The following is a 57,671-nucleotide window of genomic DNA, read 5'->3' as shown; positions in this document are numbered from 1 at the left end:
AAAGTGGTTGGTAAGCAGCAATACGGAGTGCCCCTGGCGCGGCTCAAAGGGCAGTATATTAACCTCTTTAAAACGGCGCCCCATCCACCAGCGCATATAGCGGAAGAACAGTTTACTTAATGTATCATTTCTGCGTGATGGCAACATAAATCTATCGTACTAAATATTCATCCAGTGCCTTAATTACCAGCCAGTGCCCAAGGGACAGCTCATGCACTTCGGCATTATCCAACATACCAATAAAAGGCATAGCTGCCGATTTAGGGAACAACTGATCATTTTTCCCAAATATTAGCAGGCAATTAATTTTATATTGGTTTATCAGCGAGGCAACTTTTTCCACATCGGGCTTCAGTAGCCGTATCAAATTTAGTGTATAATAAGTATCCAGTCGCTTTTGTTCGGTATCTATTTCGTTATAGGCTATCTGGTACAGGTTATCGTCAATTATACCTGTTTTATTTACGCTTTTAAGTACAAATGGTGCCAGCCATTTACTTTTGGTAACCTTGCGAAACAGCAATTTCCCGATTGGGTTATGCAGCAAAAAATGAAAGCCCTTGTATACCGAAAGTCCGTCGGGGGCCATTAATATAATATCGTCAATGAGGTGGGCATACTCTTCCACCAGTATCAGGGCCAGGTTTGCGCCAATGGAGTAACCCATAACTGAAAACCGTTGTTCGCCATAAATCTTGAACCACTCCTGCATATAACTATGCACCATATTTTTAGGCATGCCTGCTATGATCTGTTCTTCGGTCCATCCTTCAAGTTTGCTACCGCCATGAAAAAAGTGATCAAAACCGTAAATATGATATTTAGGTAATATTGATTTTTCGAGTACGTGAAACTGCTTACCCGTCATCCCATAGCCATGAAAGGCCAGCAACGGTTTTTGACCCGAACCATATTCATGAAAATGCGCTTTACCCAAACCGGGCAGATGTAAAAAACCCATTAATAGCCCCCTAACCCCCTAAAGAGGGAATTTTTGATGTGCAAATATGCAAAATTTTAGAGAGGGGTCCCCCCTTTAGGGGGTTAGGGGGCTGATATGCGCCATGATCATTTGTGTTGCACCGGTATGTTCCTGCACATACTGGAGTATCTTTTTACTGGTGATGCTATAAAAAGCATCGTCGGTAATTAAAGTATCCGTTACCCCCTTTAGCTGGGTTTCATTACCAATACTGAAGCCGGCCTTTAGGGCTATCAGTTCGCGGGCTTCATTAAATTTTAAATAATTGGGACCAAAAATTACAGGCAAACCAAAGGCCGCGGCCTCGAGCGTGTTGTGGATACCAACCCCAAAACCGCCGCCTATGTAAGCGATATCCCCATAAGCATACAATGACGACAGCATCCCGATATTATCAATAATGAGGGAGTTATAAGTTTTAGATTGGGAGTTATGAGTTGCAAGTTGTGAGTACTTTATTGCTGATCCCTTAGGCAAAAGCTCCATAAGCTTATTAATTTTTTCCACGCTTATTTCATGCGGTGCAAAAATAAATTTCCACCCGGGATATAAAGCTGGTAATGTTGCCAGCAGCTTTTCATCTTCGGGCCAGCTACTGCCGGCTATAAATATTTTTTGCCCGCTTTTAAATTCGTTTACTAATAATACCGGCTTTGGCTGCTGTGCATTGGCCCAAACCCTGTCAAAACGGGTATCGCCGCTTATGGTTACGTTGGTAAGGCCAATGTTATTAAGCAATTGTTTTGATTGTTGATCCTGTAAAAAAAAATAGGTTACAAAGGTTAAAATTTTACGGTGCAGGCCTCCATACCATTTAAAAAACACCTGTCCGGGCCTAAAAATACCCGAAATAATATACAGAGGGATGTCCTGCCTGTTAAGCTCATTAAAATAATGGTACCAGTACTCGTACTTGGTAAATATGGCTACATCAGGTTTTATATGATCAATAAAATGGAGCGCGTTTTTTGGGGTATCCAAAGGCAGATAATAAACAGCATCAGCAAGAGGGGTGTTCTTCCTGATCTCATAACCCGATGGTGAAAAAAAAGTAATTACGGTCTTTTTATCAGGATGCCGCTCCCGCATGGCTTCTAAAATTGGCCTGCCTTGTTCAAACTCGCCAAGTGAAGCAAAATGAAACCAGATACTACCGTTAAAATGCCCAAAGTTTTGTTGTTTTCGACCTTTTATCCACAAGTTTGCCTTTGCATTAAAAAACGACGCGAGCCATATGGCGAAGTAATATAATTTGATCCCAATGTTATATAAAAACATCAATTTAAGTATGAATGATTATCTTAGCCGGGCATAAAAGTAATAACAATAATTACAATAAATAACTATGGCCCGCCCATATGCTGCAAATGTTTAGCTGAATTGATGGTTTACGGCATCCCAGCTTTAAGGATATAAAAATGTTATTTAAAAAATAAGATTACTTTTGACAGACGTAAATTTACAGCCAGCATAAAATAGCCAGATGCGGATTTTATTATCACCGTACTGAAAGAAAAACAATTAAAAATGGCAAACCGTAAACGGATATTAATAACCGGAGCAGCCGGGTTTTTAGGTTCGCATTTGTGCGACAGGTTTATAAAGGAAGATTACCATGTAATTGGTATGGACAACCTCATTACCGGCGATCTGCGCAACATTGAACACCTTTTTAAGCTGGAGAATTTTGAGTTTTATAACCATGATGTTTCCACTTTTGTACATGTACCCGGCACGCTGCATTACATCCTGCACTTTGCATCCCCGGCAAGCCCTATTGATTACCTAAAAATACCTATCCAAACCTTAAAAGTTGGATCATTGGGTACGCATAACCTGCTGGGCCTGGCCCTGGCAAAAGGGGCAAGGATGCTGATAGCTTCCACATCTGAGGTTTATGGCGACCCGAATATAAGCCCCCAGCCCGAGGAGTACTGGGGTAATGTTAACCCGGTRGGTCCGCGCGGTGTGTATGACGAGGCCAAACGTTTCCAGGAAGCCATCACCATGGCTTACCATACCTTTCACCAACTGGAAACCCGTATTGTGCGGATCTTTAATACTTACGGTCCGCGGATGCGGTTGAATGACGGGCGCGTACTGCCTGCATTTATAGGSCAGGCTTTAAGGGGCGARCCYTTAACCATGTTTGGCGATGGTTCACAAACCCGCTCMTTTTGTTATGTKGATGACCTGGTAGAAGGTATTTACCGCCTGCTGCACAGCGACTATGCACAACCCATGAACATCGGTAACCCGGATGAGATCACCATCAAACAATTTGGCGAAGAGATCATTAAACTTACCGGCACCGATCAAAAGCTCATCAGCCTGCCATTACCGGTGGATGACCCCAAACAGCGCCGCCCGGATATTACCAAGGCAAGGAGCATTTTAGGCTGGGAACCCAAAGTTGCCAGAAGCGAAGGCCTGAAGATCACCCTGGATTATTTTAAATCCCTGCCTCAAAAGGAAATAAACCATAAGGATTTTGCGTACTATAATAAACGATAACATACACTACTTAAAATGAAAATATTAGTTACCGGCGGCCTGGGTTTTATTGGCTCCCATACTGTTGTTGAATTAGTAAATGCAGGCTATGAACCTGTTATTGTTGATGACCTGTCAAATTCCGACCCTAAAATATTGGATCAGATAGCCAGAATTATAGGTTACAAACCTGTTTTTCATAAACTTGACCTAAGCGATGAGCATAGCGTAAAGGAGCTGGCCGTTAATGAGCCTGATATAGATGGCATTATTCATTTTGCCGCTTTTAAAGCAGTAGGCGAATCGGTACAAAAACCGCTTAAATATTATCGTAATAATTTTTACTCCTTAATTAATTTGTTGGAAACCTATTACGGTAAGCCATTGAATTTTGTTTTTTCGTCAAGCTGCACGGTTTATGGGCAGCCTGAACATTTACCGGTTAATGAGTCTGCGCCGGTGCAACCTGCGCAATCGCCTTATGGCAATACCAAGCAAATAGCCGAAGAGATATTACAGGATATGATCGCATCGGGCAGTAGCTATAAGGTAATATCGTTAAGATATTTTAATCCTGTAGGCGCACATGAAACCGCGCTCATAGGCGAACTGCCTATAGGTGTGCCGCAAAACCTGGTACCCTTCATTACCCAGACCGCCATAGGTAAGCGCCAAAAAATAACCGTGTTTGGCAATGATTATAATACGCCTGATGGTAGCTGTGTTCGTGATTATATACACGTGGTTGATTTAGCTAAAGCACACGTAGCAGCCCTTAAATTATTGGAAAAGGACGACTTTAAAGGATACGATGTGTTTAATATAGGTACTGGCCGTGGTAATACGGTATTAGATGTGATACATGCTTTTGAACGTGCCACCGGCGTAAAAGTAAACTACGAAATAGGTCCCCGCCGCAGCGGTGATGTGGAGCAGGTTTGGGGCGATGTAACTAAATCAACAAATAAATTAGGCTGGAAAGCTCAATTGGGCATTGATACCATGATGTCATCAGCCTGGGAATGGGAAAAATACATATCACAAAATCCTTTGTAAATTAATATTTGTCAAATGCAAAAGATCATTATTACGGGTGGTGCTGGTTTTATTGGGTCGCATGTAGTGCGCCGCTTTGTAAAAAACTACCCTGACTATACTATTATTAATTTAGATAAACTTACTTACGCGGGTAACCTGGCCAACTTACGCGATATTGAAGATGAGCCTAACTACAGGTTTATAAAAGGCGATATTGTTGATATACCGTTTGTTAATGAATTATTTGCTGACGAAAAGCCTGATGCGGTGATACACCTTGCGGCAGAATCACATGTTGACCGCTCAATTGTAAGTCCGTTGGAGTTTGTAATGACTAATGTGGTGGGTACAGTTAACCTGTTAAATGCAGCCCGCGAAAACTGGAAAGGCAGGTATGACCAAACGCGCTTTTACCACGTTTCAACTGACGAGGTATATGGAACCCTGGGCAATACAGGGATGTTTACCGAAGAAACCGCCTATGACCCCCATTCTCCATACTCGGCATCAAAAGCCAGCTCAGACCACTTTGTGAGGGCCTACCAGGATACTTATGGCTTAAACACTGTATTGTCTAACTGTTCAAATAATTATGGCTCTTATCACTTTCCTGAAAAGCTGATTCCGCTGGCCATTAATAATATTAAACAAGGCAAACCTGTGCCTGTGTATGGTAAAGGCGAAAACATACGCGACTGGCTTTGGGTTGAAGATCATGCACGCGCAATTGATCTTATTTTTCATAAAGCTAAAGCCGGATCAACTTATAACATAGGCGGCCATAATGAATGGAAGAACATTGACCTGATTAATTTGTTATGTAGTATACTTGACAAAAAACTGAACAGAGCAGCCGGTGAATCGGCCAAACTGATCACTTACGTAACAGACAGGGCAGGGCATGATCTGCGTTATGCAATTGATGCTTCCAAACTTAAAAATGATCTGGGATGGGTACCCGGTATAACCTTTGAAGAAGGACTTGAAAAAACTGTTGACTGGTACCTGGCTAATGAAGAGTGGCTTGAAAATGTTACATCGGGCCATTATCAGCAGTATTACAACGAACAGTATACTAATCGTTAACTATGTTTGGGTTATTTAAAAAGAAACAGGAAAAAAAACATGTGAACTTTAACTATGAATCAATCATGGTTGATATGCACTCACATATATTGCCTGGGATTGATGACGGTGCAAAAACACCTCAGGACTCCATTATACTTATACGTAAGATGATGGAACTGGGGATAAAAAAGATTATTGCCACGCCACATGTCATGATCGACTTTTACAGAAACACGCCCGAAACCATAGCCGATTCTCTTGACTTATTAAGGGCCGAGCTGATAAAGGAAAACATTGATATACCTATTGAAACAGCTGCCGAACATTACTTTGACGAAACTTTTGAAGCAAGAGTTAATGAAGGCAGACTAATGACCATGGGCGACAATTATGCTTTGTTTGAGTTCTCGTTCATCAACCAGCCGCCAAATGCAGTATCGGTTATACAAAAAATGAACGATAAAGGATATAAACCTATTTTAGCCCATCCGGAAAGATACCCATACATGGATCTGGAGCAATTTAAAAACCTGCATCACTGGGGTTGCAACTTCCAGTTAAATACCATTTCGTTAACCGGTTATTATGGTAAGGATGCTAAAAGGCTGGCCGAAACTTTAATAGATAACGAACTGATAGATTTTATATCAAGCGATATGCACCACCCAAAACATGCAGCGGCATTTGGCGAAGCATTACGTACAACTTATATTGAAAAGCTGCTTTTTGATTATCCTTTAAAAAACAAACTATTGTTTTAAGAGAGAACGGACTTTTGGAGCAAGGAACAGGGTTAAATCGCAAAATACAAGACTATAAGAATCAGGATACAAGAAAAACGTAATTGCGAGCGTAGCGYGGCAATCTCATCATGCAGATTAATTGCTCATTCCTGGTGTTTCATCTTTTGTCCAAAAATCTTTTATCCTAAGAATTACTCGTAACGTAAAGCTTCAACCGGGTCAAGTTTAGCCGCTTTTTTTGCTGGGTAATAGCCCGATATAAGGCCAATAAAGGTACATAGTAATACGGCAAAAATCAGCCATGCCCATGGCACAACAAATGCTCCGCTAATTTGAACAGCAATAAGGTTACCCGCTGCCATACCCAATATTATTCCCGCAACACCACCTATAAGGCATATTACAATAGCCTCAATTAAAAATTGTTTACGTATTACGGCAGGCGTTGCTCCAATAGCCTTACGCACACCAATTTCGCGGGTTCGTTCGGTAACTGATACTAGCATGATGTTCATAAGCCCTATGGCTGCTCCAATTAAGGTAATAATACCCACCGCAAACCCTGCAATGGTAATACCAAGCAACTGGCTTGAAAGCTCCTGTTGTATAGAGTCGCTCCGGGTTATCTCAAAATCATCAGCGTTGGCAATATTAAGGCCGCGAACATTTCTAAATAAGGAGGTAGCTTCGCCTATGGTGGCATCTAAAGCACCCGGGCCGTTTACCTTAACCGTTAAGGTGTATGATAGGTTACGTACAGTATCAATCTGTTTTGCCTTAAGTATCGGGATAACACAAAATTTATCGCCGCCAAAAGAGCTTGAACCCTTTGACGCAATTACTCCAACTATGCGATATTTATTATCGCCTATAAAAAGTGATTTGTTAATTGGATCTTCACTTTTAAAAAGTTTTGATTTAATCTCATCGCCTATAATCACCACATTGGCCCCGTGCTCTAACTCTGATGACGAAAAACTACGTCCAAATGATAATTTTTTCCCACTGGTGAGCAGGTAGTTTTCGTTTGAGCCCGAAATAGAAATATTAGGGTTTGTTTTTTGATTGCCGTATTTGGCTACTGCTGTACCGGTAACATCTAAATTAATAGCGGTTACTACAGGTAGTTTAAAGGTTTTTTTAAAGCGTTCGGCCTGGTCATAAGTAATGGATGGATAAGCCTTACGGTGGCCGCCATTACCAAAGTTGAGCCCCTCTCCACGGTTTTGAATAGTGAATGAGTTTGCACCCAGATCTGCAAAGGCGTCATTAGTAAACTGCCGTATGCCCTCAATAGCGGTTAATATACCAACCAGGGCCATAATACCAATAGCTATAATTAACGATGTAAGTGACGTACGCAGCCTGTTGCCGGCTATGGATTGTAACGCTATCGAAATATTTTCTTTATAGGAGGTTTTAACCGGCATGGTATAAAAATAAAAAAACTTTGGGGTTTGACTGTGTACTATACCAATTTGTTACAGGAAAATATACAAATAAGTCATCATGAAATATTAGCGTAAAACACTTTCATGTTCTCACTCCGGCTACAACAAGAATAATAAAAGAGTTTAATAACTCTCCCTACTTCAGACGCTTATATGTTTCTATTGATTTTTGCGTAGAATCGCTTATAACCTGTGAATATTCATCTTTACCCTTAAAGGTGATCTTAATAGCAAATTTCCTGTTCAACAGTTGTGGATGATTTGATATTTCATCTTCTTCTCTAAGGGTGTCATTTACTAAGCTGAAAACACCATAACCAAATCCGTTTTTAAATTTGCGGCCCTCTTTATCAATTGGATAACGGTGAACAAACATGAAATGCCCTCCTTTAAATATTTTGTATTGGGTTGGTGTTTGTTTTACAGTGTCTTTTCCAGTTACCGAATAAGTTGCATCCATTTTCCATAAACCATCCAAAGCCGAAGTATCTGGTGCCGGCACTTTAGCATAAACCTCGGTCATCTTATAGCTTACGTTACGCAATCTTAATATATCTGGAATAACCTGTGTATAACCCGTATCGGTTCTGGTTACTTCCAGCTTAAAATTAATGGTCGAATCAAGCCGGCGGCTGCTGTAGATGTTGCTCTCAACAATTTTATTAACAGAGTCCAGTTTATAAGAGCCTACGCCAAATCCAACAGAAGAATCGGGCGCTAAAGCCGCGTACATAAAATATTTGTCGGTATAGATTTTTACCTGTGTTCTTGCATAAATTGTATCCTTTCCACCACCACTAAGCATTTGTTTTTCCAATTTATATACACCCTCTTGAGTTGGTGCTTTCTTTGATGATTTGCAGCCCGCTATTACGGAGATAAGCAAAACTGCAACTATTATAAATTTTTTCATTTTGTTTAAGTTTAATAGTGATTTTGATACCATTTATGGATGAGAGTCTTTATTTTATTTATAGCTGCAATCATTATTACCGGCAAGTAAGAATGCTTATGAGAACGCTATAAAGGGCATGGGGTCTCCTTTCTCATAAATTTAGTTTTGAAGTTTATTGGTATAATAAATTTATGCATAATATATCTGAAAATCAACTAATCCATGAAATATATTATGGGCTGCTAAGGCGAAGATCAAGGCTACTTAACATATAATGATGAATACCAATCATTGATACTTCATTATTACATATAAATTTTGGAGAGTTAGGTATACAAAAAAAGGCAGCCTAAAGGCTGCCTTTCAATAATATCTTATGTTATAAATTTATACCGAGAACGAAGTTCCGCATCCGCAGGTGCTTGCAGCATTGGGGTTGTTAAAAGTAAACCCGCGTGCGTTTAAGCCATCCTGAAAATCTATCTGCATACCCATCAGGTACATACCATGGGCTTTGTGCATAAATACTTTTAATCCGTCAATGTAATGTTCCTGGTCACCATCCTTTTTCTGGTCAAAACCCAAAATGTAGTTCATGCCTGAGCAGCCACCACCTTCAACACCAACACGCAAGCCAAAGTCGTCACCTATTTCTTGCTGGTCTCTTAATTTAAAAAGTTCTTTAACGGCTCCCTGTGTAAAGGATACCGGTGCAATTTCAACAGCAGTACTCATCTTATTTTTTATTTAACTATACAAATATAAGGTAAAATGTGGATTTTTGCTGCAACCGGTATTTTATGACCTCTGTTTAACATTTTATAAAACATGCAAACGTTACCCTATTTACTTGATATTTTAAAATATACCATTGCCGGCATTGGCGTTGTATGGGTAGCGTTATATTTATTTAAGCCATATCTTGACAGGGCCGAACACATACAACTGCTGGAGTTGAAAAGAACCATTAGCAACCAAACACTGCCTTTGCGTTTACAGGCTTATGAACGGGTTGTATTATTTATTGAACGGGTTAACCCGGCCAGCATGCTTGTACGCCTGAATGCAACATCCCTATTGGCTGCCGAATTGCAACTCCTGGTAATTACCGAGATCCGTAACGAATTTCAGCATAATATTACGCAACAAATTTATGTAAGCAACCGCGTTTGGAACGTGGTTAAACGGGTTAAGGACGATACCCTGAGCCTGGTAAACAACGCGGTTAAGGCTCTGCCGCAGGATGCATCGGCTATGGACCTGAGTAAAACCATCCTGTTACATTTAAGCCAGCTGGAGCAGGACCCTTATGAAATAGCTACCGGCCTGGTTAGGCAGGATATGGAAGAATTATTTTAATCCCATGGCCGAAAAAAAATTCACTACCACATCGGGTATCGAAATTAAGGAGGTATACACCCAGCCATCATCAATGAATGAGCTGCCAGGTGAATTTCCTTTTACCCGCGGCATCCAGAAAGACATGTACCGGGGTAAAGCCTGGACCATGCGCCAGTATGCCGGGTTTTCAACAGCCGAGGAATCAAACAAGCGGTATCACTACCTCCTGGGCCAGGGCACAACAGGTTTATCGGTTGCTTTTGACCTGCCTACACAAATAGGTTATGACTCTGACCATGAACTTGCCGAGGGTGAAGTAGGCAAGGTAGGAGTAGCTATTGACTCCTTAAAAGATATCGAGATCCTGTTTGATGGTATTGCCCTTAAGGACATCACTACCTCCATGACCATAAATGCCACGGCGCCTATATTGCTGGCCATGTATATTGCCCTGGCAAAAAAACAAGGTGCCGATCTGAAACAAATTTCGGGTACGGTACAGAATGATATTTTAAAGGAGTATGCCGCGCGTGGTACCTATATATACCCGCCCGCGCCATCCATGCGGCTCATAACAGATGTTTTTGAATATTGCAGCAAAGAAGTACCTAAATGGAACACCATATCCATTTCGGGCTATCACATACGCGAAGCTGGTTCAACCGCCGTACAGGAACTGGCGTTTACCCTGGCCAATGGCAAAGCCTATTTAAAAGCCGCCATTGATAAAGGCCTTGATATTAATGTATTTGCAAAAAGGCTCTCTTTCTTTTTTAACTGCCATAACAACTTTTTTGAGGAGATAGCCAAATTCAGGGCAGCCCGTCGTATGTGGGCGCATATTACCAAAGAGCTTGGCGCTACAGATGCCGGCGCGCAAAAATTGCGTTTCCATACCCAAACAGGGGGTTCAACCTTAACCGCACAGCAGCCGCTTAATAATATTATACGGGTAAGTAATCAGGCATTGGCTGCCGTATTGGGTGGTACACAATCATTGCATACCAACGGGTATGATGAAGCCTTGTCATTACCTACCGAGGCCGCGGCCAAAATAGCTCTTCGTACCCAGCAGATCATCGCCTTTGAAAGCGGTGTTACCGATACTGTTGATCCATTGGCAGGCTCCTATTTTATAGAGGCATTAACCGATGAGATAGAAGCAGCAGCGCAACTGTACCTGGATAAGATAGATGCTATGGGCGGCGCTGTTAAAGCCATTGAGCAGGATTACATTCAACAGGAAATAGCGGCTTCGGCCTACCAGTACCAGAATGATATTGAAAGCGGAGAAAAAGTATTGGTTGGTGTAAACCGCTTTACACAACAGGAAGATGCCGCGATAAATGTGTTCAGGGTTGATGAYGCTATCCGCAAAATGCAAATTGAAAAGATAGCTTTACTTAAAAGCGGCAGGGATAACCAGGCGGTTACCATCAGTTTACAGCAATTACAAGAAGCCGCAAAAGGGAAACAAAACTTAATGCCTTATATACTTACCGCAGTAGAGTGCTATGCTACCTTAGGCGAAATTGCAGATACCCTCCGGAATGTTTTTGGCGAATATTAATACAGTGTGTAGTTTTTTTTGAAAACTGCCAAACTGGTTCACCAATAATCAAAAATCAATATTAAATTTATTTAGCACTAAACCAGAGCTTTATTTTTTAACAGTAGAGATACACATTTATTGGCTCAACAATTGCTGCAAAGCAACTCTATAATAAATAATTATAACCCAGATAGTTGTCCTTATTTTTTGTTAAATTGATCGGACAATATCAATTGGGAGCTAATGGAAATATAATTATGATTTTTATTGTGAAATATAACATTTTATATGGATTTCTCACTAAAGAACTGATTATTATATCATAAATTTATTTGTCAAAAAAGTGAAAATTTAATTTTTTTATAAGCTTTTTTTGGCAATATTCGATGTTCCGTAGCAGGCCCAAAAGATGTTTCGCTGGGGGTTGGAAATCAATATTTTACTAATATATATATGGAAAAAACTTGTACTAGCGTTTGGAATAGCTGCCTCCAGATCATAAAAGATAACATACCAGCACAAAGCTTTAAGACTTGGTTCGAGCCAATAAAAGCTTTGCGTATGGAAGGAAGCGTCTTGACGATACAAGTACCAAGTTTATTTTTTTACGAATGGCTTGAAGAACACTATGTAGGTTTACTACGCAAAACAATAAAAAAACAATTAGGCGACGAAGGGCGTTTAGAGTATAATATTGTTGTTGAGCAATCATCAAGTAAACCATACACAACTAACATGCCTTCGAACGGAAATGGCGCCGAGTCAAAACATCAGTCAATGCCGATACCCATCTCGATCAATAAGGACATAAAAAACCCTTTTGTGATACCCGGCTTGAAAAAATTAAATGTAGATCCGCAACTGAACAGGAACTATACCTTTGAAAATTTTGTTGAAGGTGACTGTAACCGTTTGGCACGTTCTGCAGGTTATGCTGTTGCTGCAAAACCTGGTGGCACTTCATTTAACCCTTTAATGATATATGGCGGCGTAGGTTTGGGTAAAACCCACCTGGCCCAGGCAATTGGTAATGAAATAAAACGCTCATTACCTGACAAACTTGTACTTTATGTATCGTGCGAGAAGTTTACCCAACAGTTTGTTGACGCACTTAAGCATAATAACATTAATGACTTTGTGAACTTTTACCAGGCTATTGATGTACTGATCATGGATGATGTACACAATTTTGCCGGTAAAGAAAAAACACAGGATTTCTTTTTCCATATTTTTAATCACCTACATCAATCAGGCAAGCAACTGATCATTACATCAGACAAAGCGCCTAAGGATTTGGCTGGTTTGGAAGAACGTCTGCTTTCAAGATTTAAATGGGGTCTTTCGGCTGATCTGCAGATCCCTGATCTGGAAACCCGCATGGCTATCCTGAAAAATAAAATATACCAGGACGGCATTGAACTTTCAAACGATGTAATTGAGTACGTTGCACATAACATTGATAACAATGTGCGTGAGCTTGAAGGCGCCATGGTATCCCTGCTGGCACAATCAACCCTTAACCGCAAGGAGATTGACCTGAACCTGGCCAAGCAGATGCTCAAAAATTTTGTCAAAAATTCATCCAAAGAAATTTCGATGGAATACATTCAAAGCCTGGTTTGCGAGTATTTTGAAGTACCCATTGAGATGGTAAAATCACAAACCCGTAAACGCGAAATTGTACAGGCAAGACAAATATCCATGTACCTGGCCAAGGCACATACCAAAAGCTCATTAAAATCTATTGGTCATTTCTTTGGCGGTCGTGATCACTCTACAGTAATATACGCCTGCCAAACCGTTGAGGACCTTATTGATACCGATAAGAAATTTAAAGGTTACGTTGCCGACATTCAAAAGAAACTTAAAATGTCTTAACAGACCTATTATCATATTACTATGGGGCCCTGCATATTTTATGCAGGGCTTTTTTGTTGCAAATGGGCGTTTGATGTCGGCCGGAGGCCGGATAATAGTTGCCACTCGGCTGAAGCCCATAGATGTTCAGAAGAATTATTTTCTATAAAAATTTGTCATTTCGATWGAGCATGGGYCGGCATGAGCGCTGCGCGAAAGAGAAATCTTGTAYAATATACAAARCGAATTTGCRGRTCGTATAAGATTTCTCCTCGTACCCCGTTCGAAATGACAACGTTTTTATTTCTTCCGAACACCTGTGGGCTCAAGTCGAACGACTGCTGGGGCTGACTATTTTTTATTTAGATTTTCGGCTGTCCTAATTAATATGTCTGCATATTTATATATTTCATCAATTCCATTAATGTCATACTTGATCTCTTTTTTGCTTTCATCAAGTACAACAAGATACTTTTTGCTATTAAGATATAAGCGGCAGATTGTTTTCCTATTATTGTCGTCAAGCAAAATAGCGAAATAAGATTGAGCATCCCGGTATGTTATTCTTGTTGATTCGATAATTTGCCTTAAAATTGATTTTACAATATAAAACCCTTCAAGTTCTTCTTCTGTAGTAATAATGTTTGACGCCGTTTTTTCTTGTGCCTCTTCAACCTTTGTAGCTTCTTCTGTATCCTTTTTCTTTTCTTGATTTAGTGCAGACTTTAACCTTTCATTAATCGTATCATTTATTAATTGATTAAATGATCGTTTAACTATGGGTATAAATTGTTCTTTAATTTTTGCCGTTAACACGCCAGGATAAATTTGTTTAGTAAAAAATGCAACAAAGTTTTCAGAAGGTGAATCAATCTCTTTATTAAGAATTAATTTTAACTCATTAAGGTATTTAAGCTCACTTGCTGTATTTGTTATGTTACCTTCATCAAAATAAGATTTATGGAACTTTTTTAATTCTGCAATTTCAACTTCCTTAATCTCAGTTAGTTTAAACTCAAAAAATGGGGTTGTATCCATTTTATTTTTCTCAACTAAATCGGTATAAAAACGATAGGTCATCCCATTTGACAATAAGCCAAATTTAGCCTTTGTGGTATGAAAGTATCTAAATAGCTGAGAATTATGTGGGTCAAGATTTTCAAGATGATGTTTGCATTCAATTAAGATAGCTGGCTCGCCGTCTTTCATTATAGCATAATCAACTTTCTCACCTTTTTTTATACCTATATCGGCGATAAATTCGGGATTTACTTCAACAGGATTAAATACATCATACCCCATTATTTGTATAAAGGGCATAATTAATGCATTCTTAGTAGCTTCTTCGGTTTGAATTTGTGGAAGCATTTTTTCAGCACGCGCTGCGAGCTGTAAGATTTGGTCTTTAAAATCCATTGGGTAAGATTTAGGTTTAAGGTATTAAAGGTAATGTAATTGTTAATAATAACAAATATCCTTTAATACGGCCTGCGAAATCCCAATACCTTATCCCTTGATTCTTATCCCCCCACAGGCGCCATCATTTTCAAAATGGCGTCTACATATTGGCGGTCGTTGGCTAAGCGGGGTACTTTATGCTGGCCTCCTAATTTACCCTTCTCTTTCATCCAGTTAAAAAAGGTGCCTTCAGGGGCGCGCCGTACAATGGGACGACGCAGCGCCATATCTTTAAAACGCTTGGCATCATAGTCGGAGTTGATACGGCGCAGGGTTTCGTCGAGCAGGTCAACAAAGCGTTCAAACTCGGCGGGTTTCTTTTCAAATTCAATGATCCATTCATGCGCGCCGCATTGGTCGCCATTAAAGTAAACGGGGGCCGCGGTATACTCCCTGATAATGGCGCCGGTTTGGCGACAGGCTTCTTCCAGGGCACGCTCGGCATTATCAATGATCACTTCTTCGCCAAAAGCATTGATAAAGTGCTTGGTACGCCCTGTAACCTGTATACGGAAAGGAGATAAACATGAAAACTTAATGGTATCGCCTATCATATACCGCCAAAGCCCGGCATTGGTAGTAATGATGAGGGCATAGTTTTTATCCAGCTCCACTTCATCAAGCGTAAGTGTGGCTGGATTATCGTCATGCAGGTGCTCTATGGGCAAAAATTCATAAAATATACCGTAATCCAGCATGAGCAGCATATCACCGGGTTCTTTTGTATCCTGTATGCCAAAGAAGCCCTCAGATGCATTATAATTCTCCAGGTAATACATATCATCGCTGGGGATCAAATTTCTAAACTGCTCACGATAGGGGGTAAAATTAACTGCGCCATGAAAATACATCTCCAGGTTGGGCCATACTTCGAGCAGGTTTTTTTTGCCGGTAATTTCCAGTATACGTTTAAACAGCACCAGGTTCCATGTAGGTACACCACTGATGCTGGTAACATTCACATCTTTGGTAGCGTGGGCTATCTTCTCAATTTTTTCTTCAAAATTTTCGAGCAGCGCTATATCCAGGTCGGGGGTACGGTGAAATTCGGCCCACAGCGGCAGGTTTTTCATGATCACCGCCGAAAGATCGCCAAAGGAAGTTTCGGCATTAAGCTGACTGATCTGGTGACTGCCCCCCAGGGTCAATATCTTCCCCGTGAACATACGGGCATTGGGCTGGTTATTAAAATAGATGGTTAACAGGTCCTTACCACCCTTAAAGTGGCACTCTTCCAACGCTTCCTCACTAACCGGTATAAACTTGCTCCTATCGTTCGTGGTGCCCGATGATTTGGCAAACCACCGGATCTCAGATGGCCATAACACATTTTTCTCCCCGGTGAGCATCCGCTCTATATAGGGCTTAAGTGTATCGTAATTTTGAATAGGCACACGCTCCTTAAACTGGTTAAGGTTCTCGATACTTTTGTACTGGTATTTTCGGCCCCATTCAGTACTTTCGGCACCTGATATTAATTGCTCAAACCACTCCTCCTGCACTTCATTAGGGTATTTCATAAAAAGCTCTATCTGATGGATACGCTTTTTCATGAACCAGGTAAACACAGAGTTAAAGATAGTCATAGGTTATATAATTGAATCAAGAGATTAGAATCAAGATATGAAAAAATTAAGTTAATCATATAGACCCACTCAACCTATTATTATTTTTCCTGATTCCTTGCTCTAATCTCTTGATTCTTATTGAGGAAATACTTTTCTTTTCAAAACAAAATTAGCCCCCAGATATACCTTCCGCACCATTTCATTTTCGGCTAATATTTCAGGCACGCCCGATTCCAGTATCTTACCCTCAAAAAGCAGGTAAGCGCGGTCGGTAATGGACAATGTTTCCTGCACGTTGTGGTCTGTAATCAGGATGCCTATATTACGGTGCCTTAGCTTGGCCACCATAGCCTGGATCTCTTCAACCGCTATTGGGTCAACCCCGGCAAAGGGTTCATCCAGTAAAATAAAGTTTGGTTCGGCAGCCAGGGCCCGGGCAATTTCGGTACGGCGGCGCTCACCACCCGATAACAGGTCGCCCCGGTTTTTACGTACTTTATGCAAACTGAATTCATCTATCAGTTCTTCCAGCTTATCGCGCTGCCTGTCCTTGGGCATATTGCCCATTTCCAGCACGGCTTTGATATTATCCTCTACCGAAAGCTTGCGGAACACCGAGGCTTCCTGTGCCAGATATCCAATACCTTTCTGAGCGCGACGGTACATTGGGTCGCCGGTTATATTCTTATCATCCAGAAAAATAGCACCCTCGTTGGGTTTAATCAGCCCTACTATCATATAAAACGAAGTTGTTTTACCGGCGCCATTAGGCCCCAGCAAGCCCACTATCTCGCCCTGCGCTACCTCGAACGATACATCGTTAACAACCGTTCGTTGTTTGTATTTCTTTACTAAATTTTCTGCTCTTAGTATCATGTTGAGTTCTGAGTCTTGATTTATCGTTTAGTATAAAGCAAGGCCAATACCTAACACTTTACCTTATGACTTAAGACTATTTACTTACGACTTAATCCTTATTCCTTTTATATTCAATTGTATCGTGCGTCTTTCGCGCCAAACGTTTTCTTCAATGCTGTAGCAAATATCAAATGGCACCCCGCTTTTTAATTGTGGCAGATATTCGCCATGATTAAAGGCTATACAATCAAACGCTGCCGAACCTTCCTGCATCACGGCCATTTTAATATGTGTCGCGCCAACCAGGCCGGCATTACCGCTAACATACACATTTTTACTTATGAAAACCGGCGCCATATTTTCAGGGCCGAACGGTGCAAACTGGTTTAATATCCTGAAAAATTTTGGTTCTATTTGGCTTAAACGTAATTCGGCGTCAATTTGTATTTGCTGTATCAATTGTTCGGCTGTTATAGTTGCACTCACCACTTCTTCAAACCGAGTCTTAAACGCTTCTACATTCTCGGGGGCCATGGTTAGTCCGGCTGCATATTTGTGTCCTCCAAATTGTATTAGCAGGTCCTTACATTCGCAAAGGGCCTCATAAAGGTCATAACCTAAAACCGAACGTGCCGAACCAGCCACATACCCGTTTGAACGCGTAAGTACAATGGTTGGCCGGTAATATTTTTCGGTAAGGCGCGATGCTACAATGCCAATAACCCCTTTATGCCAGTTTTCGTTAAAAACCACGGTAGATTTACGCCCGATCAACACCTCATCATTATCTATTATACTCAAAGCCTCATCGGTAATGTTCAGGTCGTGGCCCTTGCGCTCCGTATTGCGGGTATTGATCATCAGGCCTTTTTCTTTGGCTACATTTTCGTCTGTAGCTATCAGCAGTTCTACCGCGTGTTTGGCATCATCAATGCGGCCGGCGGCGTTAATACGCGGCCCAAGCAAAAATACCACGTCTGATATAGTAAAGCTACCTGTACGCCCGGCTACCTCCATTAATGTTTTTACGCCGATGCAGGGATTGGTATTGATTTTTTGCAGACCAAAGTACGCTAAAACCCTGTTTTCGCCGGTGATGTGTACAATATCACAGGATATGCTGATGGCTACCAGGTCAAGAAAGCAGCTCACCTCTTCAAAGGGGATATCATGTTTCTCGGCATAGGCCTGTATCAGTTTAAAACCAATACCACACCCCGATAGTTCTTTGTATGGATACTCGCAATCGTTACGCTTTGGGTCAAGCACCGCGATAGCGGCAGGCAGTTCGGCACCAGGCAAGTGGTGGTCACAGATAATAAAATCAACTCCTTTGGTATTGGCATAATCAATTTTATCAACCGATTTAATACCGCAATCAAGCGCAATAATCAGCGTAAAACCATTCTCCGCAGCGTAATCTATACCCTGGCTTGATATGCCATAACCCTCCTTATAACGATCAGGTATATAATACTCCAGGTTTTGATAACGCCCCTTAAAAAACCCGTAAACGGTGGCAACCGCGGTTGTACCGTCCACGTCATAATCACCGTATATTAATATTTTTTCGCCAGCGGCTATGGCATCTTCAATACGAGTAATCGCCTTTTCCATATCCTTCATCAGGAAAGGGTCATGAAGGTGCCTTTGATCGGGCCTGAAGAAGTAGCGGGCTTCATCATAGTTACTTATACCCCTATGAACCAGCAGCGTACTTAAAACCGTATCAATATTAAGGTCGACGGCTAATTTTTTGACCACCTCATGATCAGCATTATCCCTTACCGTCCAACGTTTATTCATACATTTGCAGCTTAAAAACAGTAAAGATAGCTAAATCGGGTATCAAGTAGTTAGTATCAAGTATCAAGACAGTGGTGTTTTTTTATAAAGACCTCAAAATCTTGATACTTGATACTAACTACCTGATACTAAAAATATATACTATGGAAATTTTCGCGTTAGGTGAGGGCTCGTATTCGGTTGATGCAACCAAGAAATTTATTCCCTTTAACCCCCAAACTGACAATCCAAAAGACCGCCCGGCTTCATTATTTATACACGTTAACCCTTTCCTTATTAAAACAAACCATGACCTCATTGTGCTGGATACAGGTCTTGGTTTTAAAGACACGCGCGATGAGCTACTGATACATCAAAACATACGCAATGCCGGTTTTGATCCCGAAGAGGTTACCCTGGTACTGATGTCGCACCTGCACTATGACCACTCGGGTGGTTTGGTGGTTGAGCGTAATGGCAAATTAGAGCCCAGTTTTCCGCAGGCACAGCACGTGATACAACGCCAGGAATGGGAAACCGGTCTTGCCGGCAAGTCATCATCATACCATAAGGAAATATTTGAGGCGCTGCAAAGCGCCAACATCGCCTTTGTTGAAGGTAGTGGTGAGTTACAACCAGGCATCAGGTATGAGCATTCCGGCGGTCATTGTCCTTATCATCAGGTGTTTTGGATAGAAATGGAAGGGGAAAAAGTACTTTTTGGAGGTGACGAGCTGCCAGAGCCAGAACAGTTGATCAGAAAATTTATAGCTAAATATGATATGGACGGGCGGAAAGCAATGCAACTACGTGAAGAGTATGGGAAAAAGGCAGCAGAGGAGGGATGGACCTGCCTGTTTTATCATTCTAAATCGTATGCTATAGGTAACGTATTGCGAGATGGTGACCACTTTAAAGTTACACCCGCTTAATTTTGGGGTTCTACTTCAAAAAGCTCTTTTATTTTTTCTACATTAAGCGGTTTGGATATAAAATCCTTTACCAATGGATATGATTTTGCCTTATTAATATCGTTGCTGAACACAGATGACGAAATGATATATATTTTACTTTTACCCAAAGGATCAATATTAAGACGTTTAAATTCTTCTAAAAACTCCCATCCGTTCATGATAGGCATATTTATATCCAGCAAAATATAGTCAGGCATCTTATTAGGATCCTTCCGCTGTATATCAGCCAGCTGATCAATGGCAAATTTTCCGTTTAAACAGGCCATGATCTCTGTATTTAATAATGCTTTTTTTATTAATTTAATTGAAATGAAATTGTTTATTTCATCATCATCAATCAATAATACACTAACAGGCTTGGTATTAATTGTCATAACGTATTTTAAATATGTGTACTTTATTAATAGATTATACTTATACGCTGCGCGAAATTAAAAAGTTATATTCCTATAAGTTGTAAATCCAAATATTGTTTTAATTGCGTGGATTAATAACTGAAAAAACAAGGTATTTATTTTAATCTGCCTTATATAATTTTCAAAGCCATACCACCAAAGTGTATTGAACCATATGTAATTAAAAACACCAATTACAAGTTCCAAAGTAAAAACACTCAATCAAAGCCAAAAAGAACGTGTTTTTAACATTAATTTTACTTTATTTAAGCAAAAAACAGCAACTGTGTACCCGAAGTTGCGGCATTGTAAAATCGGAAATTTTAAAAAAACAGGTGAATAAAATGATTACCGAGCGATCAAATGACTAAAAAGAGGCGAATGGTTAGAAGATGTGCAGACATGCAAATTTGAAATAATTTGCACATCTGCACATTTGAAATCGCGCACTTACTCTATCACGCTTTCCTCGAAGGCATAATCTTCCAGCGGCGGACATGAGCAGATCAGCGTACGGTCGCCATAAGTATCATTAACACGCCCTACTGATGGCCAAAATTTATAAGCTGCTACGTAAGGGAGCGGGAATGCCGCTTTTTGACGGGTATATGGGTGCTCCCATTCGTTACCGGTAATTACAGCAACAGTATGTGGCGCATTTTTTAATGGGTTATCTGTTTTGTCTGATATGCCATCGGCTACATCGGCAATTTCATGACGTATGGCTATCATGGCATCGCAAAAACGGTCAAGTTCATGCTTAGGTTCTGATTCCGTAGGCTCCACCATAACCGTACCCGCAACCGGGAACGATACAGTTGGCGCATGGAAACCATAGTCCATCAGTCGCTTGGCAATATCTGTAACCTCAATACCAAAAGCTTTAAATGAGCGGCAATCCAGTATCATTTCGTGAGCACAACGGCCATTGGCACCGGTGTATAATACCGGGAAGTGATCCTGTAACCTTGCTTTAATATAGTTGGCATTCAGGATAGCATAACGTGTGGCATTGGTTAAACCATCGGCACCCATCATGGCGATATAGGCATGTGATATGATCAGGATGGAAGCTGAACCCCATGGCGCTGCTGATACGGCGTGAATAGATTTACCCCTGTCAATATCAACCACAGCATGGCCCGGTAAATAAGGTACAAGGTGTTTGGCCACACCGATAGGGCCCATACCCGGGCCACCACCACCATGCGGAATACAGAAGGTTTTATGCAAGTTCAAGTGGCAAACATCGGCGCCAATATTGGCCGGACTAGTTAAGCCCACCTGCGCGTTCATGTTAGCGCCATCCATATAAACCTGGCCACCGTTCTGATGTATAATATCGCAGATCTCAATGATCGACTCTTCAAATACCCCGTGGGTAGATGGATAGGTAACCATTAAGCAGGAAAGTTCATTTTTATATTGCTCAGCTTTGGCTTTCATATCGGCAACATCAATGTTCCCGTTATCGTCGCATTTTACTACAACTATCTTCATACCGGCCATGGCTGCTGATGCAGGATTGGTGCCATGTGCCGATGATGGAATCAAGGCAATATTACGGTGACTGTCGCCCCTGTCCAAATGATATGCACGAATAACCATCAGGCCGGCGTATTCGCCCTGGGCACCCGCGTTTGGCTRCAAGCTCATGGCAGCAAAACCAGTGATCTCGCTCAGCCAGTTATTGATCTCATCAAACAGTTGCATGTAACCTCCTACCTGATCGGCAGGGGCAAAGGGGTGTATCTTACTAAACTCCGCCCAGGTAACAGGCACCATCTCGGTAGTAGCGTTCAGTTTCATGGTACATGAACCCAAAGCTATCATGGAATGGCAAAGCGAAAGATCCTTTGTCTCCAGCGATTTGATGTAACGCAGCATTTCATGCTCTGAATGGTGCGAGTTAAACAAGCTATGTGTTAAATAAGCCGATTTGCGCTGCAGTTCGGCAGGGATAGCTGTTTGCAGGTTTGCTTTTAATTCATCAAAATTTACATCCGTAATGGTTTTACCTTTTACTTTGGCAAAAAACCTAACCAGTGTTTTAATATCTTCTGGCGATGTAGTTTCGTCAACAGCAATGGTAACAACCGAACCATTGTAACTTAGGTTCATTTCGTTATTCAATGCTTCTGAATGTAAAGGACCGGCCAATACACCAACATCAAATTTCAGGGTATCAAAAAACGACTCATTCAGCTGTTCGTAACCTAATTCGTTAAGTGAATTAGCCAGCAGAACCGCTAAGCCATGAATCCTTTCGGCAATTAATTTAACGCCCTGCGGACCATGATATACGGCATACATACCAGCCATAATGGCCAGCAATGCCTGCGCGGTACAAATATTTGAAGTAGCTTTATCGCGGCGGATATGTTGCTCACGGGTTTGCAGTGCCATGCGCAGGGCATAGTTACCGGCGCTATCAATAGTAACACCAATAATGCGGCCGGGGATAGAACGCTTATATTCTTCTTTTGTAGCAAAAAACGCGGCATGTGGGCCACCAAAACCCATTGGTACGCCAAAACGCTGGGTTGAGCCAACAACAATATCGGCACCCCACTCGCCCGGAGGGGTTAGCAGCACCAGGCTCATGATATCAGCAACAACGGTTAGTTTAATGCCTTTTTCGTGTGCTTTGGCTGCATAATCAGCATAATTATACACAGCGCCATTACCGGCAGGGTATTGAACTATGGCACCAAACATATTGTCGGTTAGCTCAACTGTGCGGTGATCGCCAATTTGCAGTTCAATACCGTAAGGTTCTGAACGGGTTTTTAAAATATCAATGGTTTGCGGAAACAACTCTTCCGAAACGAAGAAAACATTAGCATTTTGATTTTTACGCAGACTGTATTGCATAAACATAGCCTCGGCAGCAGCAGTACCTTCGTCCAGTAATGACGCGTTGGCAATTTCCATCCCGGTCAAATCAATCACCATGGTTTGGAAGTTGAGCAGCGCCTGTAAACGGCCTTGAGCAATTTCGGCCTGGTATGGGGTATATTGGGTGTACCAGCCTGGGTTTTCCAGTATATTACGCTGTATAACCCCAGGAACGATCACATCATAATATCCCTTGCCAATGAATGATTTGAATACTTTATTTTTTGAAGCGGTTTGCTTTAAAGTGTTCAGGTAATCAAACTCGCTTTTGGCGGCAGGTAAATTAAGCGGATTTTTTAACCTGATCCTGTCAGGTACGGTTTGCGCTATTAATTCGTCAAGTGAATTTACACCGATAGTTTTTAACATTTTTGCCGTATCGGCCTCATTTGGAGCAATATGTCTCGACTGAAACTTCTCCTGGTAGTCTGCGTTCAACATCATGAATCAAGTGTCCCTCTAAATTTAGCGCAAAGGTACTATTTTACTAACTGAGTAACAATTACCTAATATATTATTGACAAAGTGTTTACAGATAAAAAATGTATTTTGGCTACCGAATTGCCTGAACCATGTTTCGCAAGCTTATACTTATCCTTTTTTCATTCCTGTTTTGCGGCTCGCGAGCTTTTGCCGATACATTTGTAGTAACCAGTAATTCCGATTCGGGCCCCGGCACTTTACGGGAGGCTTTGACGCTGGCTGCGGCTAATGGTAGCGCGGTGAAGGATTATATCAATTTTAATTTGCCCCATGTGAGTGAGGCCGACAGAACTATAACATTGTTATCAAATCTACCAACATCATCAAACTTAATTATAGATGGCACAACTCAGCCCGGGATTAAATTTGGTATTAGTGATGCCAAAGTAAAAATATTGGCACTCATTAATTCAACCCATCCTATTACATACTGTTTTGACATTACAGGACAACATGACGTAGAGTTATATGGTTTATTTATAGATGTGCCTCCTAATTTAGCAACCAATAGCGTACTTAATTCGAGTGCCATTTTTAGCAATTATGATTCTAAAAATATTATTATAGGAGCTCCTGGTAAGGGTAACCTTATTAAAAATATAACAGGCATTTTTTTTCAGTCAAACTTTGAAAATGCCCCAAAAGAGGTTTTATCTGAAAATGTAAAGATATCCAGCAATATTTTTGGATTAGAAGAAGATGGTGAAACATTGGCTGACGTTATTACGACGGCTATAGCAGCGTTTGGGTTAAAAAATTTAACAATAGGCGGTAGTACACCTGAGGAAGGCAACATATTAGGAGGATCTGTAAACTATGATGAACAATTTTCCTATACTACAAATACTGGCAGGCTATATATTTCCAATAACTTTTTTGGATCTGATTATACGGGGACAAATGCAATAGACAATGGGAGGCCTTTCCTTGACGGTGGAACTACATTACTCATAACCGGCGGTTCTCTTCAACAACTTGAAGTAAGTAAGAATTTATTTGTTGCCAGAAGTGATTTAGGATTAACTGGAATAAACTGTTTTTTTAAAATAACGGGCAATAAATTTGGCACGGATATTACAGGAACAAAAACCTTAGGAACAATTATGTTTCCCCTGGTTCTGGGATACTGCAATGGCGGAGGGATAATAGGCGGAAATGATCCGAATGATCAGAATATATTTTGCGGCGCTTATAAAGATAACCCAGACCCTGATCAGGCAAAAAGCGGGGTAATAATCAATATTGGCTCACCTAATGTAGAACTTACAGGGAATTCTTTTAAATGCAACTACAGCACCTATCCCTATCAGCTTCAGGGAGCCGATTTTTCCAAATTCTTTGTTAATATAAAAAACAGAAATACGAATAGCATATCAGGAAATGCTACCGCAAATTCAAGAGTTGATCTTTATTATAGTTTAAGCTGTAACAATTGTGAGCCCGAGAAATTATTCAAATCAGTAAATGCTGATAATAATGGAAACTGGAGTTATAATGGCACTTTATCAAATAATAATATAATTGCTTCTTCCACATCCGATGGCACCACTTCAGAATTTACAGGATTAAAATTCACCAATCAACCTACCGATATAAAAATCAAAATGGCTTGTAATAATCAAACTAATGGCTCTATAACAGGCATTACGGCCACCACGCCTGCCACCTATACCTGGCTAAATGAAAGCAATACAATTGTTGGGTATAATAGCAATCTACTTAATATCCCTCCTGGAAAATACCATTTAATAGTGAGTGATGGTTGGTGCTCTATATCATCCCCTGTATATGAGATTCAAGACGGGGCAAACCTGATAAATACTACCGGCCTTAACATTAAACCTGCGTCCTGCGGCTCATCTACAGGATATATTTGGGGTATAAAAGCCAATGTTCCTGTAATTCTTACCTGGAATGGTGGAAATTTGAGCGGTACAGTATATGGTACCGAGGTTTCCAATATACCTGCGGGAAGTTACACATTTACCTTTACAGCGTTAGATGGTAGTTGCCCACAAACGATTTCTCCTATAATTGTTAAAAATATCGATGGCCCTAATATCGATGAATCCACAAAAATAATCCAAACAACCCCATGCGGGCAGTCAATCGGCTCTATAAAAAACATAACCGTTACCGGAACCAATCCCAAATACAGCTGGAAAAATGAATTGAGCCAGGAAGTTGCTACTACTAAAGACCTTACTGGTCGACCCGCCGGTAAATACACGCTGCAGGTCACTGATGATACTGAGTGCGGCCCGGTTTACAGCAGTCAAATTGAGATCCCCGAAACCAACGGCATCACGCTTAATATTCCACCAAACCCTAAAACTGATGCCAGCTGTAATAAAGCTAATGGCTCCATTATTGGTATTACTGCACCTGGCGCTACTAAATTTGAATGGCGCGATGTTAGCAACAATTTAGTGGGCTCGGATCCGGACCTTAAAAATATACCAGCAGGAGCTTACCAGCTAACCGCAAGTAACAATTTTGGCTGTAGTAAAACAACCCAGCTATTTCAAATCCTTGAATTGCCAGGCACTACCTATCCGGCTTATACATTTACACGTAAAAATACTTGTTTTGGTGAAACCAATGGTTCTATTTTGGTTACAGCTGATGCCACGGTAAAATCATTAAGGTGGGTTAATGGACAGGATCAAACAATTATCGGCAATCAGCAGATCAGCGGCCTGGCAGCAGGTACTTATAAACTTTATTTTACCGATCAAAATGATTGCGAAAGCTTGTACAACAGCTATACTATTAATGAAATACCCCAGCTGCAAATTATACCCAACACTGAACAAAAAACCGACGATGAATGTGATCTTAAAACAGGTAGCATTAAAAACATACAGATCACCGGAGGGTTACAACCATATACTTACGAATGGTATAATGCCAATAATGAGCAGATATCAACAGGCATTTCGCCCACTGGTTTAAGTGCAGGCAATTATAAATTAATAGTAAATGATGCCAGTGGTTGCGGACAAGCAATTGCCAATTATGATATAGCAGCTCATAGCAGTATCATTGCTGCACCTGCCGCTAATAATGTGCAATTGTGCACTCCTGGCAATGCCTTACTTACGGTTAATAGCACAGTTGCAGGTTATACTTACCGTTTGTATGAATCGGTTAACAGTATTACGCCGCTTGCCGAGCAAGCCAACGGACGGTTTACCATAAACACCAAAACCAGCACGGTTTTTTATATAAGCAAGGTATCGGGCAGCTGCGAAAGCAGCCGTACAGAAGTACAGGTAGCTATCAGTCTTTCGGCCATTAATATTGCCAATACCATTACCCCCAATGGCGATGGCATTAATGATTACTGGAAAATTGATGGTATTGAAAATTACCCAAACGGCCAGATACAGATATTTAATCGTTATGGGCAAAAAATATTTGAATCAAAGGGATATCAGCAACCTTTTAATGGCACGTTTAATGGCAAACTGCTTCCAAATGGTGCTTATTATTACATTATTAACCTCAACAAAAATTGCACGCTGCTATCGGGTAGTTTAACCATTATCAGGTAAAGCCAGTTGTCGCAGATATAGCTGTATGGTGTTTTCAAGTCCGTAATATAAAGCATCACTGATGAGGGCGTGGCCTATGCTTACTTCCTGCAAACCGGGAACATTTTCGGCAAAATATTTCAGGTTATGTAAATCCAGATCATGGCCCGCATTAATACCCAGGCCTGCGCTTTGGGCCACTTTTGCAGCTTCAATATAAGGAGCAATGGCCAGTTCCCTTCCCTGGTGAAAGTGGGTGGCGTAGGCTTCCGTATACAGTTCAATGCGGTCGGTGCCGGTTTTTGCGGCCCCTTCAACCATATCAACAATGGGGTCAACAAAAATAGAAACACGTATACCCGCATTTTTAAAAACCGCTATCATATCTTTTAAATAATGATAGTTGGTGATGGTATCCCAGCCATGGTTGGAGGTAATTTGCCCCAGCACATCGGGCACTAAAGTAACCTGTTCGGGTTTGTTGGCCAGCACCAGGTCAATAAACTTTTGTTCCTGGCAGTTGCCTTCAATATTAAACTCGGTGGTAACAATTTTTTTCAGTTCAAAAACATCATTGTACCTGATATGTCTTTCGTCGGGCCGGGGATGCACGGTGATGCCCTGTGCACCAAAACGTTCACAATCTTTGGCTACTTGTATCAGATCTGGGTTATTGCCGCCGCGCGAGTTGCGCAGGGTAGCTATTTTGTTGATATTGACAGATAAACGGGTCATGGTTCAAAGTTAATATTTCATCTATACAATTATAAACCTATTATGAATTGATACGTTTATATTTAGATCATGAAACCTAAAAGCTTTATCGTTGAACTATTTATTCTGATCATACTTTTCATTATTATAATGATATCTGTCATGTTTGTACCCGGTGTTTATGGGGACGAGAAAAGGTTTGACATCAATTTAAATGATACCTATTTTGTAATTCAGTTTTCATGGCAAAACTTAATATTTGCACCATTTTTATTACTTACTTTATTAGTTTACGCTATACGTGCAGCTATCAATCGTTTTAAAAACCAGTTACAAAATCTTATATTGATCGCCAGTGATTTTTTATTTGTTATCATACTCATCAAGACATACGCATTTTTAAGCCGTATTGATTCAAATTCTGCGCTAACGATACTAAAAGGAAGATCGCAGTCCGCAAATACACACCCGGTTAACTGGCTTGAACAAACCTTATTAGTTAGCGTAATCATTTTTTTGTCGATATTAGTAATAACCGCCATGCTTACCGGCAAAAACTGGAATCTTAACAAAAATGAAAATCAGAGCTCTTAAATATATACTCACCTTATTCATTTTAACGGGCCTTCACCAATTGGCCAAAGCCCAGGCCAATTATCGTAAAATTGAAAACTACAAACCCTTTTACGGCTGGGCGCACCACTTTCCGCAGGACTGGATGATACTGCGCCAGTTTGAAAACGAGGGCAAGGATTATTATTTGTTAGTGAACCCGCAAACGCTGGAAACTAAAATTGATGAGCGCAGTTTTTACCAGGTTAAACCGATGAGCATTACCCAGGCCCGCATTTTTTTTAAAAGTACGCCTTATCAAAAAGCCTTGCGTAAAGCCGAAAAACAATCGGTAGCCCTGCAGGATGCAGGCATTGAAAGCGGCATCCCCAAAGAAACAGGCATTAGCTTAACAGCAGATCTTTGTCCATCGCACCGCCCGTTGGACAAACGGATCTTCACCGATATTTTCACAGAGTTTCAAAAGGTAGAACGCCCGGTACCTGTTGCACTTTCTGTTACTGGTGTGTGGATGCGCCAGCATCCGCAGGACCTGGAGTGGCTTAAACAAATGCAGGCCAGGCGCGAAATCTACATCACCTGGATCAATCATTCCTTTAACCACCGGGTAAGCCTTAAAGCGCCGCTAAAGGAAAACTTTTTGCTGGAGCCCGGTACCGATATGAATTATGAAATACTGGAAACCGAGAAAGCCATGCTCAAAAATGGTTTACTGCCATCGGTATTTTTCAGGTTCCCGGGCCTGGTATCAGACCAGCAACTGATTTATAAACTAACCGACTATGGCCTTATTCCTATTGGCACCGATGCCTGGCTGGCCAAAGGTCAGCAACCGCAGGCCGGCAGTATTGTACTGATACACGGCAACGGCAACGAACCAACCGGCGTAAATGATTTTATTAAATTGCTGCAATCAAAAGCCGGCTCCATTGCCCAAAAACAATGGTTATTGTATGATTTGAGAGAAAGTGTGGAGGAAGAGTTTGAGGGTAGTAATTGATCTGGATTGAAAACCCCGGAAGCGAGACTCTTACAAAAGCTAAGTGCTAATCCTTTCTGTAAAATTTCACCATTCGGGTATACAAAATGTTAATTCCGGTTTACAATTTGCAATAAATAATTGACTTATGTTAAATTAAAGGTCATATTTAATCAGCTTTTCATTAAGGGGATAGGCGAGAGCTGATTCCCCTCTACAAATCTTTTCGATATGACTGAATATGTAAATCTCCTTAACGAGTTAAATGAGCTGTTAAATGATTCAGCTGAATATTCTCATTCAAATGGCTGTATGCTTCAATCTTTGTTGAAACGGTACGATGCTGTAGTTGAACACCTGTATTGCATAAATAATGATAAGTTTCAAGCCTCTGTTGAAACTATAGGAATGCTGGAATATTATATTAGTCAAATTTTTTCGCCCAAAGTTTCAGGCATAAAAAAGAAAAGCATTTACCTCACAGCTAAGTACGTTCTAAAAACCTCTATCAGTTTAGATTTAAGAAATTATAAAAAGCATCTTTTACTGGATACGATAATTTATAATTAAGCTTTAGAAAAATATAAAAACTTACGAAGTTTTTGTCTAAGCGGTGTTCCTGTTGAAGACCCTGCAATGCTATTGGATTGCATAGCCCTCAGGGGATTGAAATATTTTTGTTATATTTATATCAACCTTATTACTGATGTTAAAAACCAACCTCTTTGTTACCCGCATAGCAAGGCTATGCCGTAACTTTTTTTTTAAAGAAAATTTTCCGTGTTCATTTTTTCCAAGGTGCTTTTTTTACGCCATCCCTATAATAATATTATCAGGCTTAACCAGTAGCACATTTGCACAGGAAAAGGCGAAAAAAGTGGCCGGGACATTTGTTTACCAAAGCAAAGCTTACAATTATGAATTTAATAAGCTTGCGAGTAATAATTATTCATTTGTAATCAATAGTTTAACTGATAGTAACACTACCTCTTCAGATGCCTCTTCAAGCACTGAAACAGACCCCACTTCAAACGCTGATACTACTGCCAACGCTGAAAATAATTCTCCGCTTCCTGATACAACTTCTAATACACCAGACGCTGCACCCTCATCCATTGGCACTACCACAAACCAAACCGCTGAAAAATCTACCAGCAACGAAATATTTGACGAGTTCTCGAAAGAAGTATTCAGAGTGCTATTTCAGCATCAAATGATAACAAAGTATGGCATTAATGAGGACAATGAATCTAAAAACTTATTGAATAAAAAAAGCCTGGAGTTGTTTTTTATTATCCAGTCGAAACTTGAGTTTTTAGACGATGAACCGGTAACCGCGCATATGATACTGAAAAAAGACAGAGTTAATAGTATCCTCATCTCAAATTCGTCAAGCYTCTACAATGCCAGTTTAAGTTATCCTGTAATAAAACATAATATTAAAAGCGTAGACATTGAAACTGAAGACGGTACCATAAAAAACATTATCGTTTTGTTGGAGGCTAAAAATTCAAGGGGATCTTTAGAATTTAAAAACACATACCCCATCAGTATATCAGGTAAACACGATGCCGAACGACTTTCAAAAATAAGACTTTATAGCTTTAATTGTAACGGTATTGAAGGCTTGAACAGGTATATTCTATTTTCTGATATATTAGAGCTCGACATAACTTTAGAAAACGACAAAGAAGACTATAGCCCGGCAAATAAAACATTCAAACTTACCCCTCAGTCCTCGGTTGTTGAATTAAAGAAAGAGAAAAGATCCCAGATATTGTCAGTTGCCGCATTTTCTGACTTTGTGGGTCTTGACCAGGAACAACCAAACGGACTTTTACAAATTGAAGCAAAGCGTAAAATTAATATAAATACCAACTATCTTGCCGTGTCATCGTTTTGGGGCGGCCAAAAAAAGCGCGACTTAGACGAACAAATATCAAACTATGATCTCGGAAAATATAGCTTTAGAAGAATTGATACAATTCAAAGCAAAAAAAGCGATTATTCAACATACCAGGTTCTTTTAAAAAAAGCGTGGCTTGCAGAAACCTATAAAAATACAATTTCGTTTCCCGATTCACTTACAGCTAATAAATATGTTAAAGAACACCCCGGCGACTCTAAAAAAAAAATCAATAACGTTTGGGTTGTAAAAAGCAGGCAAAAATTTAAGGATACGATTTCATTTTCAGACTTTCTTGGTGCCTACAAACATGTTAGAGAACATCCTGGCGATCAGGTAAAAAAAGAAAACGATAAATGGATTCTAAAAACCAATCAACGGATAGCTTTTCCAGACTCGGCGAGTGCCGACAAATATGTTCAGGATACATCCGGCAACCAAATAACTAAAGTAAGCGGGAAATGGATAGTTACCGATCAAAAATATAACATATCAATCCCATTCTCAGACTCAACAGGTGCCGATAAGTATGTAAAAAAATATTCCGGCAATCAGCTAATCAAAAAAGGGGTATGGCTTATAAAAACCAATAAAAATTTTAATAACGTCATCTCTTTTACTGACTCTTTACGTGCGATTAAATATGTGAAAGAACATCCCGACAATCAGCTAATTAAGCGAGGGCAGTGGGCTGTTGAAATCAAACAAAAACCTCTCAAACCCACTTATTTTACCGATTCTATAGCTGCGACCAAATATCAGAAAGAAAATCCTAAAAGTAAGTTAAGCAAGATCAAGCCGGGCTGGGTTATAAAAATCAATAAAAAGCCCAATGATATCCTTTTTACAGATTCTACCATTGCAATTAAATATGTAAAAGACAACCCCAGCAGTCAATTGAAAAACAATAATGTTGTGTGGTTTGTAAAAACAAATAAAACGGTTGCTTTTCCAGATTCAGTCAGCGCAGCCGTATACGTTATCCGTAATCCCCAACACCTGATAATCGAGGCCCAGAATGTGCCTTATGAGGTGATAAAAGTGGCAAACAGAAATTACAAATTCGGATATTATGCATGGATCCCCTCCATCGAACCCAAATTATTATTCTCAAAACTCGACGGAAACAATAAATTCCTTAACCTTGACAGTGCATATTCATCAACAAAGAGCATCAACCCGCTTAAACAATTTCAATATCAACTGGCTTCATTTGGTTTAACTACAAGTATTTTAAAAATAGCATATCCACAAAGCAAACTAACCTGGAATGTTTTAGACGTAGGCACATTTTGGTACCGCACAAGGGTGCAAAACATACAAGATACTGCCACTAATAATTCGGTTGCAGTTAATAACGGTTACATTTCTTTCGGGAGCCAGCTGGCATTTAAGCCCGACAGCAGATGGGGTGCAAATGTTGGCGCCACCTTTATTATGCAAAAAGCATTCAATAACGAATATAAATTTGAAAAGAACCACGGCTTAACGCAATTTAATTTTGACGCTTTTATAAAAACTAATGAAGATTCGAAGATGTTTTTCCGTTTTCGTTGGCTGTTTGATGGTCACACATTCCAAAATAACTTCACCCAGATACAGTTAGGTTACTCCGTTAATATATTTGCAAACTCCGGGGCATCAAAATAATATCATAACAAAAAAAGGCATGGTCTCATAAAACCATGCCTTTTTAAATTTAATAAGTCTTAAAACTCAAGACTCAGCACTCACAACTTCTTAGTACCTGTAATACTCCGGTTTAAACGGCCCTTCAACAGTCACACCTATGTATTCCGCCTGATCCTGATCAAGTACTTCCAGTTCAACACCAATTTTGGCAAGGTGTAAACGGGCAACTTTTTCGTCCAGATGTTTTGGCAGGGTATAAACTTCGTTTTTGTAAGCGGCGCCGTTTGTCCAAAGTTCCAGCTGGGCTAAAGTTTGGTTGGTGAACGAGTTACTCATTACAAAGCTTGGGTGACCGGTTGCACAACCTAAGTTAACCAACCGACCTTCGGCCAGTACAATAACATCACTGCCATCAATGGTGTATTTATCAACCTGTGGTTTAATTTCAATTTTGGTATTGCCATAAGAGCCGTTTAACCAGGCCATGTCAATTTCGTTATCAAAGTGACCAATGTTACATACAATGGCTTTGTCTTTTAAAGCGCGGAAATGCTCTTCGCGAACAATGTTCTTGTTACCGGTAGCAGTTACCACAATATCAGCTTCTTTAATAGCAGTACCTAATTTTTTAACTTCAAAGCCTTCCATTGCTGCCTGTAATGCGCAGATAGGGTCAATTTCGGTAACAATAACACGTACACCTGAGTTACGTAAGCTATCGGCCGAACCTTTACCTACATCTCCATAACCGCAAACAACAGCCACTTTACCAGCCATCATTACATCGGTAGCACGACGGATAGCGTCAACCAGTGATTCGCGGCAGCCATATTTATTATCAAATTTTGATTTGGTAACCGAATCATTAACGTTGATGGCAGGCATTGGTAAAGTACCGGCTTTCATACGCTCATATAAACGGTGAACACCGGTAGTAGTTTCTTCTGATAAACCTTTAATGTCGGCAATCAATTCAGGATATTTATCCAGTACCATGTTGGTTAAATCGCCACCATCATCCAATATCATGTTCAATGGTTTGCGGTCTTCGCCAAAATAAAGGGTTTGCTCAATGCACCAGTCAAATTCTTCGGCGTTCATACCTTTCCAGGCATAAACAGAAGTACCAGCAGCAGCAATAGCTGCAGCAGCATGATCCTGGGTTGAAAATATATTACATGACGACCAGGTAACTTCGGCGCCAAGCTCAATTAAGGTTTCAATTAAAACAGCGGTTTGAATGGTCATGTGCAAACAGCCCGCAATACGCGCGCCCTTTAAAGGCTGCGTTGGACCATACTCTTTGCGTAAAGCCATTAAGCCCGGCATTTCAGCTTCGGCCAGTTCAATCTCCTTGCGGCCCCATTCGGCCAGGGAAAGGTCTTTTACTTTGTATTTAACAAATGCAGTTTCTACTGATGACATAACATTTCAATTTTTTGAATTGCAAAGTTAACTTATAAAAATATCAAAATGAAATACTACCTTCCTGAGGGAGGATAACAGGATATATATTAGGTATTTTATAATGGCGAATAACCTAAAAAGGCTATTTTTCAGCCTGCAGCATATTAAGGTTTCCGTTATAAACGCCGCCATTTTCAACTACCAGGTTTTGCGTTCTAATATTACCGGTTATTTTGCCGGTTGCCTTTATCTCCAGTGAGTTGGTTTCTATATCACCGGTAACGGTTCCATACACAACAATTTCCTTCGTGTTAATATTCCCTTTTACCAGGCCTTTTTCGCCCAGTATCAAGCCCTCGTCAATAGCTACTTCACCGTTCACCTGCCCGTCTATACGTGCAAAAGCCGGGGCTTTAAGGTTACCATCTAAAATACTACCATCGCTTATCAGTGTTGATATAGCCTGCAGATCAAGCGCAACTTTATCTTTTTTACCAAAAATAGCCATTTCGAATTCAGGGTTATAAGTATGGGGTTTGAGTTATTTGAGCCCTTTTACGTAATTTTAGGCTAAAATGTTTGTAAGAAAGACGATACATTTAATCATCACTCACAAACAGCACTTACTTATTAAGCGTTAAAAAATTAACCGGATTTATAGGTCTGCCGTTTTTACGCACTTCATAATGTAGATGCGCCCCGGTTGAGTGTCCGGTTGAGCCTACCAAACCTATTTCATCGCCAACGTTTACTTCCTGGCCAACTTTTACCTTGATGCGCGAAAGGTGGCCATACACGGTTTCGAAATTATTAATATGAGCTATACGTATACAATTGCCATAACCACCTGCCCAGCCGGCAAAAACAACCTTACCACTTGCGGTACATTTTACTTCATCGCCCCTTTTACCCTTAAAATCAATACCCGGATGAAATTCGGCACGCCCATCATCAAACGGATCATTACGATAGCCGAAGAATGAGGTAAAAGAACTGATCCTGGGGTAACCCATTGGCGTAAACGCAATAGCGCCCATTAAATGATTTAAGTAATCGTTATAAAGGGAGTAAACTTCCTTGTCAGATAGTTTAGCACCTTCGGCATTGTTATCGCCACCAATATTTTTAGTTGAAAAGCCCTTTAAGCCGCGCCTTTTTAAGTAACCGTTAATGGTTTTTAACTTACCCTCAATAGCTTGTATATAAGATTGGGCGCTCCCTTCTTTGTTTACCGTTGGCGAAACCACCGGAATCTCACCCTTCAATTTCACTATTTGTGCCAACAATTGCTGTTTTTCCTGCTCCTGTTTTGAGTTTTGTGATCTTAAATAAATAATAAAACCAATTAACGCGAATAAAACACACAAGGTACTAAATGCATAGTGCCTTAATCTGTTAATATGTTTTGTTTTTATTTGTAATGACTTGGTGGGCTGATGGTTTTTGTTAATAATAACAACCGTGCTAATATCAGAGGGCTTGTTGTTCATCAAATTCATTGTAATTAGGGAATGCAATATACTTATTACTATTTATAAAGCAATACCGGTTCTGAATAAAACCATTTGGAATAAATAATTAACGATTGAGCTTATTTGGCACCTTTGATAACACATCGTCAGCAAAGTGTTATTATTGTGTTTTTTAGGTACAAACTGTTAATCATTTCTTATTTTTGTATCAGGTAAATTTTAGTGTAAAGAAAAAAATCATGTATCCAGAATATTTAGTTGCCCCGATGCGGGAAGATTTGACAAAAGTTGGCTTTGAGGAATTGAAAGATGCCGAAGCTGTAAAGCAAGCCATTGAAAGCGAAGGCACTGTATTTGTAATGGTAAATTCGGTTTGCGGATGCGCTGCGGCTAATGCACGCCCTGCAGCAAGAATTGCAGCAGCAAACGAAAAACACCCTACTAAATTGGTAACAGTTTTTGCAGGCATGGAAAAAGAAGCGGTTGATACAGCACGTAATTATATGCTGCCTTACCCTCCATCATCACCGGCAATGGCATTATTTAAAGATGGTAAATTGGTACACATGATAGAGCGCCATCAAATTGAAGGTCGCCCTGCCCAAATGATAGCCGATAATCTAATTGGCGCATTTGAACAATATTGCTAATTAAGCTGAAAGCCGAAGGCTAAAAGCATAAAGCTAAAAAAATATAAACAAAAAGCAGAAAGGAACATTCTTTCTGCTTTTTGTTTTAGCAAGCTTTCAGCTTTATGCTTTTAGCCTTCGGCTTATCTATTCGCTTCTTAAACTCTTTACCGGGTTGGCCAGCGCTGCTTTAATGGCCTGGAAACTTACTGTAACCAATGTTATTACGATGGCGCCCGCTGCTGACACACCAAATATCCACCAGGATATTTCTGACCGGTAAGTGTAACCCTGCAGCCAGCCATGCATAAAATAGTATGACACTGGCGATGCTATAACAAAGGAGATGATAACCAATACAACAAAGTCTGTTGATAACAGGCGCCACAGGTTAAATACCGATGCGCCCAAAACTTTGCGCACACCTATTTCCTTAACCCTTTGCTCGGCCATAAAGGTTGCCATACCAAATAAACCCAAACAGCTAATAAATACGGCCAGCATGGCAAAAAAGCTCGCCAGCTTACCTATACGTGTTTCCCCATCAAATTTTTTGGCATATTCTTCGTCGGCGAATTTATAATCAAATGGCGAGGCTGGTGAATATTTCTGGTGTATGGCGGCAATTTTCTCAAGTGCTTCGCGGGTGCTCATCCGCGGATTGATCTTTATGTTTATAACACCCTGCGGATCTTTATCCAGAAAAAAGAAAGTTTGCTTAACTGGTTCATAAGGCGAAGACATGAGCATATCTTTAATAACCCCAATTATGTGGTGTGGCTGCTTGCCGTCGGTTGTTATAACCTCGCCTACCGGGTTTTTAAAACCCATGAACTTTGCAGCCGCTTCATTGATCACCAGGGCATTTGAATCGGTTTTGAATGCGCTCGAAAAATCGCGTCCGTCCTTAAACTGCCACCCAACGGTTTTGCCAAAATCGGGGCTTATACCTACGGTTGCAAAATCATCCAGCATGCCAGCGGGTTTTCCTCTCCAGTCGAAACCGCTGTTATTGCTCCACACACCGGTTACCGGACTACCCGATTCAGCGGTTTCCACAACAGCTCCTGACTTTATCAGTTCATCTTTAAAAGCGACGTAGTGATTATGTATATCGCTTGTTTTCTGTACCAGATACACCAATCCTTCGCGGCTATAGCCTATAGGCCTGTTCTTGGCAAATTGTATCTGCCTAAAAACAATGATTGTTCCTATAATAAGCGTTACCGAAACGCTAAACTGTAAAATCACCAGTACTTTACGCGGTATAGCAGCCAACCGCCCTACTTTAAATGTTCCTTTTAAAACTTTTATGGGCTTAAAAGACGACAGGTAAAGTGCCGGGTAACTACCCGCTATGAGCCCGGATATGAGGCTGAAAACCAGGCCCAATATCCAAAACCACGGATTGTTCCATAAAACAGTCATCTTTTTATCGGCAACACCATTAAACCAGGGCAGGGTGAGCATTACCAGTATTATTGAAAAAACAAAAGCAAAGGCAACTATCAGCAGCGATTCCATAAAAAACTGCCCGATAAGTTGTATCCGCTGCGAACCTATGGCTTTACGGATACCTACTTCTTTAGCCCGCTTCTCGGACCTTGCAGTGCTCAGGTTCATGAAATTGATACAGGCCAGCAATAACACAAACACACCTATAATACCAAACATCCAAACAAACTGTATAGCCCCGCCGGTATTTACACCGTTTTTAAATTCGGAATATAAATGCCATTTGTTCATGGGATGTAAAAACACGGCCGGCTTAAAATCGGCCCCTAATTTGTCGCCCTGCGCAGCTATATTTTTGAGCTTTATATCTTTGATCTTAGCCGATACCTTATCAACATCGGCATTGGGAGCCAGCTGCGCAAATATTTGCCATGAATTGTTACCCCAGCGGGTGGCAGCCCGTTTAAGCCATGGCATGGTGGTCATGTACAGGTCCCAGGGTGCAAAAAAAGTAACTTCTTTAAATTCGGTATTGTTAGGCATATCCTCATAAACACCTGTTACCTTAACCACCCATTGGTTATCAATTTTCAGTGTTTTGTTGATAGGGTCGGCATTGCCGAAAAGCGTTTTTGCCAGCGACTCGGAAAGCATGATAGATGAAAGATCCTTTAGCCCGGCACGCGTTCCTTTAATCATTTTCAGCGTAAGCATATCGGGCATTTCCGGCTGCACATAGTTACCCAGTTTGGTGAACTTTTTGTCGCCATTGGTAATAATGTGTTCCATTGTCCATGTAGAAAGCACCACATATTTAAAATCGTTCATATATGATTCCCGGAGCTTTAACCCCAGCGGAATAGGCATGGCGGTTTGACTGCCTACTTCACCATTAAATGTTTGGTGTTGCCATACCTGCACAATACGGTCATAGTTTTTAAAATACCTGTTGAACGATAGCTCGTCCCAGATCCAGAGCCCGATAAGCATAGCTACCGCCATACCAACCGACAAGCCTGCTACATTGATAAAACTGTGCACCTTATTTTTAACAAGGTTCCGCCACGCGATTTTTAAATAGTTTCTGATCATTGCTATATGTTTTAAGCTTAAAGCTAAAGGCACAGAGCCTAAAGCTTCTATATAATCTTGTTTATTGCTTTTAGCTTTATGCATTAAGCTTTCAGCTGCTATTCGCTCCTTAAACTTTTTACCGGATTAGCCAGTGCTGCTTTTATAGCCTGAAAGCTTACCGTTATTAAGGTAATAGTTATGGCCCCTATACCCGCCAAAGCAAATATCCACCAGGAAATTGCTGCTTTATACTGGTAGGTCATTAGCCAGCGCTGCATAAAATAATACGCCAGCGGAACTGCTATAAGCAAGGATATAAAGACCAGCATTACAAATTCTGTTGATAATAAGCGCCACAGGTTAGCTACTGATGCGCCCAGCACCTTGCGTACCCCAATCTCTTTTGTGCGCTGCTCGGCCACAAACGATGCCAGCCCAAACAGGCCGAGGCACGAAATAAAAATGGCAAGCGCAGCAAATATGGAAGCCAGGTTACCGATCCGTTCTTCATCCGAGAACTTTTGGGCATAATCATCATCATTGAATTTATATTCAAACGGACTGCCCGGGTTATATTTTTTAAAAACAGGCTCAATTTTGCTCAAAGCATCACGTATAGGCATAGTTGGTTTTATGCGCACGGTCATCCAGTTAACCCAACCGGGGCTCATGAAAAACACAGTACCTACGGTTTTTTCATAGGGCGATTCCATCACCATATCCTTGCTTATACCCACGATTACGTGGTTGCCGCCGTTCCAGTGCATGATTTTGCCTACAGGATTTTTAATGCCACTCATTTTAAGTGCCGATTCATTAAGGATGATGGCCCCTGTATCGGTAGGGAAATTACGTGAAAAATCGCGACCCTGTAATATTTTCCATCCCACGGTGTGACCATAATCATACGTTACACCTATGGTGCCGAATGTAGGGTCATAACCCGGAGCTTTTCCCTCCCAGGTAAAACCACCATTGCGTGACCATATTTGCGTTGTTGTACTGTTTGACTCTGCCATGTCTTCAACCGCGCCGGTTTGTAACAGATCGTTGCGCATCACCTCATAATGCCCGTAAATTTCGGGGGTATTCATTTCTATGCTGATCAATCCCGCCCGGGTGTAGCCAACAGGCCGGTTTTTTGCAAACTGGATCTGCCTTAAAACAACTACGGTACCTATAATTAAAACGATGGACACTGTGAACTGTACCACGACCAATACTTTGCGCGGAACCGAAGCAAAACGCCCCACCCTGAATGTGCCTTTTAAAACTTTTACCGGGTTAAATCCGGATAAATAAAAAGCCGGATAACTGCCCGATACCAATCCGGTGAAAATTGAAAAACTTAAGGTGATCAACCAAAATGATGGGTTAGCCCAGGGCACGGTTACATCTTTATCGGCAATGCGATTAAAATAAGGAATAGCTAAAACTGTAAGGATGATGGTTAATATCAATGCTAAAAACACCACCAGCAATGACTCGCTCAGAAACTGACCGATCAGTTGCCCTCTAACCGAACCTATAGCTTTACGTATACCTACCTCTTTAGCTCTTTTCTCGCTTTTCGCGGTGCTTAGGTTCATGAAATTGATACAAGCCAGCAACAGTATAAATAAACCAATAATGCCAAATAACCACACAAACTGAATGCGCCCCCCAATAGATACACTATTCTGAAAGTCGCTGTACAAATGCCACTTACTCATGGGGTGTACCTGCATTACCTCATCGTTCATTTTAAAATGAGGTTTGGTGATATTCCTTATTTTAGCTGATACTTTATCAAAATCAGCATGATCATTCATCAGTGCAAATAAATGGCAACCATGATTATCCCAGGCTGCTGTTTGGGTGTTCCACCAGTTTGCCGGGTTATTGAACGGCAACATAAATTTTGCAGCATAAAAGGAGGTATTATGTGGCAGGTCCTCATATACACCGGCCACTTTCATATTGGTTTTATTATCAATACGTACTACTTTATTTATAGGATCGGCGTTACCGAACAGGGCTTTTGCTACCGATTGTGATAGTATAAATGATGATGGATCTTTAAAATTGGCATAGCTGCCCTTTACCATGTTTAGTGAAAGAATCGCGGGCATATCAGGTTCGGCCCACATACCATTTTGCGATATCTTTTTATCGCCTACAGCCAGTATATGTGCCCCTTCCCAAATAAGCGCAGTAAGCTTAAAGTCTGCAGCATATTTGGTACGCAGCTCTGCGCTCAATGGCACAACCGTTGATTCAAATGTACCGGTTTCGCCATTGGCTGTTTGGGTCACCATCAGTTGACCTATATGGCTATAATTACGATGGTACTTATCAAACGACAGCTCATCCCAGATCCAAAGACCGATAAGCATAGCGATAGCCATACCAACTGACAAACCCACAATATTAATAGCCGAGTGCACCTTGTTCTTAACCAGGTTTCTCCAGGCGATTTTTAAATAGTTCTTGATCATGGTTTCTTAAATTTTAAAATCTAATTTCTAAACTCTAAAGAGGCTGTCATGCTGAACTTTTTTATTTTACTCACCACTCCAAACTCATAACCCGCAACTCCCTTACTCGCTCCTTAAACTTTTTACCGGGTTTATCAGCGCTGATTTTGCTGCCTGGAAACTTACTGTTGCCAGGGCTATCAATATGATCAAGCCTCCCGAAAAGGCAAACACCCACCATTGTACCGGCGTATGATAGGCAAAGCCCTGCAGCCATTTATCCATGGCATACCAGGCTATAGGCGATGCTATAACCAGGGCAATAACTACCAGCACCAAAAACTCTGATGATAACAAAGCGAATAGTGAGCCTATGCTGGCACCTAATATTTTACGAATACCTATTTCCTTTACACGTTGTTCTGCGGTAAACATCACCAAACCCAGCAAACCCATGCAAGAAATAAAAATTGCTAAAAATGCAAAGTAGCCTGAAAGTTGACTAACCACTTGCTCACTGTTGTATAATTTGGAATATTCCTGATCAGAAAACTGATAAGTAAATGAAAAGTTGGGGTTCAGATCTTTACAGATCTTTTCCAGTGCGGTAATGGACTGTTTGGTTTTACCGGCTTCAACACGGACTAATATCGTTCCCCAGGCTTGATTTTCTGACAGACGGATAACCAAAGGTACAATAGCCTCGTGCATTGAATTAAAATGAAAATCTTTTAGCACACCAATAATCTTCCCCTGGCGGCTACCCATTGATAATGGCTGGCCAACAGGGTTTTGATACCCTATTTTCTTAACAGCCGCTTCATTGACCATATAACCTACAGAATCGGTACCGAAATCCCTGGAGAAATCTCGCCCGTCTTTTAATTTCAGCTTCATGGTTTTCACAAAATCATACCCCACTGTAGCGTCTGCAAACGATGTAATCAGATTGGGGTCTTTCCCTGCCCATTCGATATCGCCTTTAGTATGACCAATTACAGTAGGCGACTCCTTCATTTTTGAAACAGACTGGATGCCCGGTATTTTACCCACCTCTTCCTTGAATAGATCATATTTTTTAATCAAATCACCCTCTATGGGAATATATAAAAGATTGTCGCGGTTATAACCAAGGTTTTTGGTTTGCATGTATTCCATTTGGCGATAAATCACAATCATTCCTACTATAAGTATAATGGAGAGTGTGAATTGAAAAACAACCAAGCCTTTACGGAAAAAAGTTGCTCCCCGACCGAAGGTGAGACTGCCTTTTAAAACCCGGACAGGGTTTAACGACGACAGGAAAAACGCGGGATAACTCCCCGCTACAATGGCCGTAAATAGTAACATGCCCAATATAGTTATCCAAAAAACAGGTTGCTCAGCAGGTATAAACAGATGTTTCCCGGTAAGATTATTAAATGCGGGTAGCAGGGCAATCACCAGGATAACCGCGAGTATCATAGAAACAAATGTGAGCAGCACGGCCTCGCTCAAAAACTGCCCTATTAAGCTTGACCGTGCCGCTCCAATAACTTTCCGGACGCCAACTTCTTTAGATCGTTTGATGGAACGTGCAGTTGCCAGGTTCATGAAATTGGCACAGGCAATTAGCAAAATAAAGATAGCCACAAGACTAAAAAGATGTACATATGCTATACGCCCTCCATCAATTTGGCCATTTTTAAACGTAGAGTTAAGATATTTTTCGGCATATGGCTGCAAGTATAGTTCCGTATGATTGTTATTTGTTGCTGACTCATACAGGTTGATAAAGTTTTTGATCTTAGCAGTTACTTTAGCAGGATCAGCGTCGGCACGTAATTGCAAAAAGGTAGCAGGGCTGGCATTAGTCCAGTTATTTACCCAGGTGTTTTCCTTTACATATGCTTTCCAGCTTCTCAAAAAATCAAATTGTTGGGAAGAATTGACCGGCAGGTTTTCAAAAACCGCTGTAACCTGAACATTGTCCTTGTTCTCATAACGAAGGCTCTTCCCAATGGCTTTCTCTGCAGACCCAAAAAAAAGTTCAGCCATTTTCCGCGAGATGGCAATACCAGCAGGCGTATTCAAGGCTGATTCGGGAGTACCCTGCAATAGCGGATAACTAAACATGCGGAAAAAGTCGGCCCCGGCAAATGTCCCTTCCATTTTAACGATCTTATCGCCTGATTGAAACGTCAACGGATGTCCTTGTTCCAGGCCGCTTGCATATTGTACTTCCGGTATTCTTCTTTTTAATTCCTCGGCTAATAAACCTTGCGTAAGATAATTGGCCTCAATTTTACCATCATAAGACTGGCGTTCATAAACCTGATACAACTGTTTGCCATTGACATGAAAACCATCTACGCTTTGTTCATCCTGCACCCAAAGCATGATCAACAGACTGCAAGCCAGGCCAACCGAAAGACCCGAAACATTTATAAATGAATGCGATTTATTTCTGACGAAATTTCGCCACGCGATTTTTAAATAGTTCTTGATCATTGTTATATGTTTTAAGCTTAAAGCTAAAGGCACAAAGCCTAAGGCTCTTATATAATCTTATTTATTGCTTTCGGCTTTTAGCCTTAAGCTTTCCGCTCTTACTCGCTCCTTAAACTTTTTATAGGGTTAATTAATGCTGCTTTTGCCGCCTGGAAACTTACGGTAGCCAGGGCTATCATGATAATTACACCACCCGAAAGGGCAAATACCCACCATTGCACCGGCGTACGATAAGCAAAACCCTGTAGCCATTTACCGGTAGCATACCATGCTATTGGCGATGCTATGAGCAAGGCAATTACCACCAGCACCAAAAACTCAGATGATAACAAAGTAAACAGCGAGCTTACACTTGCACCCAATACCTTGCGGATGCCTATTTCCTTAAACCGCTGCTCGGCCGTGAACATGGCCAGGCCTAATAATCCCAGGCATGAAATGAAAATAGCCAGGAACGCGAACCCGTTTGACAGTCTGCCCACTATCTGCTCGTTTTGATATAGTTTCTGGTATTCGTCATCAGAAAAAGTATAGGTAAACGGATAGGCTGGGTTAATCTGCTTGCACAGCTTTTCCATGCTGGCCAGCGCCGCACGGGTTTTGCCGGGCTGTGTCCTGATCAGGATGTTGCCATAAATTTCATCTGCCCTTGATCTGATAATTAAAGGCATTATTTCTTCGTGCATGGAGCTAAAGTGAAAGTCCTTTATCACGCCAATTATTTTGCTTTTGCGCCCCCAGAAGGTGAGTGGCTGTCCAATAGGGTTTTTATATCCTATCCGTTTTAAGGCCGCCTCGTTCAGTATAAGGCCAACGGTATCGGTAGGGAAATTCTTAGAGAAATCGCGCCCCTGAAGCATCTTTAGCTTCATAGTTTTCACAAAATCATAACCTACCGAAGTTTGGGTGAACTGGATATTTACGGTCTGGTCCTTGCCAATCCAGTCAACACCACCGGTGCTGTTCGGGATGTTGGTTGGCGCATTGGTCATGCGGGTAACCGATTGTATGCCAGGCATGGTCAAAGCCTGCTCCTTAAACAGATCGTATTTGTGAAGAAGCTCTCCTTCAAGCGGTACATAGATCAGGTTTTCGCGGTCGAATCCCAGGTTTTTGGATTGGATATAGTTTATTTGCCGGGAAACAACTATAGTACCGGTAATTAATATAATTGATAGTACAAACTGGAATATAACCAATCCCTTACGGAACAAGGTAGTGCCCGAATCTAACTTCAGGGTGCCCTTTAATACTTTAACCGGGTTAAACGACGATAAGAACAAAGCCGGATAGCTGCCCGATACCAAACCGGTAACCAAGGTAATACAAACCACCTTTATCCAAAAACCGGTTTGGTTAAACGGCAGTTCAATTTGCTTTTGGGTTACCTGATTAAAAACCGGCAGCAATACAACCAAAAGCAGCAGGGCTATCATTACCGAAAGCGAAGTGATCAATAATGATTCACTGATGAATTGCTTTACCAAAGCCGACCGTACAGCGCCAACTACCTTGCGTACACCAATTTCCTTGGCCCGCTTAACCGAGCGTGCGGTGGTTAAATTCATGAAGTTGATGCAGGCTATGAGTAAAATAAATATGGCCACAATGCTAAAAATGCGTACATATTCAATCCGGCCTCCGCTAATTTTGCCATTATCAAAACTGCCATGCAGATATTGTTCACTAAAGGGCTGCACACCCAGATCAATGATAAAGGTTGATGTTTTACGGTTGGTGTTGTTATAGGTATCTAAAAAATGGATGATCTTTTTTTCGAACTGGGCCGGATTGGTGCCTTGTTTTAGCATGACAATGGTCGACGGTCCCTGGTTGCCCCAGTCAAGGGCCCAGCTGTTTTCCTGTAAAAAAGTATACCAGTTAACCAGGTAGTCGAATTTTTGCGAGGAGTTTTTGGGCAGGTTTTCAAATACAGCGGTTACCTTAAAGTTTTTACTGTTTTCATAACGGATGGTTTTGCCTATGGCCGCCTGCGGGCTGCCAAAAAAGTCTTCGGCCATTTTGCGCGATATGGCCAAACTTACCGGTGAGTTTAACGCGGTTTGTGCATTGCCCTGCAGCAGCTTAAAACTAAATATGTTAAAATACTCGGCACTTGCCGATGAGCCCTTCTGCTTCAATATCTTGTTACCTACCTGAAATGTATTGTTTTGACCAAACCCTAAACTAACGGCATGTTCAACCTCGGGCATTACCTTTTTCATTTGATCGGCGGTAGGGCCGGGAGTATTATACGAACCGTTAATTTTATGATCAAAGTAATGCCGCTCATATAAGGAGTATAAACGATCACTGTTTTTATAAAAACTATCAACACTCAGCTCATTTTGCACCCAAAGCAAAATAAGCAGGCTACACACCAAACCAACCGAAAGACCGGCAATGTTGATAAAGGTATGCACCTTATTCCTGACAAGGTTGCGCCACGCGATTTTTAAATAATTCCTGATCATAACAATTAGTTTATTGGTTCAATTGTTCATTAGTTCATTGTTGTTTTTGCCTTTGACCTTTATCCTTTCACCTCATTATTCGCTTCTCAAACTTTTAATCGGGTTTATCAGCGCCGCCTTTATTGCCTGGAAGCTTACCGTTAGTACAGCGATAAGTATAATAGTAGCTCCTGACAAAGCAAACATCCACCATTGTATGGGCGTACGGTAGGCAAACCGCTGCAGCCAGTGGTTCATAGCATACCAGGATACAGGCAGGGCAATAAACAGCGCAATAACCACCAGTACCAAAAACTCCGATGACAGCAGCGCGAACAGTGAACTTACACTCGCACCTAATACTTTACGGATACCTATTTCCTTAATACGCTGTTCGGCCGTGAACATGGCCAAACCCAATAAGCCCAGGCATGAAATAAATATGGCCAGGAAAGCAAACGCGTCTGAAAGTTTGGTTACTATCTGCTCGTTTTGATATAATTTCTCATATTCCTGATCTGAGAAATTATAAGCGAACGGGAACGATGGGTTAATTTGTTTACACAAGGTTTCCAGGCTGGTCAACGCCTGTTTGGTTTTACCTGGCTGGGTTTTTACCATTACCGTTCCCCAACTTTCCTGCTCTCTTGACCTCACCACCAAAGGCTGGATCTCCTCGTGCAGGGAGTTAAAATGAAAATCTTTAACCAGCCCTACAATTGTACCCTTCTTACCCCAAAAAGTTAGTGGTTTGCCAATAGGATCTGCATATTTAATCCTTTTAAGCGCGGCCTCATTAATGATATAACCTACAGAATCTGTCGGGTAATCCTTAGAAAAATCGCGTCCGGCCAGCATTTGCAGCTTCAGGGTTTTTACAAAATCGTATCCTACCGATGCCTGGGTAAACTCAATGTTAATATTAGGATCTTTACCTTCCCACTGTACATTACCTGTAGTGTTTGACATGTTAGTTGGCACGCTGCTTATGCGGCTTACCAATTGTATACCCGGCATACGCAATGCCTCTTGTTTAAAAGTGCTGTATTTAGATATCAGATCGCCGTTCATGGGTACGTATATCAGGTTTTCACGGTCATAACCCAGGTTTTTTGATTGTACATAGGCCATTTGCCGGGATACAACAATAGTAGCGGTTATCAGTATAACCGATAAAGCAAACTGGAATATAACCAGCCCCTTACGGAACATAGTGGTGCCCGAATCTAACTTCATGGTACCCTTTAGCACCTTAACCGGGTTAAACGACGATAAAAATAAAGCAGGATAACTGCCCGATATTAAACCGGTTATGATAGTTAAAGCTGCCAGTTTTACCCAGAATAAAGGCTGATTAAAGGGCAAATCAATCTCTTTTTGGGTGATCTGGTTAAACACCGGTAATAAAAGCACCAGTAAAACCAGCGAAACTGCTACAGCCAGCGAGGTGATGAGTAACGATTCGCCGATAAATTGTTTGATCAAAACCGACCGTACCGCGCCTACTACTTTGCGCACCCCAATTTCGCGGGCACGTTTAACCGAACGCGCCGTGGTAAGGTTCATAAAGTTAATGCAGGCTATCAGTAAAATAAAAATGGCCACAATGGTAAACAGATGTACGTATTCAATACGGCCACCTTCAATTTTACCATTATCAAAATTGCCATGCAGGTAACCTTCGTCTAAACGCTGCATGCCCAGTTCTTCGGTAAAAGTGCCTTTCTTTTGATCTTTATTTAAATTGTCTAAAAAGTGGGTGATCTTTTTTTCAACCAATGCGGGTTTGGCATCGGCCCGTAACATGATCATGGTGGCCGGTCCATTATTGCCCCAGTCTTTCGCCCAATCATTCTCTTCCAGGAAACTATACCAGTTTCTTACAAAATCGTATTTTTGTGATGAGGCTTTGGGTACATCTTCAAACACTCCCGTTACCTTAAAATCCTTTTTGTTTTCGTAACGGATGGTTTTACCTATAGCGGCCTGCGGGCTGCCGAAAAAAGCCACCGCCATTTTGCGGGAGATAGCCAAACTTACAGGCGAATTTAACGCGGTTTGCGCGTTGCCCTGTAATAACGGCACGCTCAGCATTTTAAAATAATCGTCGCCGGCATCGGCACCATTCATTTTTAGTATTTTATCGCCAACCTGAAAAGTATACTCGTCTCCGTATATCAAATTTGAAGCTGCTTCAATTTCCGGGATCTGCTTTTTTAGCTCATCCGCAAGCACACCCGGTGTACCATACTGCCCATGAACTTTATTATCATAATATTGCCGCTCATAAACCGAATACAGGCGGTCGCCATTTTTATGATAAGCATCTACGCTCAGCTCATTTTGTACCCATAATAAAATAAGCAGGCTGCAAGCCAGCCCAACCGAGAGGCCTGCGATATTTATAAAAGTGTGCGCCTTGTTTTTGATCAGGTTGCGCCAGGCGATTTTTAAATAGTTCTTGATCATTGTTATTTATTTTTTTGCTTAAAGCCAAAGGCACAAAGCCTAAGGCTCCTTATTTATCTATTTAATTACTTTCAGCCTTGGGCTTTTTGCTCTTATTCCGTCTTCAAACTTTTAACAGGATTCATTAATGCGGCTTTAATGGCCTGGAAACTTACCGTTGCCAAAGCAATAATAATGGCCAGCAACCCGGCCAGGGCAAACATCCACCAGCTTATATTTATACGGTAAACAAAAGCTTGCAACCATTTGCTCATACCCCACCAGGCTATTGGTGTTGCAATTACTATAGCTACCATAACCAGTTTTAAAAAGTCTTTTGATAATAACCCCACTATACCCGATACACTTGCCCCCAATACCTTACGGATACCAATTTCCTTGCTCCGCTGTTCGGCGCTAAAGGCGGCCAAACCAAACAAGCCCAGGCATGAAATAACAATGGCTATGAGCGTAAATGTGTTAATGATCTGCGACAGCGTGATCTCGTTGTCATATTGCTTTTGCACTTCGCTATCCAGGAATGAATATTCAAAAGGCGCGTCGGGAATGTCTTTATGCCATATTGTTTCCATTTTTGCCAGCAGGTTTTTAAAATTTTTACTATCGGCAGATACAACAATGGTGTTCAGATCACTCTGCTGACCATCATAAACCAACATAAAGGGCTTTACCTCGCTATGCAGGGAGTTATAATTAAAATCTTTCATTACCCCGGCTACCTCAACAAAGGTTACGGGATTAGGCTCATATTTGGTATACAACCGGGTACCGGGAGCGGTTTGCGGGTTTAAGCCTAAGCGTTTGGCCAGTGTTTCGTTAATTAACACCCTTGATGAATCACGTTGTCTGAAATCGCGACCGCTGATCATTTTTATCCCATTTGCTTTTACAAAGTTTTCATCGGTATTTATATTTTGCGCGTCGATAGCGGTTGCCATATTGCCGCCGGCCAGGTAAACACCATGATCATGCGGCACAAACTGGCCTAAATAATTATCGGAGTTGCTAACTGCTTTTACCTCGGCCAGTTGTTTCAGGTCGTTGGTAAAATCAGGCATTTTGCGCTGGGTAGTATTGGTGTAAAAATTAAAGATCAGTTTTTGGCTTTTATCAAAACCCAGGTCCTTATTTTTAATATAGTTAAGCTGACTGTAAATCACAATGATACCGGTTACCAGTACAATTGATAAAACAAACTGAAACACCACCAATGATTTGCGAATGCCTGCTGCCGAAATATGACTGGTAAAATTGCCTTTTATCACCTTTACTGCCTTAAAGGCCGATAGATAAAAAGCAGGGTAACTACCCGCAACCAGGCCTGTAACCGCTACCAGGCTCAGCAACATAAGCCAAAGCTTGTAATTTGTAAAAAACGATAAATGTATATCTGTACGGGTTACCTGGTTTAAATAAGGGAGCAGTACCATTAAAAGTGGCAGTGCTATGGCTACTCCAATAAGAGCCAGCAAAAACGACTCGCCCAAAAATTGTTTTATCAGGTCGCCCTGGCCTGCGCCAATTACTTTTCGTACACCAACTTCCTTGGCACGTTGGGATGCACGGGCGGTGGATAGGTTCATGAAATTGATGCAGGCAATTACCTGTATCAATACCGCTATCAGTATCAATATGTACAGGAACGACGGATCGAGTGTTTTGGTCAATTCATGTTCGAATCCGGGCGTTGTATGTATGGTTGTAATTTGTTGCAGGTGCAGCACTTTTTTCATGCCTATCTCCTTCATTTGCGCCGCACCATACTTATTTAAAAAGTCGGGCAGCTTTTTTTCAAGCGCTGCGGCGCTGGCATCGGGCCTGAGCTTTACGTAGGCGTACAGAAAGTTATTGCCCCCCCAGGTATTGTTCTGTCGAACGTATTGGCCTAATCCGCCGCTATTCATGGCCATAAACATACTGGCATGAATATGTGTTTTACCCAGGCTTTCGTCAATTACCCCGGTTACTTTAAAATCATGTTTGCCAAATGAATTATCAATAGATATCATTTTACCTACCGGGTCTTCATTTCCAAAAAGTTTGTCGGCAACAGGTTTAAGAAGTACAAGTGAATAAGGTTCGGCCATTACTTTTGATGCATTCCCGCCAACAAAGTGATAGCTGAACATATCAAAAAAGGTTGAGTCGACATAAGCTGCATCCTGTTGATAAAATGATTTTTCCTTATAGCGCAACAAGTGTTGTTTAGCGCCAAAGCCTTCGGTGGTTACAACGCGTGTAAATTGCTGCACTTCGGCAAAATCATTTTTCATGGCCGGTGCAATGGGTGGCGAGCTTGCTGCCCCGTGATGCTTATCGCCGCTTAACTCCAAATCAGTTGTAACGCGGTATATATTTTGCACATCTTTATGATGCTTATCATAACTATATTGATCCTGCACATACAGTAAAATATACAGGCAACATAAGGTACCGGTTGCCAACCCAATAATGTTGATGAGGCTAAACGTTTTGTTCTTTAACAAAAACCGCCAGGCTGTTTTTAAATAACTTTTTATCATTGTTATGTATTTTAGCTTAAAGCAAAAGGCTCAAAGCCTAAAGCTTTTTATATATTTTATTGCTTTCAGCTTTACGCCTTCGGCTTTTAGCTCTTATTCGGCCTTCAAACTATTAACCGGGTTCATTAACGCAGCTTTTATGCTTTGATAACTAACTGTAAGCAGCGCTATTATTACAGCAACTGCTCCGGCCAGGGCAAACATCCACCAGCTTATGGCTATGCGGTAAGTAAAATCCTGCAGCCATTTGGTCATGGCCCACCAGGAAATTGGCGATGCTATAACTATGGCTATAAATACCAGCTTTATAAAATTCATAGATAATAGGGTAGTTATATTGCTGATGCTTGCACCCAATACCTTACGGATACCAATTTCCTTGCTCCGTTGCTCGGCCATGAACGCTGCTAAAGCAAACAGACCCAAACATGCAATAATGATAGCTAATACGGCAAATGTGGTGAATATGCGGCCCATGCGTTGCACATCGGCATACATGCCGGCAAAACGTTCATCCATAAATGTATATCGGATAGGCTGGTTGGACGCGAAGTTTTTCCAGGTTGAACTGATCTGCGCCAGCGTATTCTTTACATCACCGGTTTTTATTTTTACCGATACTATAGAGTTACTGTTACCCAGGTGCATCGCCAACGGGTCTATCCCGTCTCTCAACGATTCGAAATTAAAATCCTGCACTACGCCAATGATCAACATTGGCCTACCATAATTGGTGATCCGTTTACCCACCGGGTTTTTGAGATTGAGCTTTTTTGCTAAAGTTTGATTAATAACATATGCTTCCGAATCGGTTTTCAGCGCGGGGTCGAAATTGCGGCCTGCCACTATTTTCATCCCGAATGTTTTAATGTAATCGGCATCTACATCCCAAAACTGGCCACCAACACCGGCCTCAATTTTTTCCTTACCTGCATTATGAAATTCGTTACCATTTCGCTTGGTGCCTGATACCGGAAGAAAATCGCTTATGGACACACTTTGCACTGAGGATAATTTCAGCAGTTCATTTTTAAAGTTCTTTACTTCATTATTTAAAGTGTTGGTACCCTGTATCATCACTACCTGATCTTTTTCATACCCTACTTTTTTATTGAGGATAAACTGCATCTGGTTATAAATAACAACCGTGCTGATGATCAGAATAATAGATGTAGTAAACTGAAAAACAACCAGACCATTACGGAGCATCGAACTTTTACTGCCTATACTTAGCTTACCTTTCAGTACTTCTACAGGTTTAAAACCCGAAAGATAAAATGCCGGATAAATGCCGGCAACTACGCCGATTAAAACTGCAGATACAAGTATAGCCGGTATAAACCACCACTGCAGCCAGGGCATGGTGAGTGTTTTGGACGCCAGGACATTGAAATAAGGAAGCAATACAGTAGCCAATATTAGCCCCAATACAAAGGAGAAAAAACTATAAATTAATGATTCGGTTAGGAACTGGGTGATTAGCCCGCTGCGCTGTGAACCTACCACTTTGCGCAAACCCACTTCTTTTGCCCGGTTGGCAGATTTTGCTGTTGACAGGTTAATGAAATTAATACAGGCAATAAATAAAATAAAGATGGCTACCGCGCCAAACAACCATATAAACCGGATATCGCCATGTTGCATTCCATCATGTATATCATACGAGTGCAGGTTGATATCCTTAACATTCTGCAGGTACATTTTTAGCACATCTGCAATTTTTGCTGCGTTTTTATCCCCGTTTTTTAACATACTCGGGATAAAATAATTATTGATTATATCATCGTTGATCTTTTTTCCAAGTACAGCAACATTAACTCCTGGCTTCACCAACAGATAAACGCTGTAGTTACTGGCGTTCCAGGTTGTTTGCTCTTCATCCCAAAATTTAACTCCTGTAAGTGTTAATAAAAAATCATAATTGAGGTGGGTGGTTTTAGATAAATCCTGCATTACGCCGCCAATTTTGTATGGCTTGGTTTTATCATTATTAAGGTACATTACTTTGCCAACAGGGTTTTGGCCAGGGAAATATTTATCGGCTTTACTTTTTGATATCACCATGGTAAGCGGCTCAGCAAGCGCGCGTGCCCTGTCGCCATAAACCATGCGTAGCTTCAATATGTCAAGCAACGACTGATCGGCGTATGCAAAGCCCTCTTCATGGGTATTTTCCACGTTTTCGGCACGCCTTAATTCATTACTGCCTGCACCCGAGAACAATGAATTGGGCATGAGCCTGCCAAATTTCTCAACTTCCGGGAAATCAGCTTTAACCGTGCGGCCCATTACAGCAGGCCAATCAACTCCTTTTCCGTCAAACCCATCAGCATGATATTCCCCAACAACCCTGTATATGCGATTGCCATCCGGATAGCTCTTATCAAATTTCAGTTCATTACGAATGTATAACCCAATAAGTAAACAAGCTGCTATACTAAGGGCAAAGCCTCCAATTTTAATGGCAGCGTACATTTTCTGTTTGCGCAGTTGTCTTAGTGCTATTTTTAAATAATTTTTGATCATCGTGGGTTTATTCAAAAAGTTAAAGCCCTGTATAATTTTTTTATCTGCCTTATTGGGTTTAACAGGAGGTTTATCCTGTTGCTCTGGAGCATTGCTCCTGACCTCTGCCGTTTTTATATGTTCCTGTATCTTTTTAAAGAGGAAATGGCTGTTATTTTCAACCTTTTGCTTCTCATCGTTATCCCACCAATCAAACATGAGCTTCACGGTATTATTTAAGGCAGGGTTTTCCTGCAGCAGGGCATTTAGCTCGCTCAACTCTTCCTCCGAAGCCTCGTTAGCTAATTTTTTTGTCGCCAGGTTCCAAACATGATCCTCTGTGTTCATAATTTATCAATAGGCTTGCCTTGTTTAAATGGATATATTCTACTAAGTATATAGAATAAAATATGTGCCATTCATTTAACTATCTAATTATCAATTAATTAAATATTTAACACATTCACTACTGTACGAAACCGAACAGCGGGTGTTCGCTTTTATACCGTTCTGTTATCAAATAAATCATACACATAGTAACATAAAATATTTCTGTGCGTCATAGGTACTTTAAAGTCAAACTTTTTAGTTTGACAGCAAAATATTAATATTGCTATATGACTGATCTCAAACCATTTTCAACGTTACTGTTATCATGTATGTTAACGGTAGCTTTTACTTCATCCCATGCGCAGGAGGCGCCCAAACCGGAGGATCCGGCATTAAAAATTTTCCGTGCAACACCAACCAAGGTGAACGATCTGGTGCACACCAAACTCGATGTGCGCTTTGATTATAAAAAACGTTACCTGTACGGTAAAGAATGGGTTACGTTAAAACCTCACTTTTATCCAACCGATAGTTTAAGACTTGACGCCAAGGGTATGGACCTTAAAAACATATCGGTGGTAAAAAACGGTAAAAATATACCGCTAAAATTTACTTACCAGGATAGCCTTTCGGTTGCAATTAAACTGGATAAAGTTTATCGCAACAGCGAAAGCTATACCATATACATTGACTATACCGCTAAACCAAACGAATTAAAGCAAAAAGGCAGCGCGGCCATTAATGATGCTAAAGGTTTATACTTCATAAACCCAGATGGTACTGAAAAGGACAAACCAACCCAGGTATGGACACAGGGCGAAACCGAAAGCTCATCGGCCTGGTTCCCTACTATTGATAAGCCAAGCCAAAAAACTACCGAAGAGATCAGCATGACCGTACCTGCTAAGTATGTTACGTTATCAAACGGCAGGCTGGCCTCACAAAAAACAAATACCGATGGCACCCGTACCGATACCTGGAAAATGGAGTTGCCACACTCGCCATATCTGTTTATGATGGCCGTTGGCGATTTTAAAATTTATAAAGATAAATGGCGCAACAAGGAGGTAAACTATTACCTGGAGCCTAAATATGCCCCTTACGCCAAAGAAATATTCGGCTTTACTCCCGAGGTGATCGAGTTTTACTCCAAAACTTTAGGTGTTGATTACCCGTGGAACAAATACGCGCAAATTGTAGTACGCGATTATGTGAGCGGCGCTATGGAAAACACCACTGCAACATTACATGGTGAATATGTACAGGGTACGCACCGCGAGTTGATAGATGCTTATTTCAACAATGGCCGCAGCACTATTGTGCATGAACTGTTTCACCAGTGGTTTGGCGATTATGTAACCGCCGAAAATTGGAGCAACCTTACCGTGAATGAATCGTTCGCCAATTTTAGTGAAACCCTGTGGGCCGAGCACAAATACGGTAAAGATGCCGGTGATGAGCATAACCATGATGATATGCTGACCTATTTAAGATCGGCAGATGGTAAGACTAAAGATCTGGTGCGTTTTCATTACGCTGATAAAGAAGACGTTTTTGATGCGGTTACTTATCAAAAGGGCGGCCGTATTTTAAACATGCTACGTAACTATTTAGGCGATGCCGCATTTTTTAAAGGCCTGAATATCTACCTGAAAACAAATGCGTTTAAAAATGGCGAAGCCCAGCAGTTGCGTTTAGCGCTTGAAGAGGCCAGCGGACTTGACCTTAACTGGTACTTTAACCAGTGGTATTACGGTGCAGGTAACCCAGTGTTAAACATTAGCTACAAGTGGGACGATGCCACTAAAACACAAACCGTTTACCTGCAACAAAGCCAGGACGGACAAACCTTCAAATTGCCAATAGCTATTGATATTTATTCGGGTGGTAAAAAAGAGCGCCATAAAGTATGGATGAGTGATAAAGCCGATACTTTAACTTTCCACGTGGCGGCCAAACCCGATTTGGTAAATGTTGATGGTGAAAAAATACTGCTTGCTAAAAAAACTGATAACAAAACAATTGAAGAGTTTTCGTTCCAGTATTTTAATGCGCCATTATATATGGACAGGTATGAGGCCATTGAAGCGGCAGCAGCCAATCAGAAAGAAAAACCCAATCAGAAAATTATACTTGCGGCTTTAAAAGATAAATATTACGGACTGCGCATTAAGGCTATCAAAGCGTTAAACCTTACTAATGATGATGTACGCAACGCTGCCCAGCCTATCCTAACCTCGCTGGCCAAAACCGATGATAATACACTGGCAAAGGCAGCAGCAATTATAGCTTTGGGTAAATTAAAAATGGCAGGCAATTTAACGCTGTTCAAGGAATCATTAAACAGCGAATCATATGCTGTACAGGGAGCTGCTTTAACCGGCATCGGTTTGTTAGATCCTGCACAAGCTTTGCCTTTGGCTAAAGGTTTTGAAAAAGACAATAAAGGAGCGTTAACTACGGCAATATTTGGTTTGTATGCCGCCAACGGTGGTAACGATCAGTGGCCTTATGTTTATGACACCTTTACTAATGCTACACTACAAAATAAATTTAACAGCGTAAGGGCTTTGGCCGAAATGACCGGCCGGGTTGAAAAACCTGAGTACGCTCAGCAAGGTATTGCAGAGCTAAAGGCATTCGGCATTAAATATAAAATGTATGGAGCCGATCAGTTTGTAAGTCAGGTGATGCTTGATATTAAAACCAAGCGTACCCAAATGAATGATACCACATCGGCAAATGTTGCTGATGGTGTTATTAAAGCTATGGCACCAGCCAAGTAATTGATACTATTTATAAACAAAAAGAGGCCGCTATTTAAATGGCGACCTCTTTTTGTTTAAAGCATTAACTGTCATGCTGAACTTGTTTCAGCACCCCATCGGCCAATTAATCATCATGCAGAATACTTTGCGTGTGGGATCCCGAAATAAATTCGGGATGACGAGAATATTAGGATTAGTGCACCAGCGTTCCAATAGGTTCGCCTTGTGCAATCTTCATAAAATTGCCTGACTCATTCATATCAAACACGATGATAGGCAGTTTATTTTCGCGGCAAAGGGTTATGGCGGTCATATCCATCACGTTTAATCCTTTGTCATATACTTCCTGGAACGATATTTCATCATAACGGGTAGCAGATGGATCCTTTTCAGGATCGGCAGTATAAATACCATCAACACGTGTACCTTTTAATACAACATCTGCCTTATTTTCTATAGCAC

General features: G+C 41.1%; 39 protein-coding genes (1 of these 39 running past the window's edge). 15 read left to right on the top strand and 24 right to left on the bottom strand.

Translation table 11 applies throughout. The features are described from left to right. The 3 genes from AC1DRQ_RS03660 to AC1DRQ_RS03650 all read right to left on the bottom strand — a co-directional run. Positions 1–147: the 5' end (the start) of a lysophospholipid acyltransferase family protein gene (locus AC1DRQ_RS03660; protein ID WP_477422247.1), read on the bottom strand. The gene continues 477 nt to the left of window position 1, outside the view; 147 of the gene's 624 nt are visible here — the first part of the coding sequence; its start codon is at positions 145–147; its stop codon lies off the left edge, out of view. 4 nt (positions 148–151) lie between these two features. Beyond that, positions 152–961, bottom strand: a complete 810-nt coding sequence (locus AC1DRQ_RS03655) for an alpha/beta fold hydrolase (RefSeq protein ID WP_477422246.1) — start codon at positions 959–961, stop codon at positions 152–154. Positions 962–1,036: 75 nt separating this feature from the next. Next, entirely contained in the window at positions 1,037–2,260 is a 1,224-nt protein-coding gene (locus AC1DRQ_RS03650; protein ID WP_477422245.1) for a 3-deoxy-D-manno-octulosonic acid transferase, read from the bottom strand. A 249-nt stretch (positions 2,261–2,509) separates the two neighbouring features. Between AC1DRQ_RS03650 and AC1DRQ_RS03645 the strand changes: the two genes are divergently transcribed. Genes AC1DRQ_RS03645 through AC1DRQ_RS03630 form a run of 4 tightly spaced genes read left to right on the top strand, consistent with a single transcriptional unit; the run spans position 2,510 to position 6,342 of the window. Further along, positions 2,510–3,496, top strand: coding sequence for a UDP-glucuronic acid decarboxylase family protein (locus tag AC1DRQ_RS03645; protein WP_477422244.1), 987 nt, complete (start codon positions 2,510–2,512; stop codon positions 3,494–3,496). Positions 3,497–3,511: 15 nt separating this feature from the next. Continuing rightward, positions 3,512–4,531 carry a UDP-glucose 4-epimerase GalE gene (gene galE, locus AC1DRQ_RS03640; protein ID WP_429398672.1) on the top strand — a complete coding sequence of 340 codons (1,020 nt, stop codon included), beginning with the start codon at positions 3,512–3,514 and terminating at the stop codon, positions 4,529–4,531. A gap of 15 nt (positions 4,532–4,546) precedes the next feature. Continuing rightward, positions 4,547–5,599, top strand: coding sequence for a dTDP-glucose 4,6-dehydratase (gene rfbB, locus AC1DRQ_RS03635; protein ID WP_477422243.1), 1,053 nt, complete (start codon positions 4,547–4,549; stop codon positions 5,597–5,599). Positions 5,600–5,601: 2 nt separating this feature from the next. Then, positions 5,602–6,342 carry a tyrosine-protein phosphatase gene (locus tag AC1DRQ_RS03630; RefSeq protein ID WP_429398676.1) on the top strand — a complete coding sequence of 247 codons (741 nt, stop codon included), beginning with the start codon at positions 5,602–5,604 and terminating at the stop codon, positions 6,340–6,342. 173 nt (positions 6,343–6,515) lie between these two features. On the opposite strand, the gene AC1DRQ_RS03625 is transcribed toward AC1DRQ_RS03630, so the two are convergent. The 3 genes from AC1DRQ_RS03625 to AC1DRQ_RS03615 form a co-directional block, all read right to left on the bottom strand. Next, entirely contained in the window at positions 6,516–7,754 is a 1,239-nt protein-coding gene (locus AC1DRQ_RS03625; protein ID WP_477422242.1) for an ABC transporter permease, read from the bottom strand. Between the two features lie 157 nt (positions 7,755–7,911). Further along, positions 7,912–8,688 (bottom strand): hypothetical protein, encoded by a 777-nt coding sequence (locus AC1DRQ_RS03620; RefSeq protein WP_477422241.1) that lies wholly within the window; start codon positions 8,686–8,688, stop codon positions 7,912–7,914. 369 nt (positions 8,689–9,057) lie between these two features. Further along, complete coding sequence (locus AC1DRQ_RS03615) at positions 9,058–9,405, bottom strand: HesB/IscA family protein (protein ID WP_429398682.1); 348 nt, start codon at positions 9,403–9,405, stop codon at positions 9,058–9,060. 93 nt (positions 9,406–9,498) lie between these two features. Between AC1DRQ_RS03615 and AC1DRQ_RS03610 the strand changes: the two genes are divergently transcribed. From AC1DRQ_RS03610 to dnaA, 3 genes are all read left to right on the top strand, one after another. Then, positions 9,499–10,029: a DUF7935 family protein gene (locus AC1DRQ_RS03610; RefSeq protein WP_429398684.1), complete on the top strand. Its 531-nt coding sequence runs from the start codon at positions 9,499–9,501 to the stop codon at positions 10,027–10,029. Between the two features lie 4 nt (positions 10,030–10,033). Continuing rightward, complete coding sequence (locus tag AC1DRQ_RS03605; RefSeq protein WP_477422240.1) at positions 10,034–11,581, top strand: acyl-CoA mutase large subunit family protein; 1,548 nt, start codon at positions 10,034–10,036, stop codon at positions 11,579–11,581. Between the two features lie 435 nt (positions 11,582–12,016). Further along, a complete protein-coding gene (gene dnaA / locus AC1DRQ_RS03600) occupies positions 12,017–13,441 on the top strand; it encodes a chromosomal replication initiator protein DnaA (protein WP_429398688.1) in 1,425 nt (474 codons plus the stop codon). A 330-nt stretch (positions 13,442–13,771) separates the two neighbouring features. Here the strand turns inward: dnaA and AC1DRQ_RS03595 are convergent, their stop codons facing one another. The 4 genes from AC1DRQ_RS03595 to recJ form a co-directional block, all read right to left on the bottom strand. Beyond that, on the bottom strand, positions 13,772–14,836 hold the full coding sequence (locus AC1DRQ_RS03595) for a type I restriction endonuclease (protein ID WP_477422239.1): 1,065 nt from the start codon (positions 14,834–14,836) through the stop codon (positions 13,772–13,774). Between the two features lie 104 nt (positions 14,837–14,940). Next, positions 14,941–16,464 (bottom strand): GH3 auxin-responsive promoter family protein, encoded by a 1,524-nt coding sequence (locus AC1DRQ_RS03590; protein WP_477422238.1) that lies wholly within the window; start codon positions 16,462–16,464, stop codon positions 14,941–14,943. Positions 16,465–16,581: 117 nt separating this feature from the next. Continuing rightward, complete coding sequence (lptB, locus tag AC1DRQ_RS03585; protein ID WP_477422237.1) at positions 16,582–17,322, bottom strand: LPS export ABC transporter ATP-binding protein; 741 nt, start codon at positions 17,320–17,322, stop codon at positions 16,582–16,584. Between the two features lie 84 nt (positions 17,323–17,406). After that, positions 17,407–19,110, bottom strand: coding sequence for a single-stranded-DNA-specific exonuclease RecJ (gene recJ, locus AC1DRQ_RS03580; protein ID WP_477422236.1), 1,704 nt, complete (start codon positions 19,108–19,110; stop codon positions 17,407–17,409). Between the two features lie 143 nt (positions 19,111–19,253). Between recJ and AC1DRQ_RS03575 the strand changes: the two genes are divergently transcribed. Further along, a complete protein-coding gene (locus AC1DRQ_RS03575; protein ID WP_477422235.1) occupies positions 19,254–20,021 on the top strand; it encodes an MBL fold metallo-hydrolase in 768 nt (255 codons plus the stop codon). Here AC1DRQ_RS03575 and AC1DRQ_RS03570 read toward each other — a convergent pair. Continuing rightward, positions 20,018–20,437, bottom strand: a complete 420-nt coding sequence (locus AC1DRQ_RS03570; RefSeq protein ID WP_429398700.1) for a response regulator — start codon at positions 20,435–20,437, stop codon at positions 20,018–20,020. The genes AC1DRQ_RS03575 and AC1DRQ_RS03570 overlap by 4 nt on opposite strands. 471 nt (positions 20,438–20,908) lie before the next feature. Then, a complete protein-coding gene (gcvP, locus tag AC1DRQ_RS03565; RefSeq protein WP_477422234.1) occupies positions 20,909–23,800 on the bottom strand; it encodes an aminomethyl-transferring glycine dehydrogenase in 2,892 nt (963 codons plus the stop codon). Between the two features lie 128 nt (positions 23,801–23,928). Here gcvP and AC1DRQ_RS03560 point away from each other — a divergent pair, with 128 nt between their 5' ends. Further along, positions 23,929–27,396, top strand: a complete 3,468-nt coding sequence (locus tag AC1DRQ_RS03560; RefSeq protein WP_477422233.1) for a T9SS type B sorting domain-containing protein — start codon at positions 23,929–23,931, stop codon at positions 27,394–27,396. Here the strand turns inward: AC1DRQ_RS03560 and AC1DRQ_RS03555 are convergent. Beyond that, positions 27,379–28,110, bottom strand: a complete 732-nt coding sequence (locus AC1DRQ_RS03555; protein WP_477422232.1) for a pyridoxine 5'-phosphate synthase — start codon at positions 28,108–28,110, stop codon at positions 27,379–27,381. The genes AC1DRQ_RS03560 and AC1DRQ_RS03555 overlap by 18 nt on opposite strands. A 69-nt stretch (positions 28,111–28,179) precedes the next feature. Here AC1DRQ_RS03555 and AC1DRQ_RS03550 point away from each other — a divergent pair, with 69 nt between their 5' ends. The 4 genes from AC1DRQ_RS03550 (at position 28,180) to AC1DRQ_RS03535 (ending at position 33,197) form a co-directional block, all read left to right on the top strand. After that, positions 28,180–28,683, top strand: coding sequence for a hypothetical protein (locus AC1DRQ_RS03550; protein WP_477422231.1), 504 nt, complete (start codon positions 28,180–28,182; stop codon positions 28,681–28,683). Beyond that, positions 28,664–29,662, top strand: coding sequence for a polysaccharide deacetylase family protein (locus AC1DRQ_RS03545; protein ID WP_477422230.1), 999 nt, complete (start codon positions 28,664–28,666; stop codon positions 29,660–29,662). The genes AC1DRQ_RS03550 and AC1DRQ_RS03545 overlap by 20 nt, the downstream gene beginning before the upstream one ends. 210 nt (positions 29,663–29,872) lie before the next feature. After that, positions 29,873–30,211 (top strand): hypothetical protein, encoded by a 339-nt coding sequence (locus AC1DRQ_RS03540; RefSeq protein ID WP_477422229.1) that lies wholly within the window; start codon positions 29,873–29,875, stop codon positions 30,209–30,211. Between the two features lie 136 nt (positions 30,212–30,347). Beyond that, entirely contained in the window at positions 30,348–33,197 is a 2,850-nt protein-coding gene (locus AC1DRQ_RS03535) for a hypothetical protein (protein WP_477422228.1), read from the top strand. Positions 33,198–33,287: 90 nt separating this feature from the next. Here the strand turns inward: AC1DRQ_RS03535 and ahcY are convergent, their stop codons facing one another. From ahcY to AC1DRQ_RS03520, 3 genes are all read right to left on the bottom strand, one after another. Further along, positions 33,288–34,604: an adenosylhomocysteinase gene (gene ahcY, locus AC1DRQ_RS03530; protein WP_429398718.1), complete on the bottom strand. Its 1,317-nt coding sequence runs from the start codon at positions 34,602–34,604 to the stop codon at positions 33,288–33,290. A gap of 124 nt (positions 34,605–34,728) precedes the next feature. Continuing rightward, complete coding sequence (locus tag AC1DRQ_RS03525) at positions 34,729–35,094, bottom strand: bactofilin family protein (protein ID WP_429398720.1); 366 nt, start codon at positions 35,092–35,094, stop codon at positions 34,729–34,731. Positions 35,095–35,209: 115 nt separating this feature from the next. Then, positions 35,210–36,076, bottom strand: a complete 867-nt coding sequence (locus tag AC1DRQ_RS03520; RefSeq protein WP_477422227.1) for a M23 family metallopeptidase — start codon at positions 36,074–36,076, stop codon at positions 35,210–35,212. A 221-nt stretch (positions 36,077–36,297) separates the two neighbouring features. Here AC1DRQ_RS03520 and AC1DRQ_RS03515 point away from each other — a divergent pair, with 221 nt between their 5' ends. Continuing rightward, on the top strand, positions 36,298–36,708 hold the full coding sequence (locus AC1DRQ_RS03515; RefSeq protein ID WP_477422226.1) for a BrxA/BrxB family bacilliredoxin: 411 nt from the start codon (positions 36,298–36,300) through the stop codon (positions 36,706–36,708). A 126-nt stretch (positions 36,709–36,834) separates the two neighbouring features. On the opposite strand, the gene AC1DRQ_RS03510 is transcribed toward AC1DRQ_RS03515, so the two are convergent. From AC1DRQ_RS03510 to AC1DRQ_RS03480, 7 genes are all read right to left on the bottom strand, one after another. Next, the gene (locus AC1DRQ_RS03510) at positions 36,835–39,234 is read right to left on the bottom strand and encodes an ABC transporter permease (RefSeq protein WP_477422225.1); all 2,400 of its coding nucleotides are present in this window, start codon (positions 39,232–39,234) and stop codon (positions 36,835–36,837) included. A 98-nt stretch (positions 39,235–39,332) separates the two neighbouring features. Continuing rightward, positions 39,333–41,693 (bottom strand): ABC transporter permease, encoded by a 2,361-nt coding sequence (locus AC1DRQ_RS03505; protein ID WP_477422224.1) that lies wholly within the window; start codon positions 41,691–41,693, stop codon positions 39,333–39,335. A 102-nt stretch (positions 41,694–41,795) separates the two neighbouring features. Continuing rightward, positions 41,796–44,162 carry an ABC transporter permease gene (locus tag AC1DRQ_RS03500; RefSeq protein ID WP_477422223.1) on the bottom strand — a complete coding sequence of 789 codons (2,367 nt, stop codon included), beginning with the start codon at positions 44,160–44,162 and terminating at the stop codon, positions 41,796–41,798. Between the two features lie 98 nt (positions 44,163–44,260). Beyond that, on the bottom strand, positions 44,261–46,636 hold the full coding sequence (locus AC1DRQ_RS03495; protein ID WP_477422222.1) for an ABC transporter permease: 2,376 nt from the start codon (positions 46,634–46,636) through the stop codon (positions 44,261–44,263). Positions 46,637–46,711: 75 nt separating this feature from the next. Beyond that, entirely contained in the window at positions 46,712–49,084 is a 2,373-nt protein-coding gene (locus AC1DRQ_RS03490; RefSeq protein ID WP_477422221.1) for an ABC transporter permease, read from the bottom strand. Between the two features lie 92 nt (positions 49,085–49,176). Continuing rightward, positions 49,177–51,606 carry an ABC transporter permease gene (locus AC1DRQ_RS03485; RefSeq protein WP_429398736.1) on the bottom strand — a complete coding sequence of 810 codons (2,430 nt, stop codon included), beginning with the start codon at positions 51,604–51,606 and terminating at the stop codon, positions 49,177–49,179. A gap of 93 nt (positions 51,607–51,699) precedes the next feature. Next, positions 51,700–54,459, bottom strand: coding sequence for an ABC transporter permease (locus AC1DRQ_RS03480; RefSeq protein ID WP_477422220.1), 2,760 nt, complete (start codon positions 54,457–54,459; stop codon positions 51,700–51,702). A 269-nt stretch (positions 54,460–54,728) separates the two neighbouring features. Here AC1DRQ_RS03480 and AC1DRQ_RS03475 point away from each other — a divergent pair, with 269 nt between their 5' ends. Further along, positions 54,729–57,227, top strand: a complete 2,499-nt coding sequence (locus AC1DRQ_RS03475) for a M1 family aminopeptidase (RefSeq protein WP_477422219.1) — start codon at positions 54,729–54,731, stop codon at positions 57,225–57,227. A gap of 175 nt (positions 57,228–57,402) precedes the next feature. Here AC1DRQ_RS03475 and AC1DRQ_RS03470 read toward each other — a convergent pair. Next, positions 57,403–57,671: amino acid kinase family protein (locus AC1DRQ_RS03470; protein ID WP_477422218.1), on the bottom strand; the 269-nt coding region annotated here is incomplete at its 5' end.

It is taken from the genome of Mucilaginibacter sp. P4_E8 (genome assembly GCF_056401495.1).
The sequence above is the reverse complement of the archived record's forward strand: the minus strand, read 5'-3'. Positions and strand labels throughout refer to the sequence as shown.

Bases quoted from the DNA above. Each gene is read 5' to 3' on its own strand.
- AC1DRQ_RS03655 (WP_477422246.1), bottom strand. From the start codon at position 961: ATGGGTTTTTTACATCTGCCCGGTTTGGGTAAAGCGCATTTTCATGAA.
- AC1DRQ_RS03650 (WP_477422245.1), bottom strand. From the start codon at position 2,260: ATGTTTTTATATAACATTGGGATCAAATTATATTACTTCGCCATATGG.
- galE (WP_429398672.1), top strand. From the start codon at position 3,512: ATGAAAATATTAGTTACCGGCGGCCTGGGTTTTATTGGCTCCCATACT.
- rfbB (WP_477422243.1), top strand. From the start codon at position 4,547: ATGCAAAAGATCATTATTACGGGTGGTGCTGGTTTTATTGGGTCGCAT.
- AC1DRQ_RS03630 (WP_429398676.1), top strand. From the start codon at position 5,602: ATGTTTGGGTTATTTAAAAAGAAACAGGAAAAAAAACATGTGAACTTT.
- AC1DRQ_RS03625 (WP_477422242.1), bottom strand. From the start codon at position 7,754: ATGCCGGTTAAAACCTCCTATAAAGAAAATATTTCGATAGCGTTACAA.
- AC1DRQ_RS03620 (WP_477422241.1), bottom strand. From the start codon at position 8,688: ATGAAAAAATTTATAATAGTTGCAGTTTTGCTTATCTCCGTAATAGCG.
- AC1DRQ_RS03615 (WP_429398682.1), bottom strand. From the start codon at position 9,405: ATGAGTACTGCTGTTGAAATTGCACCGGTATCCTTTACACAGGGAGCC.
- AC1DRQ_RS03610 (WP_429398684.1), top strand. From the start codon at position 9,499: ATGCAAACGTTACCCTATTTACTTGATATTTTAAAATATACCATTGCC.
- dnaA (WP_429398688.1), top strand. From the start codon at position 12,017: ATGGAAAAAACTTGTACTAGCGTTTGGAATAGCTGCCTCCAGATCATA.
- AC1DRQ_RS03595 (WP_477422239.1), bottom strand. From the start codon at position 14,836: ATGGATTTTAAAGACCAAATCTTACAGCTCGCAGCGCGTGCTGAAAAA.
- AC1DRQ_RS03590 (WP_477422238.1), bottom strand. From the start codon at position 16,464: ATGACTATCTTTAACTCTGTGTTTACCTGGTTCATGAAAAAGCGTATC.
- lptB (WP_477422237.1), bottom strand. From the start codon at position 17,322: ATGATACTAAGAGCAGAAAATTTAGTAAAGAAATACAAACAACGAACG.
- recJ (WP_477422236.1), bottom strand. From the start codon at position 19,110: ATGAATAAACGTTGGACGGTAAGGGATAATGCTGATCATGAGGTGGTC.
- AC1DRQ_RS03575 (WP_477422235.1), top strand. From the start codon at position 19,254: ATGGAAATTTTCGCGTTAGGTGAGGGCTCGTATTCGGTTGATGCAACC.
- AC1DRQ_RS03570 (WP_429398700.1), bottom strand. From the start codon at position 20,437: ATGACAATTAATACCAAGCCTGTTAGTGTATTATTGATTGATGATGAT.
- AC1DRQ_RS03560 (WP_477422233.1), top strand. From the start codon at position 23,929: ATGTTTCGCAAGCTTATACTTATCCTTTTTTCATTCCTGTTTTGCGGC.
- AC1DRQ_RS03555 (WP_477422232.1), bottom strand. From the start codon at position 28,110: ATGACCCGTTTATCTGTCAATATCAACAAAATAGCTACCCTGCGCAAC.
- AC1DRQ_RS03550 (WP_477422231.1), top strand. From the start codon at position 28,180: ATGAAACCTAAAAGCTTTATCGTTGAACTATTTATTCTGATCATACTT.
- AC1DRQ_RS03545 (WP_477422230.1), top strand. From the start codon at position 28,664: ATGAAAATCAGAGCTCTTAAATATATACTCACCTTATTCATTTTAACG.
- AC1DRQ_RS03540 (WP_477422229.1), top strand. From the start codon at position 29,873: ATGACTGAATATGTAAATCTCCTTAACGAGTTAAATGAGCTGTTAAAT.
- ahcY (WP_429398718.1), bottom strand. From the start codon at position 34,604: ATGTCATCAGTAGAAACTGCATTTGTTAAATACAAAGTAAAAGACCTT.
- AC1DRQ_RS03525 (WP_429398720.1), bottom strand. From the start codon at position 35,094: ATGGCTATTTTTGGTAAAAAAGATAAAGTTGCGCTTGATCTGCAGGCT.
- AC1DRQ_RS03520 (WP_477422227.1), bottom strand. From the start codon at position 36,076: ATGAACAACAAGCCCTCTGATATTAGCACGGTTGTTATTATTAACAAA.
- AC1DRQ_RS03515 (WP_477422226.1), top strand. From the start codon at position 36,298: ATGTATCCAGAATATTTAGTTGCCCCGATGCGGGAAGATTTGACAAAA.
- AC1DRQ_RS03510 (WP_477422225.1), bottom strand. From the start codon at position 39,234: ATGATCAGAAACTATTTAAAAATCGCGTGGCGGAACCTTGTTAAAAAT.
- AC1DRQ_RS03505 (WP_477422224.1), bottom strand. From the start codon at position 41,693: ATGATCAAGAACTATTTAAAAATCGCCTGGAGAAACCTGGTTAAGAAC.
- AC1DRQ_RS03500 (WP_477422223.1), bottom strand. From the start codon at position 44,162: ATGATCAAGAACTATTTAAAAATCGCGTGGCGAAATTTCGTCAGAAAT.
- AC1DRQ_RS03495 (WP_477422222.1), bottom strand. From the start codon at position 46,636: ATGATCAGGAATTATTTAAAAATCGCGTGGCGCAACCTTGTCAGGAAT.
- AC1DRQ_RS03490 (WP_477422221.1), bottom strand. From the start codon at position 49,084: ATGATCAAGAACTATTTAAAAATCGCCTGGCGCAACCTGATCAAAAAC.
- AC1DRQ_RS03485 (WP_429398736.1), bottom strand. From the start codon at position 51,606: ATGATAAAAAGTTATTTAAAAACAGCCTGGCGGTTTTTGTTAAAGAAC.
- AC1DRQ_RS03480 (WP_477422220.1), bottom strand. From the start codon at position 54,459: ATGAACACAGAGGATCATGTTTGGAACCTGGCGACAAAAAAATTAGCT.
- AC1DRQ_RS03475 (WP_477422219.1), top strand. From the start codon at position 54,729: ATGACTGATCTCAAACCATTTTCAACGTTACTGTTATCATGTATGTTA.